Source organism: Candidatus Rhodoblastus alkanivorans (assembly GCF_022760755.1).
Taxonomy (GTDB): Bacteria; Pseudomonadota; Alphaproteobacteria; order Rhizobiales; family Beijerinckiaceae; genus Rhodoblastus; species Rhodoblastus alkanivorans.
Genome location: NZ_JAIVFP010000001.1, coordinates 1391289 through 1445569, shown reverse-complemented (window position 1 = coordinate 1445569; position 54281 = coordinate 1391289). Strand labels below are relative to the sequence as shown.

The following is a 54281-nucleotide window of genomic DNA, read 5'->3' as shown; positions in this document are numbered from 1 at the left end:
CGGCGCAGGGCCTTTACGACCCCCGCAACGAGCACGACGCCTGCGGCGTCGGTTTCGTCGCCAATATGCACAACGCCAAATCCCACGAGCTGGTGCGGATGGGCCTGCAGATCCTGCTCAATCTCGACCATCGCGGCGCGGTCGGCGCCGATCCCAAGGCCGGCGACGGCTGCGGCATGCTGCTGCAGATTCCGCATCGTTTCTTCAGCGAGGAGGCCGTCCGCCTCGGCTTCGCCTTGCCCGAGCCGGGACTTTACGCCGTGGGCGCCTTGTTCATGCCGCGCGACCCCGACGCCCGCAAGAAAATCGAGGACATTTTCGAGCGCGTCGTCGCCGAGAACGGCCAGAAGATCCTCGGCTGGCGCGACGTTCCGGTCGATCCGAGCGGCCTCGGCGAGACCGTCAAGCCGACCGAGCCTGTCCATCGCCAGATTTTCATCGGCCGCGGCGAATCGACCGCCGATCAGACGATCTTCGAGCGCAAGCTGTACCTGATCCGCAAGATGGTCTCCAATGCGGTTTACGGCCTTCGCGATCCTGGCATGGCGGGATGGTATCCGGCTTCACTGTCCTCGCGCACCATCGTTTACAAGGGCCTGCTGCTCGCCTCCCAGCTCGGCGACTATTTCGCCGATCTGCGCGATGAGCGGTTCGAGACCGCCGTCGCCCTCGTTCATCAGCGTTTCTCGACCAACACCTTCCCATCCTGGCAGCTCGCCCATCCCTATCGCATGGTCGCCCATAACGGCGAGATCAACACCCTGCGCGGCAACGTCAACTGGATGGCGGCGCGCCAGGCCTCGGTCGCCTCGCCCTTGTTCGGCGACGACATCTCCAAGCTGTGGCCGATCTCCTATGAGGGCCAGTCGGACACCGCCTGTTTCGACAATGCGCTCGAATTCCTGGTCCAGGGCGGCTATTCCATGGCCCACGCCATGATGATGCTGATTCCCGAAGCCTGGGCCGGCAATCCGCTCATGGATGAAGAGCGCCGCGCTTTTTACGAATATCACGCCGCGCTGATGGAGCCCTGGGACGGGCCGGCGGCGGTCGCTTTCACCGACGGCCGCCAGATCGGCGCGACGCTCGACCGCAACGGCCTGCGCCCGGCGCGCTATCTCGTCACCGAGGACGGCCTCGTCGTCATGGCCTCGGAAATGGGCGTGCTGCCGATCCCGGAAGAGAAGATCATCACCAAATGGCGCCTCCAGCCCGGCCGCATGCTGCTGGTCGACATGGAGCAGGGCCGGATCATTTCCGACGACGAGATCAAGTCGAGCCTCGCCTCCTCCCATCCCTATCGCGAATGGCTCAAGCGCACCCAGATCGTGCTCGAAGATCTGAAGCCCGTCGAGGTCCGCTCCTCGCGTTCCGACGTGTCGCTGCTCGACCGTCAGCAGGCTTTCGGCTACACCCAGGAGGATATCGCGATCCTGATGGCGCCCATGGCCGTGACCGGCCAGGAAGCGGTCGGGTCGATGGGCAACGACACGCCGATTTCGGCCATGTCGTCCAAGCCCAAGCTGCTTTACACTTATTTCAAGCAGAATTTCGCCCAGGTCACCAACCCGCCGATCGACCCGATCCGCGAGGAGCTGGTGATGAGCCTGGTGTCCTTCATCGGCCCGCGTCCGAATATCCTCGACCATGAGGGCACGGCGAAGAAGAAGAGGCTCGAGGTCCGCCAGCCGATCCTGACCAACGCCGATCTCGAAAAGATCCGCTCGATCGGCCATTTCGAGGATTCTTTCGACACCAAGACGCTCGACATCACCTATGCCGTCGAACTCGCCGCGCACGGCATGCAGTTCATGATCGAGCGCCTGTGCGACCGCGCCGAACAGGCCGTGACCGGCGGCTATAACATCATCGTTCTGTCCGACCGCATGGCCGGCCCCGACCGCATCCCGATCCCGGCTTTGCTCGCCACCGCCGCCGTGCACCACCATCTGATCCGCAAGGGCCTGCGCACTTCGGTCGGCCTGGTGATCGAAACCGGCGAGGCGCGCGAGGTGCATCATTTCGCTCTGCTCGCCGGCTATGGCGCGGAGGCCATCAATCCCTATCTCGCCTTCGAGACGCTGGCCGACATGGCCGACGAATTCCCGGCGGAAGTGGACGGCTACGAGGCGGTCAAGCGCTACATCAAGTCGGTGGACAAGGGCCTGCTCAAGGTCATGTCCAAGATGGGCATTTCGACCTACCAGTCCTATTGCGGCGCGCAGATCTTCGACGCCGTCGGCCTGTCGAAAGAGTTCGTCGACGCCTATTTCACCGGAACCGCGACCCAGATCGAAGGCGTCGGCCTCGACCAGATCGCGGCCGAGACGTTCGAACGCCACAAGCAGGCTTTCGGCGACGCGCCGGTCTATCGCAACGCGCTCGACGTCGGCGGCGACTATGCTTATCGCATTCGCGGCGAGGCCCATAACTGGTCGCCGGACACGGTCGCGCTGCTCCAGCACGCGGTGCGCGGCAATTCCCAGGACAAATACCGCGCCTTCGCCAAGCTGCTCAACGACCAGTCCGAGCAATTGCTGACGATCCGCGGCCTGTTCCGCATCAAGGACGCCGAGGAGGACGGCCGCAAGCCGGTTCCGCTCGACGAGGTCGAGCCGGCGACCGAGATCGTCAAGCGTTTCGCCACCGGCGCCATGTCCTTCGGCTCGATCTCGCGCGAGGCCCACACCACGCTCGCCGTGGCGATGAACCGCATCGGCGGCAAGTCGAACACCGGCGAGGGCGGCGAGGAGCCAGACCGCTTCAAGCCCTTGCCCAATGGCGATTCCATGCGCTCGGCGATCAAGCAGGTCGCCTCGGGCCGGTTCGGCGTGACCGCCGAATATCTGGTCAATTCCGACATGATCCAGATCAAGATGGCCCAGGGCGCGAAGCCCGGCGAGGGCGGCCAGCTCCCCGGCCACAAGGTGGATGCGGTCATCGCCAAGGTGCGCCATTCGACGCAGGGCGTGGGCCTGATCTCCCCGCCCCCGCACCACGACATCTATTCGATCGAAGACCTCGCCCAGCTGATCTACGATCTGAAGAACGTCAATCCGCGCGCCGCCATTTCGGTCAAGCTGGTGTCGGAAGTCGGCGTCGGCACGGTCGCGGCTGGCGTATCAAAGGGCCGCGCCGATCATGTGACCATTTCCGGCTATGAGGGCGGCACGGGCGCTTCGCCTTTGACCTCGATCCGCCACGCCGGCAGCCCGTGGGAGATCGGCCTCGCCGAGACCCACCAGACCCTGGTTCTGAACCGCCTGCGCTCGCGCATCGTCGTCCAGGTCGACGGCGGTTTGCGGACGGGCCGCGACGTCGTCGTCGGCGCCTTGCTCGGCGCCGATGAATTCGGCTTCGCCACCGCGCCCTTGATCGCCGCCGGCTGCATCATGATGCGCAAATGCCATCTCAACACCTGCCCGGTCGGCGTCGCCACCCAGGACCCGGTGCTGCGCAAGCGCTTCGTCGGCCAGCCCGAGCATGTCATCAATTATTTCTTCTTCGTCGCCGAGGAAGTCCGCGAATATATGGCCAAGCTCGGCTATCGCACGATGAACGAGATGACCGGCCAGATGCAGATGCTCGACCGCGATCGCGCGATCCAGCATTGGAAGGCGAATGGCCTCGACTTCGCCAAATTGTTCCGCAAGCCGGAGCCGCTCGACGGCCAGACCATTTACCGCTCGGAGTTCCAGAACCACAATCTCGACAAAGCGCTCGACAAGGAATTGATCGCGCGCTCGGTGGCGGCGCTCGACCGCGGCGCGCCGGTGCGCCTCGAAACCGACATCTGCAACGTCAACCGCTCGGTCGGCGCCATGCTGTCGGGAGAAGTCGCGCGCATCTATGGCTACGCCGGCCTGCCCGACGACACCATCCACATTCGCGCCAAGGGCACCGCGGGCCAGAGTTTCGGCGCCTGGCTCGCCCATGGCGTGACGTTGGAGCTTCAGGGCGAGGCCAACGATTATGTCGGCAAAGGCCTCTCCGGCGGCCGCATCGTGGTCTATCCGCCGCGCGAGGCCCAGCAGATCACGCCCGAGAATTCGATCATCGTCGGCAATACCGTGCTTTACGGCGCGATCTCCGGCGAGGTCTATTTCCGCGGCGTCGCGGGCGAACGCTTCGCCGTGCGCAACTCCGGCGCGATCGCGGTGGTGGAAGGCGTCGGCGACCACGGCTGCGAATATATGACCGGCGGCGTGGTCGTGGTGCTCGGACCGACCGGGCGCAATTTCGCCGCCGGCATGTCGGGCGGCATCGCCTATGTGCTCGACGAGACGGGCGACTTCCAGGCGCGCTGCAACATGGCCATGGTCGATCTGGAGCCGGTCGTCGAGGAGGAAGACCTCAACTGGCGTCTCAACAACCAGGGCGGCGACCTCGAAAGCCACGGCCGGGTCGACATCATGAGCGACATGTCGCGTTTCGACGCCGAGCGCCTGCGGCAGATCATCGCCAACCACCTCCAATACACAGGCTCCACCCGCGCCCGGGAAATTCTCGAATATTGGGACGCCTACAAGCCGAAATTCCGGAAGATCATGCCGGTCGAATACCGCCGCGCGCTCGCGGAGCTGATGACGCAAACCGAACAGCGGCAGGCCGCCGCCGCAGGGGAATGACGCCGGTTCTTGCAGAACCGGCCAGGAGCGAATGCGACCGCAGGGCGACGAAAGACGCCCGTCAAACGACGGGCTTTCGGCTGACGCGAAGGAAAGAGAAATGGGAAAGGTGACGGGATTTCTGGAGATCGACCGGCAGGACCGCAAATACAAGCCGGCCGCCGACCGCATCCGCCATTACCAGGAATTCGTGATTCCGCTGTCCGAGGAGGCGACGCGCGACCAGGCCGCGCGCTGCATGAATTGCGGCATCCCCTTCTGCCACAGCGGCTGCCCGGTCAACAACCAGATCCCCGACTGGAACGATCTGGTCTATCACAGCGACTGGGAGGCCGCCTCGCGCAACCTCCATTCGACCAATAATTTCCCGGAATTCACCGGCCGCGTCTGCCCCGCGCCCTGCGAGGCGGCCTGCACGCTCAATCTCGAGGAAATGCCGGTCACAATCAAGACGATCGAATGCGCCATCGTCGATCGCGCCTGGGAGAACGGCTGGCTGCGCCCGGAGCCCCCGTCCAAGAAGACCGGAAAGAAAGTCGCCGTCGTCGGCTCGGGCCCTGCGGGCCTCGCCGCCGCCCAGCAGCTGGCGCGCATCGGCCACGACGTCCACGTCTATGAAAAATTCGCCAAGGCCGGTGGCCTGCTGCGCTATGGCATCCCCGACTTCAAGATGGAGAAACATCTGATCGACCGCCGCGTCGCCCAGATGGAGGCCGAGGGCGTCACTTTCCATAATGGCGTTCATGTCGGCGTGGACCTGGCCGCGAAGGAGCTGGTCGACGGCCATGACGCGGTGATCCTCGCCGGCGGTTCGGAGAAGCCGCGCGACCTGCCCGTCCCCGGCCGCGATCTCGCCGGCGTGCATTTCGCCATGGAGTTCCTGCCCCAGCAGAACCGCCGCGTCGCGCGCGAGAACGCCGGGCCGGAGGAGCCCATCCTCGCCGCGGGCAAGCATGTCGTGGTCATCGGCGGCGGCGACACCGGCTCCGACTGCATCGGGACTTCGGTGCGCCAGGGCGCGCTGTCGGTCACTCAGCTCGAAATCATGCCCAAGCCCCCCGAACACGAAGAGAAGCTGACGACCTGGCCCTATTGGCCGCTGAAGCTGCGCACCTCCTCCTCGCATCAGGAAGGCGCCGAGCGCGATTTCGCGGTGATGACCAAGGCGGTCGTCGGCGACAAAGGCGCGGTCAAGGCGCTGAAATGCATCCGGGTCGACGCCAAGATGCAGGAAATCCCGGGCTCGGAATTCAATCTGCGCGCCGATCTGATCCTGCTCGCCATGGGCTTCGTCTCGCCCGTCCATGAAGGCATGCTCAAGGAGCTGGGCGTCGCGCTCGACGGACGCGGCAATGTGAGCGCCGACACCGTCGCCTACAAGACCAGCCTCGACAAGATTTTCGCCGCCGGCGACATGCGCCGCGGCCAATCCCTGGTGGTCTGGGCGATTCGCGAAGGCCGCCAGGCGGCGCGCGCGGTCGATCTCTTCCTGATGGGTTCGAGCAACCTGCCCCGCTGAACCCGAAACTTTCGCTTCCTGTCAGGCCGGCGCTTTTCGAGCGCCGGCCTTTTCTTTGCGCTCTGCTTTGCTCTGTCTTTTCCTGTGTTTTATGTCATCTTTTCCTGAATCCGGAATCAGCGCAGAAAATGACAGAATTTTACACCACGAGCGAAGTCGCGGCGCTGCTGCGGGTCAGGCCGCGCAAAATCTATGACATGGTCTCCGAGGGCGCGCTGCCGGTGCGCAAGGTCACCGGCAAGCTGCTGTTCCCGCGCAGGGAGATCGAGGACTGGCTCGGCAGCCGCGCCGCCCCGGCGGAGGATCAGGCCGCCGAACGGCGCGCGGAAAATGTCGCGGAGCCGCCGCTGATCGCCGCGGGCGGCCACGATCCGCTGCTCGAATGGGCCTTGCGCGAGTCGCAATCCGGCATCGCCGGCTTTTTCGACGGCGCGATGGATGGCTTGGCCCGGGCCGAAAGAGGCGGTTGCGCTTTCGCCGGCCTCCACATTCCCGAAGACGATGGCTGGAACACGGGCGCCGTCGCCGCGAAATTCGCGCAGGCGCCCTGGGTGACGATCGAATGGGCGCAGCGGCGGCGCGGTTTGATCATGCGCCGGGGGCTCACGACGCGGCCCGAAACCCTCAAGGCGACGCGCGGCTTACGCTTCCAGGCGCGTCAGGCGCTCGCCGGCAGCGAATTGGTGCTCGACCGTCTGCTCGCCGCCGAGGGGATGACGCGCGCCGATCTTCATATCGTGAACACGATCGAGCGTTCGGAATTCGATCTCGCCGGCGCGATCGCGCAAGGCCGCGCCGACGTCGGCCTCGGGCTGGAGGCCGGGGCGCGGCAATTCAATCTGGATTTCGCGCCGATGGTCGAGGAGCGGTTCGATCTTCTGGTCTGGCGCAAAGCCTTTTTCGACCCGCCGTTCCAAAAACTCGCGGCGCTCTGCGCCAGCGCGAAATTCGCGGAAAAGGCGAGGGAATTCGGCGGTTATGACGTCTCGAACCACGGCGCCGTCCATTTCAACGGCGCCAGGTGATCGAGGCGCCTTCCGTCACTCGACGGCGACGATAACCTCGGACGACTTGATGATCGCCTTGGCCGATTCGCCGACCTTCAGACCCATTTCCTCAACCGATTCATTGGTGATCGAGGCGGTGAAGATCAGGCCCTTCACGTCGATCAGGACATGGGAGGTGGTGACGCCCTTCTTGATCTCGACGATCTTGCCGTCAAACACGTTTCGCGCGGAAAGTTTCATTGTTTTATTCCTTCATGCCCGCGTCGTCCTTCGACGCGAGGGAGAAGCTAATGGCGAAGCTTTTCTCGCACAATATGTCGGAATCCTGCGTTTTTTCCCATGGCGGCAAAACGCCCCATTCCATGTCGTAAAATCGACAAAACCAGGCACGCGCCGCGGATTCCCTGGCCTTTTCGCAATGGCACAATCGTTGCTGACACCATTGACGAAACGGTTTCGGAGATCGCCATGATCACGCTCACCCCCAACGCCATTTACGCGGCCCGCACCATTCTCGAAACCGCTTCGTCGCCGGCGGACGGCCTGCGGATTCTGGTCGAGGCCGGCGGCTGCTCCGGCTTCACCTATAAGATGGACCTCGAAAACGAGACCCGCGACGGCGACAATGTGGTCGAGGCCGACGGCGTGAAATTCTTCATCGACGAGCTCTCGATCGGATTCGTCAAGGGAATGACGGTCGATTTTGTCTCTTCCCTGGAGAAATCCGGCTTCGTCTTCGAAAATCCCAACGCCACGACCCAGTGCGGCTGCGGCAAATCCTTCGCTTGAGGAGACGCGCCCATGGCCGTCGTCTATCTCGACAACAACGCCACCACGCGCGTCGACCGGCAAGTGGTCGAGGCCATGCTGCCATTTTTCACCGAATCCTTCGGGAATGCGTCCTCGACGCATGACTATGGCGCTGCCGTGGCCCCCGCGCTGAAGGAAGCGCGCAAGCAGGTCCAAGCCCTGCTCGGCGCCGAATTCGACCATGAAGTCGTCTTCACCTCCGGCGGCACCGAATCCGACACCACCGCGATTTTTTCCGCCATCGAAACCTCGTCCCAACGCAACGAAATCGTCACCAGCGCCGTCGAACATCCGGCGGTGCTCAATGTCTGCCAGAATCTCGAGCGCGCCGGCCGCGCCAAGGTCCATTACATCGGTGTCAGCCCCGACGGCGACCTCGATCTCGACGCTTTTGGCGCCGCCTTGTCCGACAAGACGGCGCTGGTCTCGATCATGTGGGCCAATAATGAGACGGGGAAGATTTTCCCGATCGTGGAACTGGCCAAGCTCGCCAAATCCGCCGGCGCCCTGTTCCATACCGACGCCGTCCAGGCCTTCGGCAAAGTCGATATGGCGCTGAAGGACATGGAAGTGGACCTTTTGTCGCTGTCCGCCCATAAAATCCACGGTCCCAAGGGCGTCGGCGCGCTTTATGCGCGCAAGGGCGTGAAGCTGAGCCCGCTGTTTCGCGGCGGCAAGCAGGAGCGCGGCCGGCGCGCCGGCACCGAGAACGTGCCGGGAATCGTCGGCCTGGGCGCGGCGGCCGAACGCGCCCGCCAGACGCTCGCCGAAGATCAGGCGCGCGTGAAAAGCCTGCGCGACAAGCTCGAAAGCGGCCTGCTCGCGGCGGTCCCGCTCACCCGCGTCAACGGCGGCGGCGCGAACCGCCTGCCCAACACCTGCAACATTGCCTTCGATTACGCCGACGGCGAGGCGGTCCTGCACAAGCTCGACCGCGCCGGCGTCGCGGCCTCGTCGGGTTCGGCCTGCGCCTCCGGCTCGATGGAGCCAAGCCATGTGCTGCGGGCGCTCGACATCCCGCCCTACGCCTTGCAGGGCGCAATCCGCTTTTCGCTGTCGCGCGAAACCACCGGGGAGGACATCGCCAAAGTCCTCGCGACCCTCCCCGAAATCGTCGCGAATGTGCGCGAGAAATCGCCGCTGTGGGCGGAAGTCCGCCCGCCGCAGGTCGCGTGAGGAAGAAATGTCCGGCGCCGTCTCCCATCGCATAGAGATCAACGACACGACCCTGCGCGACGGCGAACAGGCGCCGGGCGTGGTCTTCACTCTGCCGGAAAAGCTCGCCATCGCCCGCGAACTGGCGCTCGCCGGCGCGGACGAGATCGAGGCCGGCACCCCGGCAATGGGCGACGAGGAAGTCGAAGCGATCGCCGCCATCGCCAGCGAGATTCGCGGCCCGCGCGTCACCGCCTGGTGCCGGCTCAGCGAGGCCGATGTGGATGCGGCGCTGCGCGCGGGCGTCAGTCACGTCAATATTTCGGCGCCGATGTCGCGGCTCCAGATGCGGGTGAAACTCAAAAGCGAGCCCGACGAAGTCGCGGCGCGCGTGACGCGGGTCATCGGCTACGCCCGCGAAAAAGGCCTGGAAGTGGCGCTCGGCGGCGAGGATTCCTCGCGCGCCGACCTGCGCGACATCGGCCTGATCGCGGGCGCGGCGCAAAAGCTCGGCGTGTTCCGCTTCCGCTTCGCCGACACGCTCGGACTGCTCGACCCGTTCTCCACCTACGAATATATCCGCCAACTGCGCGAAGTGACCGATCTCGCGATCGAGTTCCACGGCCATAACGATCTCGGCCTCGCCACCGCCAACACGCTGGCGGCGATCCGCGCCGGCGCGAGCCATGCGAGCGTCACCGTGCTGGGCCTGGGCGAGCGCGCCGGCAACGCCCCGCTGGAGGAAATCGCCGTCGCTTTGCCGCGCACCGCCGACGCCCGCTCGGGCGTCGATCTAACCCGGCTGGAGCGGCTTGCCGGGATCGTCGCCCATGCTGCGAGGGATTCCATCCCACGTGCGAAGCCCATCGTCGGGGCCGATATTTTCACCCATGAATCGGGCATCCATGTCGCCGGTCTGTTGTCGGACGTGCGGACCTATCAGGGACTCGACCCGGTCCTGCTCGGGCGCCGCCACAAGGTGGTGATCGGCAAACATTCCGGCCTCGCGGCGATCAAGGCGGTGTGCGGGGCGGCGGGCCTCAATGTGGAAGGCCCGATCGGCGCCGCGGTTCTGGCGCGGGTGAAGGCAATCGCCAAGCTCACAAAATCGCTCGTGCCGGAGGCGCGCGTCCGCCAGCTGGCGCGCGAGGAATTGGCGCGGAACGAAATGAGCGAGACGGTCTGAGAGGGCAAATGAGCGCGGGTTTTTTTGTTGATTGGAACGGCGATTTGCGCAGCACCGACGATCCCGGCGGCGGCTACGCTTGCGAGGTGGACCTGCCCGCGCGCTATGTCGCGGTGATGTCCAAGACCGGCGCCCTGATCCACGAGGCGACGCTTTATAAAACACAAGCCGACATCGACAAGGCGGGCATCAAGGCCAAGCTCGTCCCCGGCTCCCATCCCTGGGGCAGCCCGAAGGAAGGGTTTTAGTCCTTGGTGCCGATGACCATTCTGGTTGACGAAAAGCCGCGTTGCGTGGTCCGTCCCAATGACATGAAAGGCCTGCAGCGCTTCCTGCGCAACGGCAAGTCCTGGCTGCTGGCGGAAAACCCCGACGGCAAGCTGACTTATCGCGAGGCCGACGAGGCGGAAAAGGCGATCTGGGCCAATGCGCGCGGCCTTCACCTCGCCTGGGGCGGCAATGAGGAGGATTATTTCGGCGCGCCGCTGTGACGCGCTTACCGCATCAAAACGCCGTCATTGCGAGCCATGGGACGCGCGTCGCGCGCCCGTTGAAAGAGCGCCCGGCGCACGCGCCGAGCTATGGCGAAGCAATCCACCGTCGTGCAGGACCGCAGAGCGGATTGCTTCGTTGCTGGTCGATAAAATCGCACGTTTGGCGCCCTCGGACGATGAGGCATTCGGCTCGAAGGAGCCCTTACCTGACGACCGAGAACGACGGCTTGGCGGGTAGCGTCCACTGACGTGGTGGAGATTTACTGAGGAGCCGGCGGGCGGAGCTCCGCATATTGCGGAGCCCGGCGGCGGGCTGGGGCGGTCACCGCATGACTATGACCCGTCTGGTCAGGATCACAATTCGGCTGTCGCCGCCGCCTTCTCGTCCCTGAAAGCGGAGCGCAAATGCGGCCGTGCCTGCCGCGCGCGAGACGAAGCCACGGCAGACGGGTTCGACCACATGAAGCGTTTCGGCACCACTGTCAGCCGCCGCTCGACCATCAATTATCTCGATGCGGTTGAGTTCGCCCGGAAGCCGGGATCAGCTTGACCCGAAGTCGACAGCACCGGGAGCAGGCCAGCTTTCATTTCGGTGGCAATCTGACGCTTGCCAGATCGGTTCCTACGACGACATGACCTGTATAGCCGCCATCTCGGGCGGCCTTTTCGTAGTCCTGCTCGGTCAGCGGTCCGCCTTGAATCTTCACGGTTCCTTGCATTGTCGCCCCGACAGGAGGCGCCAGATGGGTGAGCATGAGGTACTTGATCCCGTCTTTCTCAGCCATCGCCCCAAGGTCAGTGGCATTGCTCTGGCGGTAGTAAACCGAAGGCGGCGTGCTCGCGCCCCGCTCCGGCGACAGCACGGGATGAATCGTCGTATGAACGAGGATGTCGGCTCCCTTGGCCAGTTTTGCGACTTCATCCGACGTTGACGTCATGCGAGGCGGCGCCTGTACGTCGTTGGACGCATCTCCGCCGATCACAACACTGCCGGCCGGCGTGTCAACGCGGAACGCCGCGGAGCCCGGTATATGCGTCGTCCGGATTGCACTGACTTTCACGCCACCCGACGTCCAAACGACCTGGGGTTCGTCCTTGGGCTCGAACGTGCTGACCTTCAACCCTGCGACAGGCCCGGCCGGATCTATGAGACCTTTGGCCTCGGCGGCCCGGTAAGCGGTTTCGCCGGACTGGTCGTAGGCGTCGTCGATATGGGCCACGAATTTGCTGCAGCTCAAGTCGGGGCCGGACGACGACTTTGCATCCGCGGCGCAAACGACGTCGAGTTTCGGCGTTTTCGGCGAGCCGAAGATCCAGCGCATCTGAATGATGTCGGAAAAGCCTTCGGTGTGGTCGGAGTGGATGTGCGTGAAGAATACGGCGTTGAGCTGCGTGGCCTGGACGCCGACTTGCGACAATCGCATGAGCGTCCCGCGCCCGGCGTCAAACTGCATCAACACGGAATTGCAGTTGTTGGCGTCGTCGCCATACCGAACCAGCGTACCAGGGCCAGCCAGGCCGTTATAAGGCGGTGGACCGCTCGTGCCGGTCAATGTAACGATGAGGCAAGGCGCGGCTTGCGCGCTGGGGACGGCGACAATCGCCCCCGTGGTCACGAGCAAGGATGCGATCACGCACGATACTTTGACCATTATTTTTTCTCCCGGAGAAAGTCACGACTCCAATTTGTCAAAGTCCCATCGTTTCCGATTAGGCTCAGGGGCATGTTAAAAGAAGTCCCAATAACGGCGCCTGCGGCATGCATGGGCATTCGATGCGCCAAGAACCCGTTGTTGGCTGATAATGCTGCATTGCAAGTGATTGAGCCTTGATCTGACGCATGGAAGTTAATTCTCCCTGATGATGTAATCGCACTCAGCTCATGCGAATGGAGTCAACTTATGGAAATGAAGCAGGTCAGCGACAACTGCTTTGCGGTTCTGAACGAAAAGAACCGAGTTTGTGACGCCAATTCCGGGCTGATCAATCGGGGGGGCGGCGTTGTCATCGACACACAGTCGGACTTGCCGCATGCGCGTCGGATGATCGAGATGTTTGGTCGGGTCTGGCCGGCCATGCCCAAGCGCGTCATCAACACTCACGAGGACGCGGACCATGTTTGGGGCAATCAACTCTTCGATGGCGCCGAGATCATCGGCCACCGCTCGTTGCCGGAACAGATGAGAAAAGTTGCCGAGCCCAAGGAGAGTCAGAAGCTGCTTCATGGCGTCGGGCATCTGCTCACGCGGCTGGTGCTCAAGACGCTCCACCCCGGCATTGTCGCAGCGGGGCAGCAATTGCTGGAGGATTACAATTTCGACAATATTGAGCTGGTGCCGCCGACGACACTTTTCGACGCCCGCTATGAGCTGGACCTAAACGGCATTGAGGTCCACCTGATCCACGTGGGACCCTGCCATCAGCATGGCGATACAATCATCCATGTCCCAAAGGAACGTGTGTTGTTCGCGGGCGACGTTCTTTTTAATCAATGTACCCCCATGGGCTGGACCGGATCATACGAGAAGTGGTTCCAGTGCCTTGACCTGATCAAGCAGCTCAACCCGGATGTGATCGTTCCGGGCCACGGTCCGCTTTGCGGGCTCGAGGGCGTAACGGAAATGGAGGCTTATCTCCGATACGTCCGCGACGAGTCGAAAAAGTGTTTCGACGCGGGGCTGACGTCGCTTGACGCCGCGAAACAAATCGAGTTCGGCCCATATGGCTCGTGGCGCGCGCCGGCGCGCCTATACATGAACGTCGAGCGCGCCTACCGCGAGTTCCGCAAGGAACCACCGGACGCGCCTTGGGACACGGCGGGAACCTTTGACGCCATCTATGAGGTCGCGAAGGCAAAAGGCATCGAAGTCGAATATTGAGCCAAGCTCGACGCAACGAAGGAATCAACGATGAAACTGATCCGCTTCACCACCGCCAACGCGCCCAACCCCTGTTTCGGCGTGGTCATTCAGGAGCAAGCGGTCCCGTTCAACGTTCTGCAAAAGAAAGCGGGAAAGTCTTATCCCTATTTCACTGACAGCCGATCCTATCTTGCCAATCTTCCGGAAAGCGAGAGGGCGGCAAAGGACTTGTTAGCCTGGGGCGAACAGCATCCTGGAGACCTTGGCGATGGGGAAATTTTCCCTCTCGACGCCGTCCGCCTGCTGGAGCCTGTGGAAGTTGTCGCACTTTACGACTTCGGCCTGACGCCACGGCATCTCAAGAATTCGGCTGAAACGCTCACAAAATACGAAAAAGATAATCCCCAGACCGCGCCGTTGCTGCAGGCGTTCGCTAAATCCGTCCTTGCGCCGAAGCCCAAACCGGCTGCCGGACAGCCCGAGCCGCTCTCCTATTACAAGTGCAATATGAACTCGATTGTCGGCGACGGGGAAATCATTCCTTGGCCAGCTTATACGTCGCGATTGGACATCGAGCCCGAACTGGCCGTTGTTTATGGCAACGAAAAACAGCCGGTGGCAGGATTCTGCATTTTTAACGATGTCTCGGCCCGCGATGTTCAAGCACCGGAGTTTGTCGGCGGGTTCTGTTTGACCAAGGACATGGCGAAAGGCAACCAGCTCGGCCCCTATTTGGTGACGCCCGACGATGTCGGCGATCCCTACGACCAGGAGGTGACCGTTCTGGTGAACGGTCAGGTCAAATATCGGGGCTCGACATCCGAAATAAGCCACAAAGCAGAAAATGTTTTCGCGTGGCTGACGTTCATCGCGCCGCTCAAGTCCGGCTCCGTGATTGGCTTCGGCACCATCCCTGACTGTACGGGCCTCGATCATGATGACTTCATCGATCCCGGCGCCGAGATCCAGATCACTTTTGAGCGACTAGGGACGCTCCGCTGCCGTTTTGCCGAACCAGCAGGCAGACTTATGCCAAGCCGTTGGCCCGTGCGCGAGCCATTGAGGCAATACCAGAGCTAGGCGGGTTCTGACGATCGAAGAGCGCAGAGAAACAAGCCATGCAGGAAAAAATTTCTCGCTACGAAGATGGACTCGCCAGGATGCAAGCCATTTTTGGCCCGGGCGTCGTATCCGAATTGAGCCGTCTCGCCGAGACCAGTCCCGATGTTGCGCGTCGGCTCGTAGAATTTCCCTTCGCGGATATCTATGCCCGGCCTGTCCTGGATCTGAAGACCAGGGAAATGCTGACTGTCGCCGCCCTTACCGTGCTCGGCTACCCGCAGGGCGAGTTAAATCAACACATAAGAGGCGCGCTGAACGTCGGTTGCACGCGGGAAGAAATATTGGAAATCATCTTGCAAATGGCGGTTTACGCCGGTTTCCCCGCCGCTCTGGAGGCCGTCAAGACGGCGGCGTCGGTTTTTGCTGAGCAGCAATGACTTGAACGAATCCGCCCGGCTTTAGCCAGAGACCTGCCCTTCGCGCAACTTCAGCTTTCCGCCCATTGGAGGCGCGGCGGATTGGCTGGTGAATTTCGACTATGGGTCAAAACTGCTCATTCGGATATTGGCTGTTTTTAACCCGTTTTGCATCGATTGCGGGAGGAAGCCCGCTGTTGGATTTCGACCCTTAGCCCCGTCGCAATGACGCCGCTGCTCAGGCCGTGTTGCGCATCCAGTCGGCGAGTTTTTTGATATTGAACTCCAACTCGCGGCGCTCTCCGGTGTCGCCGAGCGTCTCGTCGAGCGCCTTGGTCATGCAGGCCATCCAGGCGTCGCGGGCGGCGTTGTCGATCGGGAAGGGCATGTGGCGCTGGCGCAGGCGCGGGTGGCCCTTTTCCGGCGAATAGAGCTTGGGGCCGCCGGTCCATTCGGTCAGATAGCGCTTAAAGACCTTCCGGATTTCGGTAAGATCGGGACCATGCATGGCGCGGATGGTTCTGGCTTCCGGCAGGCTGTCCATATTGTCGTAAAAGGCCTCGACCAGACGATCCACCGCGACTTCGCCGCCAATCCTGTCGAACATCGAAATTTCCACCGCCGTCTCGCTCAAATTCATTCCTCCATATTCGGCAGGAGGATCACCTCCGCCGGCGCGCCGGGACCCTGGGCCGCGACGAAATCGAGCGCGGAGACCAGGGACAGGCCGCCGTCGCTCTCCATCAGCACCACTGCGTCCGGCGGCAGCTTGGCCAAAGCCTCGATCAGCTGCGCGGCCGTCATGCCGGCGCGCCGTTGAATTCCAGAATTGTCGGCTCCTCGTCAAGCATGACGATCTCCGCGCGGCGCAAGGCGCCGGCCGCGTCATATTCATAGCGATGGCTCAGTTCGACATCGCCATAAACCATTTTCTCGAAGCGCAGCAGCAGCCCCGACGCGTCGTAATAGGCGCGGAAGAACGTGTTCCGGTTCGACAGGGCGTCCGGCTCGATCTCGTTGACGAGCTTCATCGGCAGTTTCACGCCCGAGGTGGCGAGGAAATAGCGGCAGTTGTTTTCGTTTTCGCTCATGTTCAACCCGGATGGATCATGATTTCCATCGTCTCGTCCATGTCGTCGTCATGGCGCAAAGGCGGCTCCTCCTCGACCAGAGTCACGCCCCGTATGCAGACATCGCCGTCCAGGGCTTCGACATCGACCTTGTCGAGGAAGGCGCCTTCGCAGGCGCCCGAACTGCATTGGCCAGTCTCTATGGCGAAAGTGGCGCCGTGACGGCCGCATTTGATCTGCGCGCCGGCCTCGTCGAGAAAGGCGCCGGAGCCGATGTTGAGCCATACGCCCTCATGGGGGCAGGAATTGCGGTAGGAGAAGAACTGCCCGGCCTTGTCGCGCGCGACGACGATGCGAAAGGGCTTTGCGCCGCCCGCGCCGTCGGCTTCGGCGAGGTCGAACGCCCTGGCCGATCCCGGCGCGATCTCGTCCATCGCGCAGATCACGAAAACCTCGTCAGACCCCTGCCCTTCCATCGCCTCCCCCGGACCCTGTGGAATGCGGCAATTTTTGCATGAAACATGCCATCGCGCTTTTTTGGAGCGCCCGGAAGGAAAACCTTGGCGATGAACATGAAGCTTTACATGACCCCTGGATCCTGCTCGACGGCGATTCATATCATCCTCGAAGAGCTGGAAGAGATTTTCGAGGCCCATATCGTCAATCTGCCGGCCGGCGACCAGTTCAAGCCCGACTATCTCGCGATCAATCCCAAGGCCAATATCCCGGCGCTGGCGCGGCCCGACGGCACCGTCCTCACCGAGGTTCCGGCCATAGCCTTCTGGCTCGGAAAGGCGCGCGGGCGCGGAAAATTATGGCCCAAGGACATTGAGAACGAGACCCGCGCGCTGGAATTGATGACCTTCGTCGCCGGTTCAATCCACGGCCACGGCTTCGCCCGCTTTTTCGCGCCGGGCAATTTCTGCCCGGATTCGGCGTTTCACCAGTCTGTCAAGGCGCAGGGGCGGGCCTTGGTCGAAAAGACCTTTTCCATCGTCGACAAGGCGCTGGAAGGCCGGACCTGGGTCGCGGGCGATTTTTCCGTCGCCGACGCCGTGCTGTTCTATGTCGAATTCTGGGCCGACAAGGTGGAGATCGCGCTGCCTGCCAATCTTTTGCGCCATTATCGCGCCATGCTCGACCGTCCCGCCGTGTCGGGCGTCTTGCGCGAGGAAGGCTATCGGCCGGAAAAGCTGGGCCAAAGGGTCGAAATGTGACAGACCATTGTCGCAACAGCGACAGCGAACCACTTACACTCTATGGAGCGGGAAGCGCATTTCTTGCATCGCGCGGCGGAGCGGATCGAAAGGGCCTGGAATGACTATTGACGAAATCCTCGAAAATTTCGAATTCCTCGACGACTGGGACGATCGCTATCGCTATCTGATCGAGCTTGGCCGGACTTTGGAGCCCCTATCGGAAGAAGCGCATAATGACGCCAACAAGGTGCGCGGCTGCGCCAGCCAGGTGTGGCTGCAAACCAAGGTCGAGCCGGGCCCGGACGGCGAGCCGGTGCTGCATTTTCTCGGCGACAGCGACGCCCATATCGTGCGCGGCCTCGTCGCTTTGACCCTCACCTTTTTCTCCGGCCACACCGCCAGGGACATCATCGCCGCCGACGCCCAGGCTTTATTCAAGAGCCTCGGCTTCGAACAGCACCTGACTCCGCAGCGCTCGAACGGCCTGCGCTCGATGGTCGAGCGCATCAAGAAGGACGCGGCGCAGGCGCTGGCCGCGGTTTAGGCCGCGCGGCGGCGCCAGAGCGCGGGAACGGGCGCCTTTTCCCCAACTTTCGTGGCGGCCGCGCTTGATTCGGCGCAGCTTCTGGCGCCTTGTTCCGTGGAGAACAGGAGCGCCATCGCCCGCAGATGAAATTCGACAAGCTGCGCCTGACAGGCTTCAAAAGCTTCGTGGAGCCGACCGATTTCGTCATCCAGCCCGGCCTCACCGGCGTCGTGGGGCCGAACGGCTGCGGCAAGTCCAATCTCGTCGAGGCCATGCGCTGGGTCATGGGCGAGAATTCCTATAAGCAGATGCGGGCGTCGGGGATGGACGACGTCATCTTTTCCGGCGCCGGCTCGCGACCGTCGCGCAATCACGCCGAAGTCGTGCTGGTGCTCGACAACAGGGCGCGCTCCGCGCCCGCCATGTTCAACGATTCCGACATTCTCGAAATCACCCGCCGCATCGAGCGCGAGCAGGGCTCGACCTATCGCGTCAACGGCCGCGAGGCGCGCGCCCGCGACGTGCAATTGCTGTTCGCCGACGCCTCCTCCGGCGCGCGCTCGCCGGCGATGGTGCGCCAGGGCCAGATCGGCGAGATCATCGCCGCCAAGCCCCAGGCCCGCCGCCGCATATTGGAAGAAGCCGCCGGCATCGGCGGCCTGCATTCGCGCCGCCACGAGGCCGAATTGCGCCTCAAGGGGGCCGAGGAAAATCTCGTGCGGCTGGAGGACGTGCTGGGCCAGATCGGCACGCAGGCGGAATCCTTGCGCCGGCAGGCGCGCCAGGCCGCGCGTTATCGGGCTCTGGCCGCCGAAATCCGCCGCCATGAAGCGTTGATCGCCCTGATCGCTTTCCGCGAGGCGGCGGTTGAGGCCGAACAGGCGCAACACGCTTTCGAAACCAATGTGGTCGATGTGGCCGAGCGCACCCGGCAACAGGCCGAGGCCGCCCGCCTGCAGGCGCTCGCCGCCCATCGCATGCCTTTCCTGCGCGACGCCGAAGCCGAGGCCGCTGCCGCCTTGCAACGCCTGATCCGCGCCCGCGAAGCGCTCGACGGCGAGGAAAAGCGCGCCGCCGAGCGCAAGGCCGAGATGGAGCGCCGAATCTCGCAAGCGGCCGCCGATCTCGCGCGCGAGCGCGCCCATTACGAGGACGCCGCCGCCACCCTGGCCCGGCTTGACGCCGAGGAAGACGAACTGGCCGGCGCCGGCGAAACCGAGGCCGATCTGGTCGAGGACGCGCGGCTGCGCTGCGAGGCCGCGGAAGAAGCCTTGCGCGCCTCCGAAGAAGCGCTCGAAATCGCCCAGAACGCCTTCGCCAATGCCGAAGCCCAGCGCAACGCCCTTGCCGAGGCCGCCCGCCGCGAAGAACAGGCCTTGATGCGCTTCGAGGCCGAATTTTCGCGCGCCGAGGAAGAGATCGCCGCCCTGCGCGCGTCGGCGGAAAGCGACCTCGAACTTTCCCAGGCCCTGGCCGAGGCCGAACGCCTGATGGATGCGGCGGCGCAAGCCGAGGAAGAGGCGCTCGAAGCCGAATCGGCGCTCGCGCTCGCCCGCGACGAGGAAATATTTCTGCGCGGACCGCTCAACGAGGCGGAAAAACAGGCGCAAAAGCTCGAAGCCGAAGTCGGCGCGCTCGCCAAACTGCTGAAGACCGGGGCGAGCGCCGGCTGGCCCGCGGTGCTGGAGCGCATCGCGGTCGCCCGCGGCTATGAGGCGGCTTTGGGGGCCGCCCTCGGCGACGATCTCGACGCCTCGGACGACGACGGCGCCCCGACCCATTGGGCGCTGACGCAAAGCAGCGGCGATCCGACCCTGCCCGCCGGCTGCAAGCCTCTGACCGAATGGGTCGACGCGCCGCCCGCGCTCTACCGCCGCCTCGCCCAGATCGGACTCGTTTCGCGCGAGACCGGCCCGAGCCTGCGCCAGCATCTCAAGATTGGCCAGCGCCTCGTCTCGATCGAGGGCGATCTGTGGCGCTGGGACGGTTTTACCCAGGCCGCCGAGGCGCCGACGCCGGCGGCGCGGCGCCTGGCGGAAAAGAACCGGCTGGAAGAACTGCGCATCGAGGCGGCCCAGGCGCGGGAGGCGGTGGAAGAGGCTCAAGCGCGGATGGAGGCGGCGCGAACCGCCGTCACTGAAGCCGCCGAGGCCGACCAGCGCGCCCGGCAAGCAACGCGCATGACCCAGAAAGCTCTGGCGGAAGCGCGCGAATCGGCCAATGCCGCCGAGCGCCGTCAGGCGCAGTTTCTATCGCGCCTCGCCAATCTCGAAGACGCCCGCGAGCGCGCGCGAGAATTGCGCGACGAGGCCCGCGAGCGGCTGATCGAAGCGCGCGAGGCGCTCGACAATGTCGCCGAGCCGGCGACCCTGCTCGGCGAGCGCGATTCGGCGCGGGCCGCCAACGCCCTCGACCGCGCCGAAGCGGCCGAAGCCCGCGCCGCGCTTCAGGCCTTTTCGCGCGAGGCGGAAACCCGGCTGCGCCGCCGGGAGGCCATCGCCCGCGAGAAGAAAAGCTGGCTCGACCGCCGCGCGCGTTCGCAATTCCAGACCGAAGAAATCGAATTCCGTCTGACGGAAGCGCAGGAGGAACTGGCGACGCTCGAAGACGCGCCGGACGAATTCCTTCTCCAGCGTCGTTCGCTCGCCCAGAAGATCGAGGAGGCGGAGGCCGCCCGGAACGAAGCCGCCGACGCCCGCGCCGAGGGCGAAAACGCGCTCGCCGAGACCGACCGCGCCGCCCGCGCCGCGCTCGACGCAATGAGCGCGGCGCGCGAAATTCGCGCCCGGCTCGAAGCCCAGGCCGAGGCCGCGAAGACGCGGCTTCAGGTTCTCGTGCGCGACATCGCCGACCAGATGAATTGCGCGCCGCAGGGCCTGGCGGCGCTGGCCGGACTTGGCGAGGACGCCGAGCCGCCGCCGATGGACGGCGTCGGCGCCCGGCTCGCCAATCTGAAGCAGGACCGCGAGCGGCTTGGCGGCGTCAATCTGCGCGCCGAGGACGAGCTGGCCGCGATCGAGGCCGAACAGGGCAAGCTCATCGCCGAGCGCGACGACCTCGCCGAGGCGATCCGCAAATTGCGCGCGGCCATTGGCGCCCTGAACAAGGAAGGCCGCGAGCGTCTGCTCGACGCCTTCGCCAAGGTGGACGCCCATTTCCGCGAATTGTTCTCGGTTCTGTTCGGCGGCGGCTCGGCCGAACTGCAATTGGTCGAATCCGACGATCCGCTCGAAGCCGGCCTCGAAATCCTGGCCAAGCCCCCGGGCAAGAAACCCGCGACCATGACCCTGCTCTCCGGCGGCGAACAGGCGCTCACCGCCATGTCGCTGATTTTCGCGGTGTTCCTGACCAATCCGGCGCCGATCTGCGTGCTCGACGAAGTGGACGCGCCGCTCGACGACGCCAATGTCGAGCGTTTCTGCGACCTGTTGGATGACATGCGCCAAAAAACCGACACCCGCTTTGTCACCATTACGCATAACCCCATCACCATGGCGCGGATGGACCGCCTGTTCGGCGTGACGCAAGCCGAACGCGGCGTGTCGCAACTGGTGTCGGTGGAGCTGGAGCAAGCGGAACAGCTGCTGGAAGCGAGCTGAAAGGCGTGATCCGCGACCTCGACGCCCTGCGCACTTTCGTCGCCATCGCCACGCTGGGCAATTTCGCGCGGGCGTCGGACAAATTGTCGATCTCGCGCGCCATGGCGAGCAAGCGCGTCGCCGATCTCGAAGCCGAACTCGGCGTCAAGCTGATCAATCGCACCACCCGCGCCATGAGCCTCACCGAGGCCGGACGCAAATTATTTTCGGCCGCCGAAACCATGTTCGGCCTCCTGGAGAGCGTCGAGGAGGAGATTCATTCGGCGACGGCGGTTCCGCGCGGGCTGTTGCGCGTCAATGCGCCGATGTCCTTCGGAATCCGCTGCCTCAGCCCGATCATCGACGCTTTTTTGCAAGAGAACGAGCAGGTCAGCGTCCAACTCACGCTCGACGACCGGGTGGTCGATATTGTCGAGGAAGGCTATGACGTCGCCATCCGCATCCGCAATCTCGGCGATTCAAGCCTCACGGCGCGGCGCCTCGCGCCAACGCGCATGGCGGTCTGCGCCGCGCCGGCCTATCTCGAACGTCATGGCAAGCCTGAGCGCCCGCAGGACCTGATCGGCCACGACTGCCTCGTCTACGATTATCTCGCGCGGCAAAATATCTGGAACTTTTCGCGCGAGGGCGAAAGCGCCGACATCAGGGTGAGCGGCCGGCTGCACAGCAATAATGGCGACGTCCTGGTCCAGGCGGCGGTGGATGGAATCGGCATCATGCTGGCGCCGACCTTCATCGCCTATCAGGCCCTGCGCTCGGGCGCGCTGCTGCCGATTCTGCCCGAATGGCGCGCGGGCGAGCCTTCGCTCTATGCGGTCATGCCGCCGGGGCGGGTCGATGTGCTCAAGGTGCGCCGCTTTGTCGAACATCTCGCCAAGGCGATCGGCAAGGTGCCTTTTTGGGACAAGGATTTGCCGCTCGCGCCCGCATGAAGCTCTTACCGGCGTCAGCGGCGTGGCGCGCAGCGGACGCGAATGGGCTAAAATCCGGGGTGTTGTATGATCCCGGGCGGTATGAACCGCGCCAACTCGGCCTCCGACATATCGCTTGAATAGCGCGCCCGAATGACTTCATACTTCGCCTGATCGGCCTCGTTCCAACGCATCTCGAATCTCCCAAAGTTGTTGCAAACCAAAGGAGTCAAGGGCCGCGAGGCCCCTCAACCAATTTCAGGTCAGGCTCTTACTGCGCGTCATTGCGACTGGGGAATCCGCCATGCAGCACAATGATCTTTCCCGGCATCTCGCGCTGTGGCGCGATGGCGTTCAGAACGAACTGACGTTCTGGGACAACTGGTTTGCTACAAAAGGCGACCAATGGCCCGATGACTTCCGGTCCCGCCTTGATCCAACGAGAGAAATCCATACCGATCTGATGGCTGGCTTAACAGGCACGCGCGTGCTTGATGTCGGCGCCGGGCCGATGACGAAGCTCGGTTCATGTTACCAGGGCAGACGACTTGATCTTGTAGCATGTGACCCGTTGGCGCCGTTCTATGATAAAATCGCCGCACGCTATGGCGTTACGCGGCCCGTGCCTACGCAGTTCGGATTTGCCGAATACCTTTCCGCGTTCTTTCCGCCGGACTCGTTCGATCTTGTTCATTGCAGCAACGCGCTTGACCATTCCTTTGATCCGGTCCGCAGCATCGAGGAGATGCTGATCGTGGCAAAGCCGGGTGGCCGCATCCTGCTTTCGCACGTCAGGAACGAGGGCGAGTCAGGCAATTATGAGGGGTTGCACCAATGGAACTTCGACGCAGATGGAGAGGACTTCGTGATCTGGAACCGCTCGATCCGCGTTAACGCCAGCCAGCAGTTTGCGTCCTATGCCAACTTCAGCGTTGACACGTCCGGCGCGCGCTGGATGACAGTCCGGATCGGCAAAAAGCGCGCCCCTCCGATGACGCCAATTGTGGAGCGGCTACGGGAGTTGCTGGGCGCAATGGTTCTGGCGTCCGCTTCTATGGAATAGTTGCGCTCGCACTCGGTGGCGTCGCCTGCGCCGTCTGCGGATTGGCGCCGGCGTCCAGGGCGGCAGACGTGCACCCGTCAGGAGTACTCCTCGATAATCACAAAGCCACAGCGCACGTTACGAACAACTGAAGATGGGGCAACGTAAGACCGTCACGGGCCTCATCAATAAAGTCTACTTCGAGCCGGAAACAGACCATTTAGCGATGCTCGCTTTCCGCCGCAGGGAGGTCTTCAACGCGTCTGACTGTAGGTCGGATTGGGGTCGGAACCGGAGATTCAAACCGGGACGGGATCGACGCGCCGCCGCGTCGGCGCCAAAAGGTCGATCGCCGGGCCCTTGGGGATGATGCCGGTCGGATTGATGGTGCGGTGGCTCCCGTAATAATGGGTCTTGATCTGGTCGAGCCGCACCGTCTCGGCGATCCCCGGCGCCTGATAGAGGGCGCGGGTGAAATCCCATAATTCGGGATAATCGGCGATGCGCTGGCGGTTGCATTTGAAATGGCCGACATAGACCGCGTCGAAGCGGATCAAAGTGGTGAACAGCCGCCAGTCGGCCTCGGTCGGATGCTCGCCGGCCAGAAAGGCGCGGCCGTTCAGGCGCAGCTCCAGCGCGTCGAGCGCGGCGAAAAGCGCGTCGAAGGCTTCGTCATAGGCCGCCTGGCTGGTGGCGAAGCCTGCGCGATAGACGCCATTGTTGATCGCCGGATAGATCATGTCGTTGAGCGCGTCGATTTCCGCCGCGAGTTCCGGCGGGCGCAGCAGCGGCCCGCGCGCGCCCGGCCAGGCGTCGAACATGCGGATGATCTCGGCGGATTCGTTGTTGACGATGGTTTTCCGCTCACGGTCCCACAAAACCGGCACGGTCACCCGGCCGGTATAGGCGGCCTCGGCTTTGGCATAGACCTCCCAGAGGAAGCGCGCGCCATTGACCGGGTCGGCGCCCTGGGCAAAAGTCCAGCCGTGCTCGAGCATCAGCGGCTCGACAAAGGAGACGCTGATCGCGTCTTCGAGGCCCTTGAGCTTGCGGGTGATCAGGGTCCGATGCGCCCAGGGACAAGCCCAGGACACGTAGAGATGATAGCGTCCGGCCTGGGGCGCGAACGGCCCCTCCGCCGAAATCCGGCCATGGAATTGAGTCGCCGGACGCTGGAAGGCGCCGCCGGTCGCGGCGGTGTCATACCAGATGTCGCGCCAGACGCCTTCGACCATCATGCCCATGGGAGCCTCCTTTTCCGGCGGCGGTCAGGCCGCCGCCTTCATGGTTTCGACCGTCTCTTCAATGTCTTTCGTGGCCGCCGCCACCGCGGTCTCCATCGCTTGCGGTCCCATGGCCAGACGTTCGGCGCGGATGAAGGTTACGTCGGTAATGCCCATGAACCACAGAAGGGTGCGCAGATGCGGTTCCTGCGAATCCATCGCCTTGGCCGGGCCGTCGGAGAAGAAGCCGCCACGGCTCAGAATGACGATGGCGCGCTTGCCGGTCAAAAGGCCTTTGGGTCCGCCTTCGCCATATTTGAACGTGACGCCGGGGTGAAGAACATAGTCGAACCAGGCCTTCAGTGACGAGGCGATTCCGAAATTATACATGGGCGCGCCGATGACCAGGATGTCGGCGGCCTTAAGTTCGTCCACCAGTTCCGTCGACAAGGCGCGGGCCGCGATCTGATCCTCGGTGATCGCGTCGCCGCGAATGCCCGAAATGGCGGCGCCGTCGAGATGCGGAATGGGCGTGGCGGCGAGATCGCGCGTGACGACGCGGCTGCCCGGTTCGCCCTGCGCGAGGCTCGCGACCGTCTGATCGACCAGCTTGCTGGAGATGGCGTTTTCGCGGGAAAGGCTGCTGTGAATGGCGAGAATGCTGGACATTGGAATTCTCCCGAATGACGTTGACGGGAGAAGGCTAGGCCCTTCGGACGGAAGAGATAATCGGCGAATTTCTGACATGACTGTTTTATCTTAGAAGACAATCGTGGGGCAAATTTGTTCAATAATAAGAAACAGTGTTGCCTGTTTTTGCTAAATTGTTTTCCCACGGCGACAGGGCGATGTTTCGGTTCAGCGGACGAGGACGTCCGACGCCAAACCGGAGAAACCCCATGTCGCTCGCTTTTTCCTCAGCTTCGTCTTCCCGCCGCGTGATCCCGGCGGTCGCCCCGATCACCCAGGCGCTTTCGCCCTTCGCCGAACCGATGGTTCGCGTGACGGCGGGCCTGCTTCTCATGCCGCATGGCGCGCAAAAACTGTTCGGCCTGTTCGGCGGCTATGGGCTGGAGGCGACCGGCCAGTTCTTCGCGACCAAGCTCGGCCTGCCGCCCTCGCTTGCCCTCGTCGCCGGTGGAATTGAATTCTTCGGCGGGCTGTTCCTCGCCCTCGGTCTGCTGACGCGGCCGGTCGCGGCGCTCGTCGTCGGCCTGATGAGCGTGGCGGTTCTCGCCGTCCACCTCGGCAACGGCTTCTTCTGGACCAGCGGCGGCTTCGAATATCCCCTGCTGTGGGGGATCGTGGCCCTCAGCTTCGTCATTCGCGGCGCCGGCGCGTTTTCGCTCGACGCCCTCATCGGCCGGGAATTCTGACCGGCCCCAACTCAGGAGATCATCATGGCTTTGACATTGAGACGGTCGGCTGACCGGGGTCACGCCGATTTCGGATGGCTCGACAGCCGCCACACTTTCTCGTTCGGCGAATATTTCGACCCGCGCCACATGGGCTTCGGCCCGCTGCGCGTCATCAACGACGACCGCGTGGCGCCGGGAGCGGGCTTTCCGACTCACCCGCACCGGGACATGGAAATCATCTCCTATGTGCTGGAAGGCGGGCTCGAACATAAGGACACGCTGGGGACGACTTCGGTCATCCGCCCAGGCGACGTCCAGCGCATGTCGGCGGGGACGGGCGTTCGTCACAGCGAATATAATGCGTCCGACGTCGAGCCGGTCCATTTCCTGCAAATTTGGATCATTCCGGAGCGGGAGGGCCTGAAGCCCGGCTATGAGCAGAAGAGCTTCGCGGACGCCGAAAAGCGCGATCGCCTGCGCCTCGTCGCCTCGCGCGACGGACGCGACGGCTCGCTGACCGTCCATCGCGACGTCGATCTCTTTGTGACGCGGCTCTCGGCCGGCAAAGCCGTCACCCATGAGATCGCCGCCGGGCGCGGCGCCTGGGTCCATGCGGCGCGCGGATCGCTCACGCTCAACGGCGAGGCGATTGCGGCCGGAGACGGCGTCTCGCTCGTCGGACCGGCGACGCTGACTCTGCGCGCGGAAGAGGAATCCGAGGCCCTCCTGTTCGATATGGCCCCGACCAATCCCGCGGCGCAATAGGCCTCGCAAATCATGGCGGGCGCGTTCCGGCGCGCCCGCGCAACTCATCGGGCTTCGTTCAGCCGCGATTCGATGCGCCGGTCGGGAATGAGCCAGATCGCCGCGACGGCGACATAGAACAGGCAGCCGATCCAGGGGTGCAAACAGGCGCCGGCTATCCCAAGCACATAGAGCACGTTCGACGTCCAGCCCTTGACGTCGCGGCCGATCGCGGCGTGCAGCAGCGTCCTGCCGTCCTGCGCCCGCAGCAGCGTCATGACCAGAATCGAATAGGCGACCGCGGCGCCGAGCAGCACGATTCCATATAGCGCCACCGGATCGCGCGCGAACTCCGTGTCGCTGGCCCAGGCGGTGACGAAAGGCAGGAGCGACAGCCAGAACAAAAGATGGATATTGGCCCAGAGCGTCGCGCCATTCACCTTTTCGACCAGGAGGAAGAGGTGGTGATGGTTGTTCCAGTAGATGCCGATATAGACGAAGCTCAGCACATAGGCGAGAAATGTTGGCCACAGCGGCCAGAGATCGACGAAATTCCCGCCGTGCGGCGCCTTCAGCTCGAGCACCATGATGGTGATGATGATCGCGAGCACGCCATCGGAAAAAGCCTTCAGCCGTTCGCTCGTCACATCGCCCTCCCGCGCCACGCCGCCATTACCCTAAAGCATCGGGCCGAAGGAACAAAACGACACGGCGCCGAGAAAGCTTGCGGCGGCCGCGCGCATTTCGTCCATACTCTTTATTTTTCAATATGATACACCTGTCATAGAAAAGCCGCGCTTGTCTTGACAGGGGGCGGGAGCCTCAATATGGTGCGCGCGGTTCAAAAAGGGCGGGATGGCTCCATCCCTTCAGTCCGGTTCCGCATCGGGCATCGTCCGTACGACCTCCAGCATGCAGCGGCGGCCGCGATGAAAGAGCGGCGCCCGCCCCAAGCCGCGCCCGCGGGCGCCATGGTTCGCGAAAACCATGACTTTGGGGAAAGGCGATGGGAGACAGTCCGGAAGACCCAGATGACTTGAAGGCGCGGCTCGCCAGGCTGGCGACCGACCTTCAGGCTCGACGCGACTCCATACGCGAGGAGGAGCGCAAGGCGGAAGCGGCTTCGTCCGACAAAGGCCTTGGGCAGGCGATGAGCCTTGGCTTTCGCGTGCTGTCGGAAGTCGTGGGCGGAGTCGCGGTCGGGGCCGTGCTGGGCTGGCAGTTCGACGCCTGGCTCGGCACAAGTCCGGCGCTGCTGATCCTGTTCGTGGGATTGGGCGTCGCCGCAGGATTCTGGAATGTCTATCGCCTCGCGGCCGGGCCGACGAGGCGGCGCGACCGCTAAGGCGCCGCGCGATCATTGAGGATGGCGGGGCATCCCGCGGAAAATGAAGGGTAGATCATGTCGGAAGCGGCGTCCGTGATGGATCCGATCCATCAGTTCCATATCAAAGTCCTAGCGCCGCTGAGCCTCGGCGGCGTCGACGCGTCCTTCACCAACGCCTCGCTCTTCATGGTGGTCATCCTCGCTCTGATCGCCTTCGTCATGGTGGCGGGCACCTCGGGCGAGCACATCATTCCCAACCGGCTCCAGACGCTCGCCGAAATGTGCTACGAATTCGTGGCGAGCATGATACGGCAGACCGCCGGCGACGCCGGCATGCGTTTCTTCCCCTTCATCTTCTCGGTCTTCATGTTCGTTGCTTTCGCGAACCTGATCGGCCTCGTCCCCTATACTTTCACGGTCACCAGCCAGATCGTCGTGACCTTCGCCTTCTCCACCTTCATCATATTGCTGGTGCTCGGCTACGGCTTCTACAAGCACGGAACGCATTTCATCAATCTCTTCGTTCCGTCGGGCGTGCCTGCGCTCCTACTGCCCTTCGTGGTGCTGATCGAGATCATCTCCTTCGCCGTGCGGCCGATCACCCTCTCGGTTCGTCTCTTCGGCAACATGCTCGCCGGCCACATCACCCTCAAGATTTTCGGCGCCTTCGTGGTCATGCTGGCCGGCGGCGGCGTCTATGCGCTGATCGCGCCCCTGCCCTTCATCGGCATCGTTCTCTTGACCGCGTTCGAACTGCTGGTCGCTTTCCTTCAGGCGTATGTCTTCGCCATCCTCACTTGCGTCTATCTCAACGACGCAATTCACCCGGGCCACTGATAAATCGCCTCAACAACAAATAGTCGCCCATCAAAATGAAAATGGAGTTCTAAGATGGATCCTGTTGCAGCCAAATATGTCGGCGCCGGTCTCGCGGGCATCGGCATGGGCGCCGCCGCCATCGGCGTCGGCATCATTTTCGGCAATTTCCTCTCCGGCGCGCTGCGCAATCCGTCCGCCGCCGACGGCCAGTTCGGCCGCGCCTTCATCGGCGCCGCCCTTTCCGAAGGTCTCGGCATTTTCGCCTTCCTCGTTGCGATCATTCTTCTCTTCGTGAAGTAATCGCGCTTCGCGCCGGCGGCGAAAGCCGGCGCGACTTTCGTCCCGACAAATTAGGATCGACCCATGGCTCACGACGCAGAAGGGCTCCATACCGGCACAATGGTTCCCGGCGCTCCCGCGCACGAGCAATCCTTCCCGCCCTTCGACCCGAACAATTTCGCGGCGGAGCTCATCTGGCTGGCGATCACCTTCGGCGCGATCTATTTCTTGATGTCCAGGATCGCACTGCCGCGCGTCACCAAGATTCTCGCGGCCCGCAAGGACAAGATCGATTCGGATCTCGCCGCCGCCGCCAAGGCGCAGGAGGATGCGGTCGCCGCCGCCGCCGCGCATGAAAAGACCCTGGCCGAGGCCAAGGACAAGGCGCAGGCCATGGGCCAGGCCGCCCATGCCGAAGTCCAGGCGAAAAACGACGCCCGCCGCGCCACGCTCGAATCCGAGCTGAACGCCAAGCTCGCCGCCGCCGAAGAGCAGATCGCCGCGACCAAGACGGCCGCCATGGCCAATGTCGATTCGATCGCGACCGACGCCGCCCAGGCGATCTTGCAACATCTCACCGGCAAGCCCGCCGACCCGGCCGCCGTCGCGGCCGCGATCGCCGCGTCGAAAAACGGCTGAAGGAGCGCAATATGGACGCGGAATTCATCGTCGCCATCGGCTTCATCGTTTTCGTGATGATCCTCGGCTATCTAGGCGTGCACACCAAGCTCGGCGCCGCGCTCGACGCCCGGATCGACAAGGTCAAGGACGAGCTTTCCGAAGCCGCTCGCCTGCGCGCCGAAGCCCAGGCCCTGATGCAGAGCTTCGCCGCCAAGACCGCCGAAGCGGAGGCCCAGGCCCGTTCGATCGTCGAACAGGCCAAGGCCGAAGCCGAAGCCTTGTCCAAGGAAGCCCAGGCGCGCATCGAGGAATATGTCGCCCGCCGCACCAAACAGGCCGAGGAAAAGATCGCCCAGGCCGAGGCGCAGGCGGCGGCCGACGTGCGCTCGGCGGCCGTCGATTCGGCAATCAAGGCCGCTGAAAACATCCTGAAGTCCGGAGCTGCCGACAGCGCAACTTTCGTCGAACAGGGCATCGCCAGCGTCAAATCGCTGATGAATTGAGGCCTGTTTTCAACGCAGGATAGTGATCAGCCGGGGCTTGCGCCCCGGCTTTTCTTTGCGATGCGGAATAGATTTCTGGACGCTCCAGATTTTGTTCGGGGAAAAAAATTAAACCTTGGTCGCACTCAAGGCGGCGCTCTGGCTTTCCCAAGAAAATCGTGCTTTTGTGCCGTCGCGGCCAAATTCGGCGCGCCGTTCTTTCGATCGGCGGCGACGCGCGCGAACCGCTTGAAAAAAAAACGAGCGTCGGGACGAGGCTTGGCGTTCCGTACGAGGTTAGCCTGCGCATTCTCGCCCATCGGCGCAGGCGATTTTGAGGGGTCAGACATGAAAAAATCAGCAATTTGCTTGGCTTTGGGCTTGGCTTTGGCGCCGACCGCCGGTTCGGCTCAGGTCATGATCCAAATGGAAAAGATCACCTGCGGCGACGCCGTCGCCATGCCGCCTGACGATCAGCTCATGATCGAAGCCTGGATGAGCGGCTGGTACAACCAGAAGCTGGGCTATACCTCGGTCGATCTGGACGCCTTCGCCCGCAACGCGGACAACATCATGAAATATTGCGCCGCGCACCCGAAGGACCAGCTGATGGGCGTCATTCAGGCCGCCGTCAACCAGATGCAGAAGAAGCAGTGATCCGCATCCAGCCATCGGGAGAAAAAAACATGAAATCCAAACTGATTCTCGCGGCCGCGATGCTCGCCTTCGCCGCGCCGGCCGCCAAGGCCCAGGTCGTCGTCGACATGTCGCTCATCACCTGCGGCCAGTACATGAAGGCGCCGGAGGCCAGAAAGGCGCTTATTTCCTCGTGGATGAGCGGCTATTACATGTCGTCGAAGAATCTGCTCAACGTCGACATGCGCTATGTGAAGCGCAATCACGAGGTCATCGACAAATATTGCAAGCGGCACCCCAAAGAGACGCTGATGCAGGCGATCGCGAAGAACGCGAAATAAAAGGCTCCAGCGTTCGAGCCCTTCCGCCCCCTCGGCGCCGCCGAGGGGGCTTTCCTTTTTCGGCGCGGCGCCGGTTCAGCCCGTGTTTCGCAAGCCGGCGGCGATACCGTTGATGGCGATGAGAATGCCGACCCTCGCCTTATGGTCGATGAGGCCGGAGCGCCAGCGCCGCAGCAATTCCGCCTGGAGATAGTTCAAGGGCGCAATATAGGGAAAGCGGTGGGCGATCGAACGGGCAAGCGCCGGATTGTCCGCAAGCCTCCCGTCATGGCCGGTAGCGATTTCCAACGCCGCGATCGTGCGGCGCCATTCCGCCTCGATCGCCGTGAAAATCCGCTCGGCCGCCTCGCGGTCGGGGACGAGATCGGCGTAACGCCGGGCGATTTCGAGATCGGCTTTCGCCAGAACCATGTCCATATTGGACAGAAGCGCCGCGAAAAACGGCCATTCCTTGCCCATGCGGCGCAGAAGGGCCCGCCGCGCCTCATGGTCCTCGCGCAAAAAACCCTCGACCGCCGCGCCGAAGCCGAACCAGCCCGGAAGAGCGACGCGGCTCTGCCCCCAGGAAAAGCTCCAGGGAATGGCGCGCAAATCCTCGATCCGCCGTGTCGCCTTGCGCGAGGCCGGGCGCGAGCCGATGTTCAGCTCCGCGATCTCGGCGATGGGCGTGGCGGCGTAGAAATAGTCGACGAAACCCGGCGTCTCATAGACGAGCCCGCGATAGGCCTTCATCGACAGACGCGACAATTCTTCCGCCGCCTCGAGGAATTCCGCCGGCGCCTCACTGCCGTCCAGCAGGAGGCTCGCTTCGAGATTGGCGGCCATCAAGGTCTCGAGATTGCGCCGGCCGATGGAGGGATTGGCGTATTTGGCGTTGATCACCTCCCCCTGTTCGGTGAGGCGGAACTGCCCTCGCACCGTGCCCGGCGGCTGGGCGAGAATGGCCTGGTAGGACGGGCCGCCGCCGCGCCCCACCGTGCCGCCGCGCCCATGGAACAGCCGCATCCTTAAGCCCGGGGTCGAAACGAAGAGAGCCGCCAACGCGGTCGAGGCGCGATAAAGCTCCCAGTTCGATGTCAGATAGCCGCCATCCTTGTTGGAGTCGGAATAGCCGAGCATGACGTCCTGCACCCCGCTGGAGCGCCGGATCAGGTCGGCGATCCCCGGCAGGGAATAGAGCGCGCGCATGATCGATTCGGCGGCGCGCAGATCCTCGATCGTCTCGAACAAAGGCGTCACGATCAGGTCGAGCCGCGCCGACTCGCATTCCGATTCATGCAATGTACCGTGCATCAGGCCGCATTCCTTCTGCAGGACCATGACTTCGAGCAGATCGCTGACGCTTTCGGTATGGCTGATGATGTAATGGCGGATGGTCGCGGCGCCGAAAATTTCCCGCGCGAGACGCGCCGTCTCGAATACCGCCAGCTCGCTGCGCGACGCCTCGGAATAGGCGATGTTCGGCGCCCTTAAGGGGCGCGGATCGGCGAGCAGGCGCAGCAGAAGGGCGACGCGCTCGTCCTCGCTCAAGGCGCTGTAATCGGGAACGATGCGAACGGCCGCCAGCAATTCCTTCAGCACCGCCTCGTGTCGGTCGGAATTCTGGCGCAGATCAGTCGTGGCGAGGTGGAAGCCGAAGACGTCCACCGCCCGGATCAACTGATCGAGCCTTCCCCGCGCCAGGGCGGCGCCATGATGGGCGAGCAGGGATTCGCGCACCACGATCAGGTCGCGGCGCAAGGCCTCGGGGCGTTCATAAGGCGCGCCGGGCGCCGCGGCGTGGCGCGCCGCCTCGCCGCCGGTCAGCGCCGTCAGCGTGCCGGCGAGCCGGGCATAGACGCCGATCAGCGCGCGGCGATAGCTCTCGTCGGCGCGGTGGGGATTGACGTCGCCCGACGCCTCGGCCAAAGCCTCGAGTCCGGCGGAGCAATCCACCAAAGTCCGCGACATCGACAATTCCGCGCCGAGTCGATGAACCTCGAAGAGATAATGGCGTAGAATCGTCTCGGAATGGAGTTTCACCGTGGCGTCGAGCGTCTGGGCGTTCACGTTCGGATTGCCGTCGCGGTCGCCGCCGATCCAATTGCCCATGCGGAAAAAAGGCGCCACGGGGCGCCCGAGCCTGTGTTCGAGATCGGCGTAGAGCTTGGGAATTTCCTGGATGAAGGTCGAGCGGTAATAGAGCAGCGCATTGTCGATCTCGTCGCGGACCGTGAGGCTCGCCGTGCGCAGGATGCGCGTTTGCCAGAGCTGCGCCACCCGCGCGCGGAGCTGGGCCTCGTTCTCGCGCAATTCCGCTGGCGCTCGGCAATGGTCGCGCGCCGCAAGCAGATCGGCGATCCCGCGCTCGGCGTCGAGGGTGCTGCGGCGCTGCACTTCGGTCGGATGGGCGGTCAGAACCGGCGAAACATAGGACTCGCGCAATGTCTGCTCGATGCTGTCCGACGTCACGCCCGCGGCCTCCAGGCGCTCGAAACTATGGGCGAGCCCGCCAGGCTGGGTGCGCGGCTCATGCGCCGCGCGGCGGCGCAGGAAATGACGATCCTCGGCGATATTGGCGAGATGGGAAAAATAGGCGAAGGCGCGGATGACGGACACGGTTTCAGACTGCGTCAGGCTTTGCAGCAGGACGTCGAGCTCGCGCGTCGCGCTGGAGTCGGACCTGCGCTGTCCCTCGACCGAGAGGCGCCGGATTTTCTCGATCCGCTCGTAAATCGCCTCGCCTTCCATCTCGCGCACGGTGTCGCCGAGAATCTGGCCGAGCAGCCTGATGTCCGCGAAAAGTGGCGTCTGTTTTTCCGTCTCGTCCTGCTCCGCCGCTGCTTCCCTCATTGGGTGCTCCGTTCATTCCACACGGCGCCAAGGCCGCTCACCACACTAAAGCCGGCTCCGTCCGGCGCAAATATTCGCCGATGCGCGCGCGGGTCGAAGGCGTCGCGCCTTCCGGCAGCGCATCGAGCGGAAAAAAACCGGATTCGACGATTTCCCAGTCGGGCGCCCGCGGCTTGTCCTGACGCACGTCGCGCACCAGATAAAGCGCGACGTGATCGCGCCGCGAATGGCGCGGGTTGTAATAGAGACCCAGGAGACGCGGCGTCTCCGCCGCCTCCAGCCCGCCTTCCTCGCTCAATTCGCGCAGCAGCGATTCGATCGCCGTCTCTCCGCTCTCTACGCCGCCCCCGGGCAGATGGAAGCCCGGAACATAGCCATGCCGCACCAGAAAGACCCGACCGGCGTCGTCGAGCGCGATCGCGCGGACGCCAAGCGTCATCGGCCGCCCCAAAAGACCTGCGATCCGCTGCCCCTGACGCACGCATTTTTGCCAGAAGGCGATTTCCGACATGACGACTCCGCGACTGGATTTGACGTTCAAACCAAATTATAGCTTTGACGCGTCGGTCCTGGGAACAGGCGCAAAAGCGCCTCGCGTCCGCAAGGCTCTCGGTCGCGCCTGGTTCGGAGCAAGTGATGAGTCTGAAGAACTTTTCCGATCTGACGCAACGTGAAGTCCTCGCCATCGCCATCGCTTCCGAGGAGGAAGACAGCCGAATCTATTCAAGTTTCGCAGAAGAACTTGCCGACCGCTACCCCGCGACCGCGAGAGTCTTCCAGGAAATGGCCGCCGAGGAAGACGGCCACCGCCGGAGACTTCTGGAAATCTATCAAGCGCGCTTCGGCGTCAACCTGCCGGCGATCCGGCGCGAGGACGTCAAGGGATTCCTCAGCCGCCGCCCGACCTGGCTGATCAAGAATCTGCCGCTGGCGACGATCCGCCACCAGGCCGAGGCGATGGAGGCGGATTCCCAGCGCTTCTATATCAAGGCCTCCGAAGCCTCGCAGGACGTCGGCGTGCGCAAGCTGCTCGGCGACCTGGCCATGGTCGAGAAGAGCCATGGCGAGAAGGCCAACGCCCTGGCCGAGGCCATCCTCACCGAAAGCGCGCGCGAGGAGGAAGGCCGCACGGCCCACAAATTTTTCGTTCTGCAATATGTCCAGCCCGGCCTTGCCGGCCTGATGGACGGCTCGGTCTCGACTCTCGCGCCTTTGTTCGCCGCGGCCTTCGCCACCCAGAACAATTGGAGCACCTTTCTCGTCGGCCTCGCCGCCTCGATCGGCGCCGGGATCAGCATGGCCATCGCCGAGGCCTTGTCCGACGACGGCTCGCTGACCGGCCGCGGCGCGCCCCTCATCCGCGGCGGCGTCACCGGCCTGATGACCACGGCCGGCGGCCTTGGCCACACCCTGCCCTTTCTCGTGCCCGATTCCTGGCCTCACGCCTTCTGGACCGCGACGTCCATCGCCGGAATCGTGGTCTTCTTCGAGCTTTGGGCGATCGCCTATATCCGGGCGCGCTATATGGACACGCCCTTTCTCAAGGCCGTCGCGCAGATTGTCGTCGGGGGCGCGGTCGTGCTCACGGTCGGCATTCTCATCGGCGGCGCATGAGGCGCAAATGTTTCGTCTTGCTCATCTTTCCGACGCCCATATCGGCCCCCTGCCCCGCCCGCGCTGGCGCGAACTCATCGGCAAGCGCGCGACCGGCTATCTCAATTGGCGGCGCGGCCGCTCGCGCGCCCATGACATGGAGGTTCTGGGCGCGCTGGTCGCCGACATGCGCGAGCAGGGGCCGGACCATGTCGCCATGACCGGCGACATCTGCAATATCGGCCTGCCGGCCGAATATCCGCTCGCCGCGCAATGGCTCGCCACGCTCGGGGCGCCCGAGGACGTGAGCCTCGCCCCCGGCAACCACGACGCCTATATGCGCTCCAGCCTTCACCATATGGCGCGCGACCTTAGCCCCTGGACAAGCGGCGACGACGGCGCCCAGGACTTTCCTTTCCTGCGCCGCCGCAACGGCGTCGCGATCATCGGCCTGTGCAGCGGCATCCCGACCCTGCCCTTCGTCGCCGCAGGCAAGCTCGGGCAAGATCAACTGCGCCGCCTCGCCGAAATCCTGCGCGACACGCGCGACGAAATCAGGGTCGTGCTGATCCATCATCCGCCCGTCGACGGCGGCGGCGGCATCCGCAATCTCGGCGACCATCGCGCCCTGGCCGAGATTCTGGCGAAGGAAGGCGCCGAGCTCGTGCTCCACGGCCACATCCATTCCATTTCGCGCAAGAGCCTGCCCGGCCCGCGCGGCCCCATTCCCGTTCTCGGCATCTGTTCGGCTTCGTCGGTCGGGCGCAGCCCGCGCCGCCGCGCCGCCTATTATCTCATCGACATCGACGCCGGAAGCCGCCGGATGACGCTGACCGCCCGGCAACTCGACCAGGCCGGACATTTTCGCCAGATCGCCTTGTAAGCGTCGCCACGGGCGCGACAAAATCCATATCCGCCGTGATGTTTCGCCGCAGCCGTTTCGCAGCGCTCGACGGCGCCGGCGCGCGAATCGCCATTGCCAATCGCGTCGCGCCGCGTTAGGAAACGGGCCTTGTCGGGTCCGGCACGTTTTTTGCCGGACAGACGCCAAGCGCCGGGATCCGCTTGATGGCCGCCGAGCCTCGCGAAAGCCCGAAGGCGAAAGGATCGCGCGGGAGCGTCAATGCGTTCCGGCAACGTCAGGTGAAAATCGAGGGTCGGCGCTTTCCCTTGGGTGGAAGGCGTTTCAGGCGCATTAATTGCATGGAGAAAGGCCAATATGACCAACGCCGCCGACAATAGCACGGTTACGGCTCCTCCGGCTCAGGCCGCGGCCCCCAAGAAGAGCGGCGGCGCCTTCAATCGCGAGACCGTGCTCGAAGTCCAGCATTATACCGACAGGCTGTTCCGTTTCCGCACCACCCGCGACCCCGCGTTCCGTTTCGTCAACGGACAATTCGCGATGATCGGCATCGAAGTGGAGGGCAAGCCGCTGCTGCGCGCCTATTCCATGGCCAGCGCCAATTACGAGGATGATCTCGAATTCTTCTCGATCAAAGTGCCGGACGGTCCGCTGACCTCGCGCCTGCAGCACCTCAAGGTGGGCGACACCGTGCTCGTCGGCCGCAAGCCGACCGGCACCCTGGTCCAGCCCAACCTTCTCCCGGGCAAACGGCTCTATATGTTCTCGACCGGCACCGGCATTGCGCCCTTCTCCAGCGTGATCAAGGACCCCGAGGTCTATGACCTTTACGACCACCTGATCCTGGTCCACGGCTGCCGCCAGGTGGCCGAGCTGCAATATGGCCTCGATATCGTCAAGGCGGCCAAGGAGAACGAGTTTTTCGGCGAGATCGTGCGCGAAAAACTCATCCACTATCCGACCGTGACGCGCGAGGCCTATGTCCACCAGGGCCGCGCCACCGAGCTGATCGAATCGGGCAAGTTGTTCGAGGACATCGGCCAGCCGCCGCTCAATCCCGCCGAAGATCGCGTCATGCTCTGCGGCAGCCCCGGCCTGTTGCGCGATCTGGTCAAACTGCTCCAGGATCGCGGCTTCCGCGAGGGATCGGGCGGCGATCCCGCCACCTATGTCATCGAAAAGGCGTTCGTCGAGCAATAGCTCGACGCGTTCACTCGCCCATCCCGGTTGCGCCCCAGCTTGTCGGCGGCTGCTTGACCGAGGCCGGCTTGCCGTTTCGCGCGTGAATGTCCACAAAATCACGAAGCTCGTCCGCGTCCAGACCGGACGCGCAACGGCCGTTATAGCGGACGAGCGGACCATTGATGAGGCTCGGATCGAGCGCGAGCGTCACCAGCGCCTCCTGGGCATTCAGCCGCGCCGGATTGATTTCGCCCGACACCACCTTCGGCGCGGCCGGATCGAACCATTCCTCGATCGGCCTTTCGCCAAAAAAGGCGCGCAATCCCGCCGACGTCCAATGTTCCGCGGTCAGATCGCGCGCATCGACCTCATAACCGGCGGCGGCGAGCAGGGCTTTATGCTCGATATCGTTCGCCGCGCCTGGCTTTAAGTAGAAAACGACTTTCTTCATGACATGATCCCCCGCGACCGATCAGGACCTTTTGCAAATCCTGGGCCGAAATGACGACAAGGCGATGAAGCTCGCCGCGAAAATGCAACGAGCGCGGACGGCTCGAAGCAGGCGTTCCCCGGACGCTGCCGGTCCGGTTTCGCGCTTTCCCTGCTTTGCAGGAAAAGAACAGGAATTTTCACTCGCTGTTTCAGCGACTTGAACTTCCTGTGCCTGATGAATGGGGCTTATGCGATGCGCAGCGACGCCCCGCTGAAAGCATTGTCCCGCTCATCTTTCGACCAATATTTGGGATAAGCGCCATCCAAGTCAATGCAAAGTTTTCGGCCCGCGATCTCTGCTTCGCAAATCAGGCCCCGACCGCGACATTCAGGGTTGGGGCGATCGTCGCATTGTCGTCCACATCGGGCGTTCCGCCCGGTCTCCAGTTCAGCGGGTCCGACCGGAAATTATCCCCGCCGCCCCCGTGCAAATGTCATCGACCATCTCGGTCTCCCGTGGATCGGGGTCGCCGCGCATGATCGAGCGGGGCGCTACGGCTCCATGCGCGTGAAACGACCTATGGGCGGTCTTGCGCGTCCTTTTTGGCGTTACAGCGCGACTTTTCGCCGGGTTCGAGCGCGACGCGCAGCACGGTGAGCGTGCGTTCGATGTGGTCGGCGGTCAGCTTGCTGGCCAGATCGGCGTCGCGCGCCATCACGGCGTCGAAGATGGCCTTGTGCTCGGCATGGACGTCCCGGGGGATGGTGCGCTTCGCCATCGACATGCGGCGATAGCGCTCCGACTGCTGGAACAGCAGGCCGATGAAATGATGCAACCAGCGGGATGGGCAGGCCGCGATCAGGGCGCGGTGGAATTCGCGGTTGCGCTCCTCGAACTCGCTTATGGCGCTGACGGGATCTTCGGCCAGACGCTCCTCGACCTTGGAGAGCCGATAGAAGGTCGCCACGATCTGGCTTTCCCACTCTTCGTCGCCACAGGATATGGCCTGGCGCAGGGCCTCCGTCTCGATCAGCTTGCGCACTTCCGTCAGATCGCGGAAATCCTCGATCGAGGCCGGAGCGACACGGAAGCCGCGCTGGCCCTCGGAAGTGACCAGAGCCTCGCCGAGCAGGCGGGTGAGCGCCTCGCGCATGGTCGAGCCGCTGACATTGTAGCGGGTGCGCAATTCCTCCGTGCGCAGTTTGGCGCCCGGTTCGAAAGCTCCGTCGAGGATTTCTCGACGCAGGGTCGCATAGGCGCCTTCGACAAGCGTCTTGCTCGCCTTGGAAGGAATGTCGAACTCTCCAACCGCCCTGTCGCTCGCCGCTTCCATTTTGCCCCCTCAACGCCCGCCGACCCGGCTCTCGTTTGCCGCCGCGCCTCAAAACCCATTTCGTGGATTGCTCCGACTAATTCTAGCCGCCAAAATGATTCTCGACAAAAAAAATGATATCGGCAAAAAGAAAAATATCGATATTCCTGTTGACTCTCGATTTCTGCCAACCTAAAAAAATCATCAATCGAGAGAGGCGGCCAATCGAAGAGCCCCCTTTCGACGCGACGGGAAACGTCACAGGGAGGAAGCGGACATGGGTCGCCGGGATTCTGGCGGCGCGCCAGGAGCGGCGCGCCCAGATGCGCCAATGCGCAAATTCGTCCGCATCATCGGCTCGCGACTCGGCCGCTATGTCGAGTTCGAATTCTCCGTGAACGATCAGGACCTCGCGGTCGAGCTGATCCTGCCCTTCAGCGCCTTCGACGATTTTTGCGAGCTGCAGAACGCCGTGGTTCTGCCTCCAGAGCCCGCCGTCGCCGACGAGCTTGAGCGACAGGCCTGGCGCGCGCGCCAGCCCGGACTGCTGCGGCGGGTGAAAGACGCGGGCGAATCCGAAAACTGAAACCGATCCTGGGAGGAATGCAATGACGGTTCAGATCAAGACGATAGACATGGAGCCGAAGCGTCAGACGTTTGGCCATGTCGCCCGGCGGCTGGGCGCCGACAAGCCGGCGACGCGCTATCAGGAGGCGACGCTCGACGTTCAGGCGACCGCGAATTTTCATTACAAGCCTTTGTGGGAGCCGGAATATTGGGTTTACGACACGCGCAAGACCGCGGTCGTCATGGAGGACTGGTACAAGCCGCTCGATCCTAGGCAGTTCTATTACGCCACCTATAATATTTCGCGCGCCAATATGAACCAGTCGGCCGAGCGCGCCTTCGTCTTCGCCGAGGAGCGCGGCCTCATCGAGAAGATTTCGCCCGAGGCGCGCAAGCAGATCGAGACTTTTCTCCTGCCTTTGCGCCACCTGCATTGGGGCGCCAATATGAACATGACCGAGATCGCCCAGCGCGGCTATGGCGCGGCGGTGACCGCGCCCTGCATTTTCTCCGCCGGCGATCATCTCGGCATGGCCCAGATCGTCAGCCGCATCGGCCTCCTGCTCGACGGCCAGACCGGCGTGAGCCTCGACATGGCCAAGGAAGTCTGGATCAACGATCCCGCCTGGCAGGGCGTGCGCAAGCTGATCGAGGACTCGCTTGTCGAGCGCGATTTCTTCCAGCTCTTCGTCGCCCAGACCCTCGCGATCAACGGCGTCGTCTTCGACCTCGTCTACAAAATGTCCGACGCCGCCTGGAAGGACGCGCCGATCACGGTCGCCATGCTGACCGAATTCATGAGCGACTGGCGCGCCGACGAAAGCAAGTGGAGCGACAGCGTCATCAAGACGGTCGCCGCCGAAAGCCCGGAGAACAAGGCGCTGGTTTCGCAATGGGCGGCGGAGTGGATTTCGCGCGCGGTCGAGGCGGCCAAGCCGCTTTCGGCGGCGATGCTCGGCGACAATGGCGCGCTTGCCGAAGCGGCCGGCGACGCCGTCAAGGCGCGCGCGAAAAACCTCGGCCTGACGCTCTGAGAGGAAGAAGAACAATGTCGCAACTCGCGTCTCTCACCCTTTACCACAATGACGAAGCCCGCCCGATCATCGAGGCGATCATCGCCGACAATCCCGGCGTGCGCGTCCTCAACATGCCCGGCGCCGTGAAGCTCGACTGCGAGGGCGCGCTCGTCGTCAAGCGCGCCTCGGTCGAGGAGCGCCTCGGGCGCGAATGGGACCCGCAGGAAATCCACCTCGTGCTCATCTCGATGGCCGGCCATCTCGACGAGGACGACGACCAATTTTCCGTGAGCTGGAAACACTGATCCGGGAGGAAACGATGACCGCCAAAAAACTCGGCCTCAAGCAGCGCTACGCCCATATGACGCGCGGGCTGGACTGGGAAACCAGCTACCAGCCGATCGACAAGGTTTTCCCCTACGACCAGTTCGAGGGCATCAAGATCAAGGACTGGTCGGCCTGGGAAGACCCGTTCCGTCTGACCATGGACGCCTATTGGAAATTCCAGGCGGAGAAAGAGCGCAAGCTCTATGCGGTGCTCGACGCCTTCGCCCAGAACAACGGCCAGACCGGCATTTCCGATGGGCGTTATATGAACGTCGTCAAATTGTTCCTCACCGGCGTCTCGCCGTTGGAATATCAGGCGCACCGTGGCTTCGCTTACGCCGGCCGCCATCTGCGCGGCGTCGGTCCGCGCGTCGCGGCCCAGATGCAGTCGCTCGACGAGCTGCGCCATGTCCAGACGCAGATCCACACCATCAGCCACTACAACAAATTTTTCGACGGCATCGGCGAGTTCCAGCATATGCATGACCGCGTGTGGTATCTCTCGGTCCCGAAAAGCTTCTTCGACGACGCCCGGTCGGCGGGTCCGTTCGAATATATGATCGCGATCGGCTTCGCCTTCGAATATGTGCTGACGAATCTTCTGTTCGTGCCCTTCATGTCGGGCGCGGCCTACAATGGCGACATGTCCACGGTGACCTTCGGCTTCTCGGCGCAGTCCGACGAAAGCCGTCACATGACGCTCGGCATCGAAGTCATCAAGTTCCTGCTCGAACAGCACCCTGACAATCTGCCGATCGTGCAGAAATGGGTCGACAAATGGTTCTGGCGCGGCCACCGGGTCCTCGGCCTCGTCGCCATGATGATGGACTATATGCTGCCCAAGCCGGTGATGTCCTGGAAGGAAGCCTGGGAAATCTATTTCACCGAAGCCGGCGGCGCCCTGTTCCAGGACCTCGCCCGCTACGGCCTGCGCCCGCCGAAATATGCCGACATCGCCACCGCCGAGGCCGAGCATATTTCGCATCAGAACTGGGCGATCTTCTACCAATACACCCATGCGGCGGCGTTCCACACCTGGCTGCCGGACGCGAAGCACATGGATTGGCTGTCGGAGAAATATCCCAACACCTTCGACAAATATTATCGGCCGCGTTTCGAAATGTGGGGCCAGATGGCGAAGGAGGGCAAGCGTTTCTACAACATGGCGCTGCCGCAGCTCTGCCAGACCTGCCAGATTCCGATGGGCTATACCGAGCCGGGCGATCCGACCACGATCTGCTTCCGCAGGACGCAGTTCCGCGGCGAGACCTACCACTTCTGCTCGGACGGCTGCAAAGACATCTTCGACAACGAGCCGGAGAAATATGTTCAGGCGTGGCTGCCGGTGCACCAGATCTTCCAGGGCAATTGTGGCGGCGCGACCATCCCCGACGTGCTCGCCTATTACCGGATGAATGTCGGCGCCGACAATATGGATTACGTCGGCTCGCCCGACGAAAAACTCTGGAACGAATGGCAGGCCGACAAGATCAAGACTGCGGTCTGAAAAAGCGCAAGAAAAACAGGCGCGGCGACAATGCCGCGCCGGCAAAAACCGGGAGAGAAAAATGTCGGTCGTCGCCCTCACGCCGGACTATGAGAAGCACATCGAATTCCGCGATCTGGAAAAGAATTTTCACGGCAATCGCGTCGTCTATCTGCATTGGGAGCAACACCTCTCCTTCTGCTCGGCTATCGCGTTTCCGCTGCCGCCGTCTATGCCTTTCGCCGCCTTCGTCGAGGCCATCGTCAAGCCGCATTACGCCGCCCATCCCGATTTCCAGCGCATCGACTGGTCGCAGGTCGTCTGGATGATCGACGATGAAAAGAAAACGCCGGACATGGACAAGTCGCTCGAAGAGAACGGCGTGAAACACAAGTCGCTCGTGCGCTTCTGGACGCCGGGCCTCGAAGGCTACAAGGGCTCCGCGAGCTGATCTCCATAGACGGAAAGAATGCGGGAGAGAGGCGTCATGTCGGTCCACCAACTCACCATCGAACCCATCGGCGACGAGATCGAGGTCGCGGAAGGCCAGACCATACTGGACGCCTGTCTGCGCGCGGGCGTCTATCTCCCGCACGCCTGCGGCCATGGCCTGTGCGGCACCTGCAAGACCCAGGTGCTCGACGGCGAGATCGATCACGGCGAAGCCTCGCCCTTCGCCTTGATGGATTTCGAGCGCGACGAGGGCTTCGTCCTCGCCTGCACCGCGACGCTGAAAAGCGATGTCGCCATCGAGGCCGATGTCGAGGACGATCCCGACGCCCGCAGGATTCCGGTGCGCGATTTCGTCGGCGAAGTGGTCGCGCTGGACGACCTCACCCATGACGTGAAAGGCGTGCGCCTCGCCTTGCGGGACGGCCCGATCGATTTCCAGGCCGGGCAATATGTCAATGTCTTCCTGCCGGGGATCGAGGCCTCGCGCGCCTTTTCCATCGCCAATCCCCCCTCCGACAGCGGCCATGTCGAATTGCAGATCCGCCGCGTGCCGGGGGGCGAGGCGACGGGCTATGTCCACGAGAGATTGCAGCTTGGCGACAAGCTGAAGATCACCGGGCCGCAGGGCCGTTTCATCGTGCGCAAATCGCGCGGCGGGCCGCTGCTGTTCCTGGCCGGCGGCACCGGCGTCTCCAGCCCGCGGTCGATGATCCTCGACCTGCTCGAAGAGGGCTATGCCGAGCCGATCACGCTCGTCCACGGCGTGCGCGCGCAAGCCGATCTTTATGGCCGCGACGAGTTCGAGGCGCTGGCGCGAAGCCACGACAATTTCCATTATGCGCCGGCTTTGTCGCATGAGCCCGAACCGAGCGAATGGCGCGGCGACCGCGGCTTCGTCCACGATGTCGCCAAGAGGATTTTCGGCGGCGTGTTCGAAGGTTCGACCGCCTATCTCTGCGGCCCGCCGCCGATGATCGAGGCATGCATCGCGACCCTGATGCAGGGCCGCCTGTTTGAAAAGCACATTTTCACCGAGCGCTTCTTCACCGCCAAGGATTGCGCGGAGAAGCCCAAAAGCCCCGTGTTCAAGAGGCTGTGACATGGCGGAGCGCTTTCCCATTCATGTCGAAGGCAGCGGCAACGCCTCGGGCTACGCCCATGAGCGCGTGCTTGTTTCGCTCGAGCGCGCGCAGGGCTTCGGCCAGCTCAAGAATATGCCGTGCAAACTGCCGGTCGGCTGCCGGCGAGGGGGCTGCGGAATCTGCCGAATCCGCGTCATCGACGGCGAATATCGCGCCGACAAGATGAGCCGCGCGCATATTTCGGCGGAAGATGAAAAGGAGGGGTTGGTCCTCTCCTGCTGCATCTACCCGCTGTCGGAACTTTCTCTGCGGCTCGAACCTGCGGTCGCGGTCAAAGACAAAGGCCGAACGGCCAGGCAGGAAGCGTAAGGAGGACTATCATGGCTATTTCCGGAATCTTGCGTCCGGGGTTCGTCCAGATCCGCGTTCTGGATATGCCCGCGGCAGTTGAATATTACACCAAGCGCGTCGGCCTGCATCAGGTCTGCGAAGGCCCGGACGGCCGGGTCTATCTGAAGGCGGCCGACGAATTCGATCACCATTCGATCGTCCTGCGTCGCGCGGAACATGCTGGCGTCGACCTCATGTCCTTCAAATGCCTCGATGACGCCGATCTCGACCAATATGAGAAGCGGATCGTCGAATATGGAATCGCCGTCGATCACGTCCCGGCAGGCGAACAGCCCGGCGTCGGCCGTCGCATCGGCTTCACCATTCCGTCGGGACATCGCATCGAACTTTACGCCCATGCCGACCAGTCCGATCCGAAACCCTATTCGCATAACCCGCATGTCTGGTCGGTCGAGCCGCATGGCATGGCGGCCCGGCGTTTCGACCACGCCCTGCTCTATGGGCCCAACATCGATCAGGTCACCGACTTTTTCGTCAAGGTTCTGGATTTCCGCCTCGCCGAGCGCGTGGACATGCCCGACGGCCTTCTCGCGGTTTGGCTCACCTGCGGCATGAAGGCACATGACATCGCCTTCGTGAAATATCCGGAGCCGGGTAAGCTGCACCATATTTCCTTCGAACTGGAGAATTGGCAGGCCGTCGGCAATGCGGCGGACATCATCACGCATTACGACATTTCGATCGACATCGGCCCGACCCGCCACGGCATCACCCGCGGCCAGACGATCTATTTCTTCGATCCGTCGGGCAACCGGAACGAGGTGTTCGCCGGCGGCTATACCTATTATCCCGACAGCCCGACCCGCACCTGGGACGAGACCGAAGTCGGCAAGGGCATCTTCTACTACGAGCGGAAGATGAACGACGCCTTCCTGTCGGTCGTGACCTGAGGGCTTGCGGGTGGAACTCACAATCTCCCGCAAATCGATTTCCGCCGCCGCGGCTTATGCCGCGGTGGGGGGGGCGGTCGCCAACGGCCGCCTCCTTGACAAGGCCGCGGTCGCCGCCGTCGTGGACGCGAGCGGCGATCTCGTCGCCCTGCTGCGCGCCGACGGGGCCTTCAAAGCCTCGATCGGCATCGCCCAGGACAAGGCCTATACGGCCGCGGTGTTCGGCCTCGCGACCGACGACCTGAGCAACGCCTTGATCGCAAACCCGACCTTGCATCAGGGCATAGGCCAGCGCCCAGGGGTCATTCTCTTCGCCGGGGGACTGCCGATCATTGTGAACGGAGAAGTCATTGGCGGAATTGGCGTTTCAGGCGGGACAGAAGAGGACGACCGCGCCTGCGCGCGCGCCGGGCTGGCGAGCCTCGGCCTCGCTTGAGGCCGATCGCCCTCGATATAATATCGATAATTTTATTTTTTATCGATAATTTTTGTGGCAGGAAGAGGCGGCTCACGCGCCGGCCAGCGTCGGAGACGGTCGGTTGAGCGGTTCGAGGAGAGGACGCATGTCGGTTCAAGCACTCCACAAACAGGCGCAGATAGGCGTCGACTCGGCGCGGCGGGACGCGGCTCATTTCATCAATGGCGCGTTCACCCAAGGTTCGACGGGCAAGAGCTGGGAAAACCGTTCGCCTCTCGACAACAGCCTGATCGGCCGCGTGCCGGAAGGCGGCAAGGCCGAAATCGACGCGGCGGTGCGCGCCGCCAAAGCGGCGCTCGAAGGCCCCTGGGGCAACCTGACGATTCCGCAGCGCACCGACCTGCTCGCGGCGGTGGCGGATGAGATCAACAACCGTTTCGACGATTTTCTGGCCGCGGAATGCCTCGACACCGGCAAGCCCTACGGCCTCGCCTCGCATATCGACATTCCGCGCGGCGCCGCCAATTTCAAGATGTTCGCGGAAACGGTCAAGAACATCTCGACCGAGACCTTCATCCTCGAAACGCCGGACGGCAAGAACGCCGTCAATTACGGGCTGCGCCGGCCCAAGGGCGTGATCGCCGTCATTTCGCCATGGAACCTGCCGCTGCTGCTGATGACCTGGAAGGTCGGCCCGGCGCTCGCCTGCGGCAATACGGTGGTGGTGAAGCCCTCCGAAGAGACGCCGCTGACCGCGACGCTGCTCGGCGAGGTGATGAACAAGGTCGGCGTGCCGAAGGGCGTCTATAATGTCGTCCATGGCCTCGGGCCCAATTCCGCCGGCGAATTCCTCACCCAGCATCCTTTGATCAACGGCATCACCTTCACCGGCGAGACCCGCACCGGCGAAGCGATCATGAAACAGGCGGCGCTCGGCGTCCGTCAGGTGTCGTTCGAACTCGGCGGCAAGAATCCGGCGCTGGTCTTCGCCGATTGCGACCTCGACAAGGCGGTCGAAGGCACGATGCGCTCGGCCTTCGCCAATTGCGGCCAGGTCTGTCTGGGCACCGAGCGCGTCTATGTCGAACGGCCGATTTTCGACGCTTTCGTCGCGCGTTTGAAGGCGGCGGCCGAGGCGCTGACCCTTGGCCGGCCCGAGGACAGCTGCACCAATCTTGGGCCCCTGATCAGCCAGGAGCATCGCAGCAAGGTGCTCTCCTATTACAAGCTCGCGATGGACGAAGGCGCGACGCTCGTCACCGGCGGCGGCGTCCCCGACATGCCCGGCGAACTTAAGGATGGCGCCTGGGTGCAGCCGACCATCTGGACCGGCCTCAAGGACGACGCCCGCGTCGTCAATGAAGAAATCTTCGGCCCCTGCTGCCACATCCGTCCGTTCGATACGGAAGAAGAAGCGGTAAAGCTCGCCAATTCCACGCCCTATGGCCTGGCGGCGGCGGTGTGGACGGAAAATGTCTCGCGCGCCCATCGCGTCGCCGCGAAACTCGACGTCGGCATCTGCTGGGTCAATTCCTGGTTCCTGCGCGACCTGCGCACCGCTTTCGGCGGCGCCAAACAGTCGGGCATCGGCCGCGAGGGCGGCGTTCATTCGCTTGAGTTCTATACCGAACTCACCAATGTCTGTGTCAAATTGTGATCGGAGAATTCAGTGACGGAAGCAGCGGTCGTCAAGGTCGCGGACCTGTTGTTCGACGCCGGCCGATTGGGCTCGCCCTGCGCGCCCATTCGGGATTTGTTGCCGGAAGGCGCGCTCGATCTCGCCTATGCGGCGCAGGAGATCAACACCAGGCGCGGGCTTGAAAAGGGCCGACGTCTCGTCGGCCGCAAGATCGGCCTGACGTCGCTCGCGGTGCAGAAACAGCTGGGCGTCGATCAGCCCGATTATGGCATGCTGTTCGACGACATGGCCGTTCCCGACGGCTGGGAGATTTCCCGCAAGCAGCTGATCCAGCCCAAGGTCGAAGCGGAAGTCGCCTTCGTGCTCGACCGCGATCTCGACCAGGAGCGCCTCACGATGACGGACGTGCTCCGCGCCGTGGCCTTCGCTCTGCCAGCGATCGAAGTAGTGGATTCGCGCATCGCTGATTGGAAGATCGGCATTCTCGACACCATCGCCGACAACGCCTCCTCCGGCCTCTATGTCCTCGGCGCGACGCCGAAAAAACTCGAGGCGCTGGATTTGCGCGGCGCCGGCATGGTGATGGAAAGCGCGGGCGAGCCGGTCTCGGTCGGCGCTGGCGCCGCCTGCCTCGGCGATCCCCTCACGGCGATGTTGTGGCTGGCGAAAACCATGGCCCGAGTCGGGCGTCCGCTCAAGGCGGGCGACACCGTTCTGTCGGGCGCGCTCGGCCCGATGGCGGCGGTGAAATGGGGCGATGTTTTCGAAGCGCGGATCGAGGGCCTCGGCTCCGTGCGCGCGGCATTCGCGAAGGAGTGAAGGATGGCGAAGATTCCCTGCGCGATCATCGGTTCGGGCAATATCGGCACCGATCTGATGATCAAGATCATGCGCAATTCCGACAATCTCGAGATGGGCGCGATGGTCGGGATTGATCCCAAATCCGACGGTCTCGCCCGCGCGGCGCGCCTCGGCGTCCCGGTGACGCACGAAGGGATCAACGGGTTGCGCAAGTTGCCCAATTACAAGGACATCCGGGTCGTGTTCGACGCGACCTCCGCTAGCGCGCATATTCGCAACAACGAGCTGTTGCAGAAGGACGGCAAGAAGGTCATCGACCTGACGCCGGCGGCCATCGGCCCCTTCACCATTCCGGTCATCAATGGCGACGCCAATATCGACGAGCCCAATGTCAATATGGTCACCTGCGGCGGCCAGGCCACCATTCCGATGGTCCATGCGGTGCGCCGCGCCACCGACCGCGTGATCTGGGGCGAGATCGTCGCCTCGATCTCGTCGAAATCCGCCGGCCCCGGCACCCGCGCGAACATCGACGAATTCACCGAAACGACGTCGAGCGCGATCAAAAAACTCGGCGGCGCCGAGAATGGTAAGGCGATCATCATTCTCAACCCCGCCGAACCGCCGCTCATCATGCGCGACACGGTGTTCACGCTGTCGCAGGGCGGCTCGCGCGAGGCGATCGAGAAGTCGGTTCTCGACATGGTCGCGGCGGTCCAGAAATACGTCCCCGGCTATCGCCTGAAACAGAAGGTGCAGTTCGAGAACATCGGCGACAACGCGCCGGTCCGCATTCCCGGCGTTGGCCTGTGCTCCGGCCTCAAGACCACGATCTTCCTCGAAGTGGAAGGCGCGGCCCATTACCTTCCGGCCTATGCCGGCAATCTCGACATCATGACCTCGGCGGCCCTGACCACCGCCGACCATTGGGCTGCCAAGCAACTTCGGAAGGAGGCCGCGTGATGGCCCGTATCAACCCCAACAAGCTCTATATCCAGGATGTGACGCTGCGCGACGGGATGCATTCCATCCGTCACTCCTACAGCCTGGATGTCGTGCGCGCCATCGCCCGCGCGCTCGACCGGGCGCATGTCGACGCCATCGAGATCACCCATGGCGACGGCCTCACCGGCTCGACCTTCAATTACGGCTTCGGCGCCCATGACGACGTCGAGTGGATCGCGGCGGTCGCCGACGAATGCAAGTTCTCGCGCGTCACCATCCTGCTGCTGCCGGGCATCGGCACCGTGCATGACCTCAAACACGCCTATGAGGCCGGCGCGCGCAGCGTGCGCGTCGCCACCCATTGCACCGAGGCCGACGTCTCGCGCCAGCATATCGAAGCGGGCCGCAAGCTTGGCATGGACACGGTCGGCTTCCTGATGATGGCCCATATGATCGAGCCGGCGAAACTGGTCGAGCAGGCGAAGCTGATGGAGAGCTATGGCGCGGAATGCGTCTATGTGACGGATTCAGCCGGCGCGCTTCTGCCGAACCAATATGCCGAACGGGTGAAGGCGGTGCGCGACGCGCTGAAGCCGGAGACGGAAATCGGCGTGCACACCCATCACAATCTGACGCTCGGCGTCGCCAATGCCGTGGCCGGAATCGAAGCCGGCGCGGTGCGCGTCGACGCCTCGCTCGCCGGCATGGGCGCGGGCGCGGGCAACGCCCCGCTCGAAGCGCTCATTGCGGTGCTCGACCGCATGGGCGTTGAGACGGGCTGCGACCTCCACATGCTCATGGACGCCGCCGACGATCTGGTGCGGCCGCTGCAGGATCGCCCAGTGCGAGTCGATCGCGAGTCGCTGTCGCTCGGCTATGCCGGGGTCTATTCGAGCTTCCTGCGCCATGCCGAAAACGCCGCCAAAATCTATGGCGTGGACGCGCGCGACATTCTCGCCGAACTGGGCAAGCGCCGCATGGTCGGCGGCCAGGAGGACATGATCGTCGACGTCGCGCTCGACATTCTGAAAACACGTGAAGCGGAGGTCGCGGCGCAATGAGCAAGCTGGCCCAATACGCCCAGATCGTCGACGAGGCCGCCCGCAGCGCGGGCGCCATTCCCCAATTCACCGAGCGCGAGCCGCTTGGCGTCGAGGAGGCCTATGCGATTCAGGCCTTGTCGATGGAGCGCCGTTTCGCGCGCGGCGAGAAACTCGTCGGCGTGAAAATGGGCCTGACCTCGCGCGCGAAAATGGCGCAGGTCGGCGTCAGTGAAGTGATCTGGGGCCGGCTCACCGACACCATGCGGCTGGAGGAAGGCGGCGCGCTTTCGAAGAAGCGTTACGTCCACCCGCGCATCGAACCGGAGCTCGCTTTCCTGATGAAGCGCGAACTCGTCGGTGAAGTTTCACCGGCTGAAGCGCTCAGCGCGGTCGAGGCGATCGCGCCAGCGATGGAAGTCATCGACTCGCGCTATCGCGATTTCAAATTCGCCCTGCCGGACGTCATCGCTGACAACTCGTCGTCGTCGGGATTCATTGTCGGCGGTTGGAGCAAACCCGATCAGGACTTCTCCAATCTCGGCATTGTTGTGGAAGTGAACGGACGCGCGGTTCAGATCGGTTCAACCGCGGCGATACTCGGCCATCCGATCCGCTCGCTGGTCGCCGCGGCGCGCGCCGCCTCGTCCATCGGCGGCCTGAAACCGGGCTGGATCGTGCTGGCCGGCGGCGCCACCGCCGCCCATCCCCTGAGTGTCGGCGAGCATGTCCGCACTACCATGCAAAAGCTCGGTTCCGTCTCCATTCGCGTTGCGGAGTAATCCATGCCCGTTGTCGAAATCACGCTCATCGAAGGCCGCTCCAACGCCGCCAAGGAGCGCCTCCACGCCAAGGTCGCCCAGGCGGTTCATGAAGCGCTCGACGCGCCGATCGAATCGATTCGCGTCATCCTTCGCGAAGTCCCGGGCGCTCATTTCAGCGTCGGGGGCGTCGCCAAGAGCAAGACTGCCGCCAAGACCTGATCCACCGAACCGCCGCGCGCCAACCATGTCGCAATCCTCCGCCCAGGCAATGACCAGCACGACGCCCTGCGAAATCGGCGCCCTGTCGCAATGCACGGGCCGGGTGCTGCGGGCTTTCGGCCTGGCGCGCGTCGCCGATCATATGACCTCGGACGAGGTCCTGATTTTCCTCGCGCTGGGCCATCTGGGTCTGACGGCCAATAGTCGCGGCGTCGTGATTCGGCCGGTCACCTGCCTCGACCTTGCGGAAATGCTGCACATTCCGAAGGAAACCGTGCGTCGCAAGGTCGCCCGACTGGCCGATATGCAGCTTGCCGAAGCAACGACACGCGGCGTCCTGATCAAGAATCAGGACGAATGGCGTCGCCTCGCGGAAGCGATCGCAGGACAAGCCCCTTATTAGATCTCCGCGTCTCCCCGTGGCTATATTCCGTGTATTTTTAAATATGAAATTGTGATAAAAAAACAACTTCAATATTTTTATCGCAACTAAACCCAATATAGGTTTTATAACCCGAACTTAATGCCGATATTTTGCTAGAATTATTCATGAATTCGCCAGCAAGGTTAGCGCTTAAGTCGAGCGCATCGGCCTGTTGCTGTCGAATGATTGCGACTCTACGGCTCAGGGACGCCTCGAAGCGCCCAGCCGAAGAAACGAGCAAATATCCACGTGGAGGGGAGCATGTCTTTCAGAAATAAAATCGTCGCGGCGGCCATGGGATGCCTTTCCCTTTGCGCGACGGCTACGACGTCATTCGCGGGTTCGGAGCTGCAGCCGGGCATCAGCACCGGTATCCCGCTCGGCGCGCCGCTGCCGGAAGGCGTGTTTGTCATCACCATGCCGAACTACGGCTACCGCGACACGACGCCCGGCACGAATGTCGGCGCCCTGGTGCCGGCCTGGATCATCTGGTCGACGCCCTGGACCCTGCTTGGCGGCCATGTCATGTTTGACACCGTCTCGCCGATGGTGAACGCCAATGTGCACGGCGTCCTCAACCGCGGCGGTTTCATGAACCCCTTCATCGACGCCCAGATCAAATGGGATCTCGGCAACGGTTTCTTCGGCGGCATTCAGGGCGGCGTCTATCTCCCGGTCGACAATGAGCTGACACAGATTGGCATCGCCCGCAATTTCGCGTCGTTCCAGGGCGTCGTGGCTTTCAGCTATCTGAAGGATGGCTGGAACATCTCCGCCACCAACATTTTCGGCACCGGACAATCCGGCGATATCTTCTCCGCGCCCGGCTCCTACGGAACGACCTGGTACAACCTCGACGTCACGGCGACCAAGAAATTCGGCAAGTTCGAGTTCGGCCTCGTCGGCTTTGCCTCCGCCGACCTCGACGCGCCCGTCCCCGGATACGCCAAGCAAAGCCAGATCGCGCTCGGCGGCCTCGTTGGCTATGACTTCGGAACGTTGAATCTGCAGCTAAAATTCACCCGCGACGTCATGGAAGTGAATTACGGCGGCTACGACACCCGCGGTTGGGCCAATATCATCATCCCGCTCTGGGTCGCCGCGCCGCCGAAGCCGGTCGTCGCCAAATATTGATCGAACATCGGGGACGGCGCTGGCCCAGCGCCGCCCTTTGATTTGCAACGCGCAAGCCGTCTGGCGCGCGGCCGAATTCTCTGCGTCCTGTGGACGGCGCCGTTCCTCGGCCTTGCCGGCGCTCTCGCGACCCTGCAAAAATTGCGTATCTCGCCCGACCCTTCGTTCGGCATGACCGAGTGGACAATCTACATTATTTTCATCGTGGTGATCGGCGGCATCGGCGCTTCGTTCGGCAGCCTGGAAAGGCCGATTCTCGGCGCCGCATTCTTTCAATCGCCGTCATGCTGACCGAACCGCGCGGAATCTGGTGACTGTTGCGGCGCCTGGGCGCCGGCGAAATCTTTTCGGCGTCACGCCGGCCGCAAATTGCGGGAAGCCCAGTGGGAGATTGGCAGGACGCGTCCGCCGCCGCCAACACATGATGGCGGCGATTGGCGCGCCAACCGATGAAGAAAAAGATGAAACGAGAGGCGGAACATGAGCGAGCATAAAGGAAGCTGCCTTTGCGGCAAGACGACTTTCACATTGACCGACGACGCCCCGACGGTGGCGCTCTGCCATTGCACGCATTGTCAGAAATCGAGCGGTTCGGCCTTTTCCGTCAATGTGCTTTCGCCGCGCGCGCGTTTCAGCGTTTCGGGTCCGCTGAAGAAATTCGACGACGTCGGCGAGAGCGGCAAGCCGCTCAGGCGCTGGTTCTGTTCGGAATGCGGCTCGCCCATCTGGACCGAGGCCGAGGCCATGCCCGATGTGGCTATCGTCAAGGCCGGCGGCTTCGATGACGCCGGCTGGATCAAGCCGACGCTGGAGATTTTCTGCGACTCCAAACAGCAATGGACGCCGCTTCCCGAAGGCCTCGCCCGCTTCGCCAGAATGCCGGGCTGAACGCCGGCGATATCATGCTCTGACTCAGGCGATGAATTTGACGACGCCGCCATCGACGCGCAAAGCCGCGCCATTGGTGGCGGAGGCCTGCGGAGAGCAGACATAGACGACCATATTGGCGACTTCCTCGACATCGGCCAGCCGGCGCAGCAACGACGTCGGCCGGTGCTCGGCGATGAAGCGCGCCTCCATTTCCGGCTGGGAAACGCCCGCCTCGGCCGCCATCTTGCCGAAGAATTCGCTGACAC

At 63.3% G+C, this 54281-nt stretch carries 61 protein-coding genes (2 of these 61 cut by a window edge); 47 read left to right on the top strand and 14 right to left on the bottom strand.

Features of this window, described 5'->3' with window-relative positions:
* The 3 genes from gltB to K2U94_RS06670 form a co-directional block, all read left to right on the top strand.
* Positions 1 to 4628, top strand: the 3' portion of a protein-coding gene (gene gltB / locus K2U94_RS06680) for a glutamate synthase large subunit (protein ID WP_483413710.1). Its footprint begins 124 nt before the window's first position; 4628 of the gene's 4752 nt are visible here — the last part of the coding sequence; the start codon falls outside the window, past its left edge; it ends in the stop codon at positions 4626 to 4628.
* A gap of 100 nt (positions 4629 to 4728) precedes the next feature.
* The gene (locus K2U94_RS06675; RefSeq protein ID WP_243066460.1) at positions 4729 to 6147 is read left to right on the top strand and encodes a glutamate synthase subunit beta; all 1419 of its coding nucleotides are present in this window, start codon (positions 4729 to 4731) and stop codon (positions 6145 to 6147) included.
* A 128-nt stretch (positions 6148 to 6275) separates the two neighbouring features.
* Entirely contained in the window at positions 6276 to 7172 is an 897-nt protein-coding gene (locus K2U94_RS06670; protein ID WP_243066459.1) for a helix-turn-helix transcriptional regulator, read from the top strand.
* A 15-nt stretch (positions 7173 to 7187) separates the two neighbouring features.
* Here the strand turns inward: K2U94_RS06670 and K2U94_RS06665 are convergent, their stop codons facing one another.
* Complete coding sequence (locus K2U94_RS06665; RefSeq protein WP_243066458.1) at positions 7188 to 7394, bottom strand: TOBE domain-containing protein; 207 nt, start codon at positions 7392 to 7394, stop codon at positions 7188 to 7190.
* A 228-nt stretch (positions 7395 to 7622) separates the two neighbouring features.
* Between K2U94_RS06665 and K2U94_RS06660 the strand changes: the two genes are divergently transcribed.
* From K2U94_RS06660 to K2U94_RS06640, 5 genes are read left to right on the top strand one after another with little or no spacing between them, the layout of a single operon-like run.
* Positions 7623 to 7943 carry a HesB/IscA family protein gene (locus K2U94_RS06660; RefSeq protein WP_243066457.1) on the top strand — a complete coding sequence of 107 codons (321 nt, stop codon included), beginning with the start codon at positions 7623 to 7625 and terminating at the stop codon, positions 7941 to 7943.
* Between the two features lie 12 nt (positions 7944 to 7955).
* The gene (gene nifS, locus K2U94_RS06655) at positions 7956 to 9140 is read left to right on the top strand and encodes a cysteine desulfurase NifS (protein WP_243066456.1); all 1185 of its coding nucleotides are present in this window, start codon (positions 7956 to 7958) and stop codon (positions 9138 to 9140) included.
* A 7-nt stretch (positions 9141 to 9147) separates the two neighbouring features.
* Positions 9148 to 10305: a homocitrate synthase/isopropylmalate synthase family protein gene (locus K2U94_RS06650; RefSeq protein WP_243066455.1), complete on the top strand. Its 1158-nt coding sequence runs from the start codon at positions 9148 to 9150 to the stop codon at positions 10303 to 10305.
* 8 nt (positions 10306 to 10313) lie between these two features.
* Entirely contained in the window at positions 10314 to 10553 is a 240-nt protein-coding gene (locus K2U94_RS06645) for a hypothetical protein (RefSeq protein ID WP_243066454.1), read from the top strand.
* Positions 10554 to 10556: 3 nt separating this feature from the next.
* Positions 10557 to 10796, top strand: a complete 240-nt coding sequence (locus K2U94_RS06640) for a hypothetical protein (RefSeq protein WP_243066453.1) — start codon at positions 10557 to 10559, stop codon at positions 10794 to 10796.
* Between the two features lie 587 nt (positions 10797 to 11383).
* Here the strand turns inward: K2U94_RS06640 and K2U94_RS06635 are convergent.
* Complete coding sequence (locus tag K2U94_RS06635) at positions 11384 to 12451, bottom strand: MBL fold metallo-hydrolase (RefSeq protein ID WP_243066452.1); 1068 nt, start codon at positions 12449 to 12451, stop codon at positions 11384 to 11386.
* 249 nt (positions 12452 to 12700) lie between these two features.
* Between K2U94_RS06635 and K2U94_RS06630 the strand changes: the two genes are divergently transcribed.
* The 3 genes from K2U94_RS06630 to K2U94_RS06620 are packed head-to-tail and all read left to right on the top strand — an operon-like array spanning position 12701 to position 15159.
* A complete protein-coding gene (locus K2U94_RS06630) occupies positions 12701 to 13678 on the top strand; it encodes an MBL fold metallo-hydrolase (protein ID WP_243066451.1) in 978 nt (325 codons plus the stop codon).
* A gap of 30 nt (positions 13679 to 13708) precedes the next feature.
* Positions 13709 to 14740, top strand: a complete 1032-nt coding sequence (locus K2U94_RS06625; RefSeq protein WP_243066450.1) for a fumarylacetoacetate hydrolase family protein — start codon at positions 13709 to 13711, stop codon at positions 14738 to 14740.
* A gap of 38 nt (positions 14741 to 14778) precedes the next feature.
* Positions 14779 to 15159 (top strand): carboxymuconolactone decarboxylase family protein, encoded by a 381-nt coding sequence (locus K2U94_RS06620; protein ID WP_243066449.1) that lies wholly within the window; start codon positions 14779 to 14781, stop codon positions 15157 to 15159.
* Between the two features lie 217 nt (positions 15160 to 15376).
* Here the strand turns inward: K2U94_RS06620 and K2U94_RS06615 are convergent, their stop codons facing one another.
* Genes K2U94_RS06615 through K2U94_RS06600 form a run of 4 tightly spaced genes read right to left on the bottom strand, consistent with a single transcriptional unit; the run spans position 15377 to position 16654 of the window.
* Positions 15377 to 15745: a group II truncated hemoglobin gene (locus K2U94_RS06615; protein WP_243066448.1), complete on the bottom strand. Its 369-nt coding sequence runs from the start codon at positions 15743 to 15745 to the stop codon at positions 15377 to 15379.
* Between the two features lie 29 nt (positions 15746 to 15774).
* The gene (locus K2U94_RS06610; protein ID WP_243066447.1) at positions 15775 to 15942 is read right to left on the bottom strand and encodes a hypothetical protein; all 168 of its coding nucleotides are present in this window, start codon (positions 15940 to 15942) and stop codon (positions 15775 to 15777) included.
* Positions 15939 to 16229: a DUF6156 family protein gene (locus K2U94_RS06605; protein WP_243066446.1), complete on the bottom strand. Its 291-nt coding sequence runs from the start codon at positions 16227 to 16229 to the stop codon at positions 15939 to 15941. The genes K2U94_RS06610 and K2U94_RS06605 overlap by 4 nt, the downstream gene beginning before the upstream one ends.
* A 2-nt stretch (positions 16230 to 16231) precedes the next feature.
* A complete protein-coding gene (locus tag K2U94_RS06600; protein ID WP_243066445.1) occupies positions 16232 to 16654 on the bottom strand; it encodes a Rieske (2Fe-2S) protein in 423 nt (140 codons plus the stop codon).
* Positions 16655 to 16780: 126 nt separating this feature from the next.
* Between K2U94_RS06600 and K2U94_RS06595 the strand changes: the two genes are divergently transcribed.
* The 5 genes from K2U94_RS06595 (at position 16781) to K2U94_RS06575 (ending at position 23506) form a co-directional block, all read left to right on the top strand.
* On the top strand, positions 16781 to 17425 hold the full coding sequence (locus tag K2U94_RS06595) for a glutathione S-transferase family protein (RefSeq protein WP_243068817.1): 645 nt from the start codon (positions 16781 to 16783) through the stop codon (positions 17423 to 17425).
* Positions 17426 to 17525: 100 nt separating this feature from the next.
* Positions 17526 to 17951, top strand: a complete 426-nt coding sequence (locus K2U94_RS06590; RefSeq protein WP_243066444.1) for a SufE family protein — start codon at positions 17526 to 17528, stop codon at positions 17949 to 17951.
* A 125-nt stretch (positions 17952 to 18076) separates the two neighbouring features.
* The gene (locus K2U94_RS06585) at positions 18077 to 21532 is read left to right on the top strand and encodes a chromosome segregation SMC family protein (protein WP_243066443.1); all 3456 of its coding nucleotides are present in this window, start codon (positions 18077 to 18079) and stop codon (positions 21530 to 21532) included.
* 5 nt (positions 21533 to 21537) lie between these two features.
* The gene (locus K2U94_RS06580) at positions 21538 to 22464 is read left to right on the top strand and encodes a LysR family transcriptional regulator (protein WP_243066442.1); all 927 of its coding nucleotides are present in this window, start codon (positions 21538 to 21540) and stop codon (positions 22462 to 22464) included.
* Positions 22465 to 22747: 283 nt separating this feature from the next.
* Positions 22748 to 23506: a class I SAM-dependent methyltransferase gene (locus tag K2U94_RS06575; RefSeq protein ID WP_243066441.1), complete on the top strand. Its 759-nt coding sequence runs from the start codon at positions 22748 to 22750 to the stop codon at positions 23504 to 23506.
* 278 nt (positions 23507 to 23784) lie between these two features.
* Here K2U94_RS06575 and K2U94_RS06570 read toward each other — a convergent pair whose 3' ends face one another.
* Both K2U94_RS06570 and K2U94_RS06565 read right to left on the bottom strand, forming a co-directional pair.
* Positions 23785 to 24729 carry a glutathione S-transferase family protein gene (locus K2U94_RS06570; protein WP_243066440.1) on the bottom strand — a complete coding sequence of 315 codons (945 nt, stop codon included), beginning with the start codon at positions 24727 to 24729 and terminating at the stop codon, positions 23785 to 23787.
* 24 nt (positions 24730 to 24753) lie between these two features.
* The gene (locus tag K2U94_RS06565) at positions 24754 to 25377 is read right to left on the bottom strand and encodes an FMN-dependent NADH-azoreductase (protein ID WP_243066439.1); all 624 of its coding nucleotides are present in this window, start codon (positions 25375 to 25377) and stop codon (positions 24754 to 24756) included.
* A 230-nt stretch (positions 25378 to 25607) separates the two neighbouring features.
* Between K2U94_RS06565 and K2U94_RS06560 the strand changes: the two genes are divergently transcribed.
* The gene (locus K2U94_RS06560) at positions 25608 to 26084 is read left to right on the top strand and encodes a DoxX family protein (protein WP_243066438.1); all 477 of its coding nucleotides are present in this window, start codon (positions 25608 to 25610) and stop codon (positions 26082 to 26084) included.
* Positions 26085 to 26108: 24 nt separating this feature from the next.
* Positions 26109 to 26831 carry a pirin family protein gene (locus K2U94_RS06555; RefSeq protein WP_243066437.1) on the top strand — a complete coding sequence of 241 codons (723 nt, stop codon included), beginning with the start codon at positions 26109 to 26111 and terminating at the stop codon, positions 26829 to 26831.
* A gap of 44 nt (positions 26832 to 26875) precedes the next feature.
* On the opposite strand, the gene K2U94_RS06550 is transcribed toward K2U94_RS06555, so the two are convergent.
* Positions 26876 to 27457 (bottom strand): TMEM175 family protein, encoded by a 582-nt coding sequence (locus K2U94_RS06550; RefSeq protein WP_243066436.1) that lies wholly within the window; start codon positions 27455 to 27457, stop codon positions 26876 to 26878.
* Positions 27458 to 27816: 359 nt separating this feature from the next.
* Here K2U94_RS06550 and K2U94_RS06545 point away from each other — a divergent pair, with 359 nt between their 5' ends.
* The 7 genes from K2U94_RS06545 to K2U94_RS06515 all read left to right on the top strand — a co-directional run bounded on the left by K2U94_RS06545 (position 27817) and on the right by K2U94_RS06515 (position 31315).
* Entirely contained in the window at positions 27817 to 28155 is a 339-nt protein-coding gene (locus tag K2U94_RS06545; RefSeq protein WP_243066435.1) for an AtpZ/AtpI family protein, read from the top strand.
* A gap of 57 nt (positions 28156 to 28212) precedes the next feature.
* Positions 28213 to 28974 (top strand): F0F1 ATP synthase subunit A, encoded by a 762-nt coding sequence (locus K2U94_RS06540; RefSeq protein ID WP_243066434.1) that lies wholly within the window; start codon positions 28213 to 28215, stop codon positions 28972 to 28974.
* A gap of 54 nt (positions 28975 to 29028) precedes the next feature.
* Positions 29029 to 29256, top strand: coding sequence for a F0F1 ATP synthase subunit C (locus tag K2U94_RS06535; RefSeq protein ID WP_243066433.1), 228 nt, complete (start codon positions 29029 to 29031; stop codon positions 29254 to 29256).
* A gap of 63 nt (positions 29257 to 29319) precedes the next feature.
* Positions 29320 to 29874 (top strand): F0F1 ATP synthase subunit B family protein, encoded by a 555-nt coding sequence (locus K2U94_RS06530; RefSeq protein ID WP_243066432.1) that lies wholly within the window; start codon positions 29320 to 29322, stop codon positions 29872 to 29874.
* A gap of 11 nt (positions 29875 to 29885) precedes the next feature.
* The gene (locus tag K2U94_RS06525) at positions 29886 to 30359 is read left to right on the top strand and encodes a F0F1 ATP synthase subunit B family protein (RefSeq protein WP_243066431.1); all 474 of its coding nucleotides are present in this window, start codon (positions 29886 to 29888) and stop codon (positions 30357 to 30359) included.
* A 327-nt stretch (positions 30360 to 30686) separates the two neighbouring features.
* Positions 30687 to 30995: an HdeA/HdeB family chaperone gene (locus K2U94_RS06520; protein WP_243066430.1), complete on the top strand. Its 309-nt coding sequence runs from the start codon at positions 30687 to 30689 to the stop codon at positions 30993 to 30995.
* Between the two features lie 29 nt (positions 30996 to 31024).
* Positions 31025 to 31315: an HdeA/HdeB family chaperone gene (locus K2U94_RS06515; RefSeq protein ID WP_243066429.1), complete on the top strand. Its 291-nt coding sequence runs from the start codon at positions 31025 to 31027 to the stop codon at positions 31313 to 31315.
* A 75-nt stretch (positions 31316 to 31390) separates the two neighbouring features.
* Here the strand turns inward: K2U94_RS06515 and ppc are convergent, their stop codons facing one another.
* Together ppc and K2U94_RS06505 are read right to left on the bottom strand one after the other, a co-directional pair.
* Entirely contained in the window at positions 31391 to 34147 is a 2757-nt protein-coding gene (gene ppc / locus K2U94_RS06510; protein ID WP_243066428.1) for a phosphoenolpyruvate carboxylase, read from the bottom strand.
* Positions 34148 to 34184: 37 nt separating this feature from the next.
* Positions 34185 to 34658 carry an NUDIX domain-containing protein gene (locus K2U94_RS06505; protein ID WP_243066427.1) on the bottom strand — a complete coding sequence of 158 codons (474 nt, stop codon included), beginning with the start codon at positions 34656 to 34658 and terminating at the stop codon, positions 34185 to 34187.
* 131 nt (positions 34659 to 34789) lie between these two features.
* Here K2U94_RS06505 and mbfA point away from each other — a divergent pair, with 131 nt between their 5' ends.
* The 3 genes from mbfA (at position 34790) to K2U94_RS06490 (ending at position 37802) form a co-directional block, all read left to right on the top strand.
* The gene (gene mbfA / locus K2U94_RS06500; protein WP_243068816.1) at positions 34790 to 35761 is read left to right on the top strand and encodes an iron exporter MbfA; all 972 of its coding nucleotides are present in this window, start codon (positions 34790 to 34792) and stop codon (positions 35759 to 35761) included.
* 7 nt (positions 35762 to 35768) lie between these two features.
* Complete coding sequence (locus K2U94_RS06495) at positions 35769 to 36623, top strand: metallophosphoesterase family protein (RefSeq protein WP_243066426.1); 855 nt, start codon at positions 35769 to 35771, stop codon at positions 36621 to 36623.
* A gap of 336 nt (positions 36624 to 36959) precedes the next feature.
* Positions 36960 to 37802, top strand: coding sequence for a ferredoxin--NADP reductase (locus K2U94_RS06490; RefSeq protein WP_243066425.1), 843 nt, complete (start codon positions 36960 to 36962; stop codon positions 37800 to 37802).
* 10 nt (positions 37803 to 37812) lie between these two features.
* On the opposite strand, the gene K2U94_RS06485 is transcribed toward K2U94_RS06490, so the two are convergent.
* A complete protein-coding gene (locus K2U94_RS06485; protein ID WP_243066424.1) occupies positions 37813 to 38235 on the bottom strand; it encodes a thioredoxin domain-containing protein in 423 nt (140 codons plus the stop codon).
* A gap of 559 nt (positions 38236 to 38794) precedes the next feature.
* Positions 38795 to 39550, bottom strand: coding sequence for a GntR family transcriptional regulator (locus tag K2U94_RS06480; protein WP_243066423.1), 756 nt, complete (start codon positions 39548 to 39550; stop codon positions 38795 to 38797).
* A 310-nt stretch (positions 39551 to 39860) separates the two neighbouring features.
* Here K2U94_RS06480 and K2U94_RS06475 point away from each other — a divergent pair, with 310 nt between their 5' ends.
* The 19 genes from K2U94_RS06475 (at position 39861) to K2U94_RS06385 (ending at position 54033) form a co-directional block, all read left to right on the top strand.
* A complete protein-coding gene (locus tag K2U94_RS06475) occupies positions 39861 to 40115 on the top strand; it encodes a phenol hydroxylase subunit (RefSeq protein ID WP_243066422.1) in 255 nt (84 codons plus the stop codon).
* 22 nt (positions 40116 to 40137) lie between these two features.
* Positions 40138 to 41130, top strand: coding sequence for an aromatic/alkene monooxygenase hydroxylase subunit beta (locus K2U94_RS06470; protein WP_243066385.1), 993 nt, complete (start codon positions 40138 to 40140; stop codon positions 41128 to 41130).
* A 14-nt stretch (positions 41131 to 41144) separates the two neighbouring features.
* The gene (locus K2U94_RS06465) at positions 41145 to 41417 is read left to right on the top strand and encodes an MmoB/DmpM family protein (protein ID WP_243066386.1); all 273 of its coding nucleotides are present in this window, start codon (positions 41145 to 41147) and stop codon (positions 41415 to 41417) included.
* Positions 41418 to 41431: 14 nt separating this feature from the next.
* A complete protein-coding gene (locus K2U94_RS06460) occupies positions 41432 to 42946 on the top strand; it encodes an aromatic/alkene/methane monooxygenase hydroxylase/oxygenase subunit alpha (protein ID WP_243066421.1) in 1515 nt (504 codons plus the stop codon).
* Positions 42947 to 43007: 61 nt separating this feature from the next.
* Complete coding sequence (locus K2U94_RS06455) at positions 43008 to 43376, top strand: phenol hydroxylase subunit P4 (protein ID WP_243066420.1); 369 nt, start codon at positions 43008 to 43010, stop codon at positions 43374 to 43376.
* A gap of 36 nt (positions 43377 to 43412) precedes the next feature.
* Positions 43413 to 44477 carry an NADH:ubiquinone reductase (Na(+)-transporting) subunit F gene (locus K2U94_RS06450; RefSeq protein ID WP_243066419.1) on the top strand — a complete coding sequence of 355 codons (1065 nt, stop codon included), beginning with the start codon at positions 43413 to 43415 and terminating at the stop codon, positions 44475 to 44477.
* 1 nt (position 44478) lies between these two features.
* Positions 44479 to 44829: a 2Fe-2S iron-sulfur cluster-binding protein gene (locus tag K2U94_RS06445; protein WP_243066418.1), complete on the top strand. Its 351-nt coding sequence runs from the start codon at positions 44479 to 44481 to the stop codon at positions 44827 to 44829.
* Positions 44830 to 44840: 11 nt separating this feature from the next.
* Positions 44841 to 45761 carry a catechol 2,3-dioxygenase gene (locus tag K2U94_RS06440; RefSeq protein ID WP_243066417.1) on the top strand — a complete coding sequence of 307 codons (921 nt, stop codon included), beginning with the start codon at positions 44841 to 44843 and terminating at the stop codon, positions 45759 to 45761.
* 10 nt (positions 45762 to 45771) lie between these two features.
* The gene (locus tag K2U94_RS06435; RefSeq protein WP_243066416.1) at positions 45772 to 46197 is read left to right on the top strand and encodes a GlcG/HbpS family heme-binding protein; all 426 of its coding nucleotides are present in this window, start codon (positions 45772 to 45774) and stop codon (positions 46195 to 46197) included.
* A gap of 127 nt (positions 46198 to 46324) precedes the next feature.
* Positions 46325 to 47836, top strand: coding sequence for a 2-hydroxymuconic semialdehyde dehydrogenase (locus tag K2U94_RS06430; RefSeq protein WP_243066415.1), 1512 nt, complete (start codon positions 46325 to 46327; stop codon positions 47834 to 47836).
* Positions 47837 to 47848: 12 nt separating this feature from the next.
* A complete protein-coding gene (locus K2U94_RS06425) occupies positions 47849 to 48637 on the top strand; it encodes a 2-keto-4-pentenoate hydratase (RefSeq protein ID WP_243066414.1) in 789 nt (262 codons plus the stop codon).
* Between the two features lie 3 nt (positions 48638 to 48640).
* Complete coding sequence (locus tag K2U94_RS06420; protein ID WP_243066413.1) at positions 48641 to 49582, top strand: acetaldehyde dehydrogenase (acetylating); 942 nt, start codon at positions 48641 to 48643, stop codon at positions 49580 to 49582.
* Positions 49582 to 50625: a 4-hydroxy-2-oxovalerate aldolase gene (gene dmpG / locus K2U94_RS06415; protein WP_243066412.1), complete on the top strand. Its 1044-nt coding sequence runs from the start codon at positions 49582 to 49584 to the stop codon at positions 50623 to 50625. The genes K2U94_RS06420 and dmpG overlap by 1 nt, the downstream gene beginning before the upstream one ends.
* The gene (locus tag K2U94_RS06410) at positions 50622 to 51386 is read left to right on the top strand and encodes a 2-keto-4-pentenoate hydratase (protein WP_243066411.1); all 765 of its coding nucleotides are present in this window, start codon (positions 50622 to 50624) and stop codon (positions 51384 to 51386) included. Before dmpG ends, K2U94_RS06410 begins: the two co-directional genes overlap by 4 nt.
* 3 nt (positions 51387 to 51389) lie before the next feature.
* On the top strand, positions 51390 to 51587 hold the full coding sequence (locus K2U94_RS06405; RefSeq protein ID WP_243066410.1) for a 2-hydroxymuconate tautomerase: 198 nt from the start codon (positions 51390 to 51392) through the stop codon (positions 51585 to 51587).
* A gap of 25 nt (positions 51588 to 51612) precedes the next feature.
* Positions 51613 to 51990 carry a hypothetical protein gene (locus K2U94_RS06400; RefSeq protein WP_243066409.1) on the top strand — a complete coding sequence of 126 codons (378 nt, stop codon included), beginning with the start codon at positions 51613 to 51615 and terminating at the stop codon, positions 51988 to 51990.
* A gap of 282 nt (positions 51991 to 52272) precedes the next feature.
* Complete coding sequence (locus K2U94_RS06395; protein ID WP_243066408.1) at positions 52273 to 53145, top strand: transporter family protein; 873 nt, start codon at positions 52273 to 52275, stop codon at positions 53143 to 53145.
* A gap of 141 nt (positions 53146 to 53286) precedes the next feature.
* The gene (locus tag K2U94_RS06390; protein ID WP_243066407.1) at positions 53287 to 53436 is read left to right on the top strand and encodes a hypothetical protein; all 150 of its coding nucleotides are present in this window, start codon (positions 53287 to 53289) and stop codon (positions 53434 to 53436) included.
* Positions 53437 to 53625: 189 nt separating this feature from the next.
* Positions 53626 to 54033 carry a GFA family protein gene (locus K2U94_RS06385; protein ID WP_243066406.1) on the top strand — a complete coding sequence of 136 codons (408 nt, stop codon included), beginning with the start codon at positions 53626 to 53628 and terminating at the stop codon, positions 54031 to 54033.
* A 24-nt stretch (positions 54034 to 54057) separates the two neighbouring features.
* Here K2U94_RS06385 and K2U94_RS06380 read toward each other — a convergent pair whose 3' ends face one another.
* A protein-coding gene (locus tag K2U94_RS06380) for an SDR family NAD(P)-dependent oxidoreductase (RefSeq protein WP_243066405.1) crosses the window boundary here: on the bottom strand, positions 54058 to 54281 show its final stretch. The gene runs 571 nt beyond the window's last position; 224 of the gene's 795 nt are visible here — the last part of the coding sequence; its start codon lies off the right edge, out of view; it ends in the stop codon at positions 54058 to 54060.

Bases quoted from the DNA above. Each gene is read 5' to 3' on its own strand.
- K2U94_RS06645 (WP_243066454.1), top strand. From the start codon at position 10,314: ATGAGCGCGGGTTTTTTTGTTGATTGGAACGGCGATTTGCGCAGCACC.
- K2U94_RS06670 (WP_243066459.1), top strand. From the start codon at position 6,276: ATGACAGAATTTTACACCACGAGCGAAGTCGCGGCGCTGCTGCGGGTC.
- K2U94_RS06635 (WP_243066452.1), bottom strand. From the start codon at position 12,451: ATGGTCAAAGTATCGTGCGTGATCGCATCCTTGCTCGTGACCACGGGG.
- K2U94_RS06525 (WP_243066431.1), top strand. From the start codon at position 29,886: ATGGACGCGGAATTCATCGTCGCCATCGGCTTCATCGTTTTCGTGATG.
- K2U94_RS06460 (WP_243066421.1), top strand. From the start codon at position 41,432: ATGACCGCCAAAAAACTCGGCCTCAAGCAGCGCTACGCCCATATGACG.
- K2U94_RS06595 (WP_243068817.1), top strand. From the start codon at position 16,781: ATGAAGCTTTACATGACCCCTGGATCCTGCTCGACGGCGATTCATATC.
- K2U94_RS06495 (WP_243066426.1), top strand. From the start codon at position 35,769: ATGTTTCGTCTTGCTCATCTTTCCGACGCCCATATCGGCCCCCTGCCC.
- K2U94_RS06485 (WP_243066424.1), bottom strand. From the start codon at position 38,235: ATGAAGAAAGTCGTTTTCTACTTAAAGCCAGGCGCGGCGAACGATATC.
- K2U94_RS06630 (WP_243066451.1), top strand. From the start codon at position 12,701: ATGGAAATGAAGCAGGTCAGCGACAACTGCTTTGCGGTTCTGAACGAA.
- K2U94_RS06445 (WP_243066418.1), top strand. From the start codon at position 44,479: ATGGCGGAGCGCTTTCCCATTCATGTCGAAGGCAGCGGCAACGCCTCG.
- K2U94_RS06490 (WP_243066425.1), top strand. From the start codon at position 36,960: ATGACCAACGCCGCCGACAATAGCACGGTTACGGCTCCTCCGGCTCAG.
- K2U94_RS06570 (WP_243066440.1), bottom strand. From the start codon at position 24,729: ATGGGCATGATGGTCGAAGGCGTCTGGCGCGACATCTGGTATGACACC.
- K2U94_RS06590 (WP_243066444.1), top strand. From the start codon at position 17,526: ATGACTATTGACGAAATCCTCGAAAATTTCGAATTCCTCGACGACTGG.
- K2U94_RS06400 (WP_243066409.1), top strand. From the start codon at position 51,613: ATGTCGCAATCCTCCGCCCAGGCAATGACCAGCACGACGCCCTGCGAA.
- K2U94_RS06515 (WP_243066429.1), top strand. From the start codon at position 31,025: ATGAAATCCAAACTGATTCTCGCGGCCGCGATGCTCGCCTTCGCCGCG.
- K2U94_RS06480 (WP_243066423.1), bottom strand. From the start codon at position 39,550: ATGGAAGCGGCGAGCGACAGGGCGGTTGGAGAGTTCGACATTCCTTCC.
- K2U94_RS06650 (WP_243066455.1), top strand. From the start codon at position 9,148: ATGTCCGGCGCCGTCTCCCATCGCATAGAGATCAACGACACGACCCTG.
- K2U94_RS06675 (WP_243066460.1), top strand. From the start codon at position 4,729: ATGGGAAAGGTGACGGGATTTCTGGAGATCGACCGGCAGGACCGCAAA.
- K2U94_RS06620 (WP_243066449.1), top strand. From the start codon at position 14,779: ATGCAGGAAAAAATTTCTCGCTACGAAGATGGACTCGCCAGGATGCAA.
- K2U94_RS06385 (WP_243066406.1), top strand. From the start codon at position 53,626: ATGAGCGAGCATAAAGGAAGCTGCCTTTGCGGCAAGACGACTTTCACA.
- K2U94_RS06555 (WP_243066437.1), top strand. From the start codon at position 26,109: ATGGCTTTGACATTGAGACGGTCGGCTGACCGGGGTCACGCCGATTTC.
- dmpG (WP_243066412.1), top strand. From the start codon at position 49,582: ATGGCCCGTATCAACCCCAACAAGCTCTATATCCAGGATGTGACGCTG.
- K2U94_RS06540 (WP_243066434.1), top strand. From the start codon at position 28,213: ATGTCGGAAGCGGCGTCCGTGATGGATCCGATCCATCAGTTCCATATC.
- K2U94_RS06440 (WP_243066417.1), top strand. From the start codon at position 44,841: ATGGCTATTTCCGGAATCTTGCGTCCGGGGTTCGTCCAGATCCGCGTT.
- K2U94_RS06625 (WP_243066450.1), top strand. From the start codon at position 13,709: ATGAAACTGATCCGCTTCACCACCGCCAACGCGCCCAACCCCTGTTTC.
- K2U94_RS06505 (WP_243066427.1), bottom strand. From the start codon at position 34,658: ATGTCGGAAATCGCCTTCTGGCAAAAATGCGTGCGTCAGGGGCAGCGG.
- K2U94_RS06520 (WP_243066430.1), top strand. From the start codon at position 30,687: ATGAAAAAATCAGCAATTTGCTTGGCTTTGGGCTTGGCTTTGGCGCCG.
- K2U94_RS06660 (WP_243066457.1), top strand. From the start codon at position 7,623: ATGATCACGCTCACCCCCAACGCCATTTACGCGGCCCGCACCATTCTC.
- K2U94_RS06585 (WP_243066443.1), top strand. From the start codon at position 18,077: ATGAAATTCGACAAGCTGCGCCTGACAGGCTTCAAAAGCTTCGTGGAG.
- nifS (WP_243066456.1), top strand. From the start codon at position 7,956: ATGGCCGTCGTCTATCTCGACAACAACGCCACCACGCGCGTCGACCGG.
- K2U94_RS06410 (WP_243066411.1), top strand. From the start codon at position 50,622: ATGAGCAAGCTGGCCCAATACGCCCAGATCGTCGACGAGGCCGCCCGC.
- ppc (WP_243066428.1), bottom strand. From the start codon at position 34,147: ATGAGGGAAGCAGCGGCGGAGCAGGACGAGACGGAAAAACAGACGCCA.
- K2U94_RS06575 (WP_243066441.1), top strand. From the start codon at position 22,748: ATGCAGCACAATGATCTTTCCCGGCATCTCGCGCTGTGGCGCGATGGC.
- K2U94_RS06665 (WP_243066458.1), bottom strand. From the start codon at position 7,394: ATGAAACTTTCCGCGCGAAACGTGTTTGACGGCAAGATCGTCGAGATC.
- K2U94_RS06560 (WP_243066438.1), top strand. From the start codon at position 25,608: ATGTCGCTCGCTTTTTCCTCAGCTTCGTCTTCCCGCCGCGTGATCCCG.
- K2U94_RS06615 (WP_243066448.1), bottom strand. From the start codon at position 15,745: ATGTTCGACAGGATTGGCGGCGAAGTCGCGGTGGATCGTCTGGTCGAG.
- K2U94_RS06605 (WP_243066446.1), bottom strand. From the start codon at position 16,229: ATGAGCGAAAACGAAAACAACTGCCGCTATTTCCTCGCCACCTCGGGC.
- K2U94_RS06610 (WP_243066447.1), bottom strand. From the start codon at position 15,942: ATGACGGCCGCGCAGCTGATCGAGGCTTTGGCCAAGCTGCCGCCGGAC.
- K2U94_RS06470 (WP_243066385.1), top strand. From the start codon at position 40,138: ATGACGGTTCAGATCAAGACGATAGACATGGAGCCGAAGCGTCAGACG.
- K2U94_RS06545 (WP_243066435.1), top strand. From the start codon at position 27,817: ATGGGAGACAGTCCGGAAGACCCAGATGACTTGAAGGCGCGGCTCGCC.
- K2U94_RS06405 (WP_243066410.1), top strand. From the start codon at position 51,390: ATGCCCGTTGTCGAAATCACGCTCATCGAAGGCCGCTCCAACGCCGCC.
- K2U94_RS06420 (WP_243066413.1), top strand. From the start codon at position 48,641: ATGGCGAAGATTCCCTGCGCGATCATCGGTTCGGGCAATATCGGCACC.
- K2U94_RS06455 (WP_243066420.1), top strand. From the start codon at position 43,008: ATGTCGGTCGTCGCCCTCACGCCGGACTATGAGAAGCACATCGAATTC.
- K2U94_RS06430 (WP_243066415.1), top strand. From the start codon at position 46,325: ATGTCGGTTCAAGCACTCCACAAACAGGCGCAGATAGGCGTCGACTCG.
- K2U94_RS06565 (WP_243066439.1), bottom strand. From the start codon at position 25,377: ATGTCCAGCATTCTCGCCATTCACAGCAGCCTTTCCCGCGAAAACGCC.
- K2U94_RS06530 (WP_243066432.1), top strand. From the start codon at position 29,320: ATGGCTCACGACGCAGAAGGGCTCCATACCGGCACAATGGTTCCCGGC.
- K2U94_RS06395 (WP_243066408.1), top strand. From the start codon at position 52,273: ATGTCTTTCAGAAATAAAATCGTCGCGGCGGCCATGGGATGCCTTTCC.
- K2U94_RS06535 (WP_243066433.1), top strand. From the start codon at position 29,029: ATGGATCCTGTTGCAGCCAAATATGTCGGCGCCGGTCTCGCGGGCATC.
- K2U94_RS06450 (WP_243066419.1), top strand. From the start codon at position 43,413: ATGTCGGTCCACCAACTCACCATCGAACCCATCGGCGACGAGATCGAG.
- K2U94_RS06475 (WP_243066422.1), top strand. From the start codon at position 39,861: ATGCGCAAATTCGTCCGCATCATCGGCTCGCGACTCGGCCGCTATGTC.
- K2U94_RS06465 (WP_243066386.1), top strand. From the start codon at position 41,145: ATGTCGCAACTCGCGTCTCTCACCCTTTACCACAATGACGAAGCCCGC.